The sequence below is a fragment of the Paenibacillus sp. J31R34 genome (assembly GCF_059383715.1).
The window spans coordinates 1-47242 of sequence record NZ_JBXENU010000022.1; the positions used below are offsets into that span (position 1 = coordinate 1).

A 47242-nucleotide genomic window follows, 5' to 3' on the forward strand; every position below is an offset into this window, starting at 1 on the left:
TGCCTTCACTTGTTCCTTATTGAATCTCGCCATCGGTGCCATCCTCTCAAACCAGCCTTTCTTCTATTGTAATCGGGTTTGAGAGTTTACACAGAATATTTTACAGACTCGAGAAGATGCTCCAGCTAGTGGTTCCGATCTTCACGGTCACTTCATCTGGACCATTTTCCGCCAGGACTTTCTTGACACCAGCTGAAATTTTGCCCTCCGATGGGATGCCAAGAGCCTTGAGAGCAGCCTCGATTTGAGTCAGATTCTTCTCAATTGGCTTGAAGGTGTTGCGATCAAGAGTGTTAAAGAAGGAGATGATGATTGTACCCTCATCGCCGCGCTTAATGCGGGAATCACCGTAAACGAAAATAATGTTGCCACTTGGATCCTTGATCCCTACGGTATTGTTGGCTCCATTGTAATAAACTTTATACTTAGGATCGATAACTGGAAGAATCTTCTTTGCCCAAGCATCGGAGATAGCGTTGTAATCACCGATAACCTCAATTCCAGTGTCAACTGGTGGTTTTGTTGGAATATCTGGGAGTTCACTTGTAGGCGTTGGCTTAACTGGGCGAGGAAGAGCTGTGGAACCTCCACCTGCATCCTTAACGTTTTTAATGAAAGTTACCGCCTCAGCGCGAGTCAGGTAATCCTTTCCCTTGTACCCTTCAATGGAGAAATCCGTTTTGCCTTTTGCCAGGCCCGATCCGAGCAAATATTGGATGGCATCATTACCAGAAAAATTCTTGCCCCGTGTTCCAGCCACAAGCTCTGCGACCTTAGTACGGTTGATAAGAGCTGTGCGATCCTCTCCTACTGGATAATTCAGCGCCCCAGCTGCTACATAGTATTTGTAAGACCAATAAGGGCTGCTCTCCATGTCCGGAATGTCTGTGTAAGACCGGATTAGCATTGAGAGGAAAGCTTCCTCTGTTACCTTGGCATCCGGTTTGAATGTCTTGTCCGGATAGCCTGTGACAATTCCCGATTCTACTGCCCACTTGACTGCCGCTGCATACCACGCATTCGATTTAACATCTTTGAATATGGTGTCCGCATAGATTTGTGTGGTTGGCACCAACATTGCTGCAATTAAAAATACGAATAAAAACTTGTTCTTCAATTCTTTCACTCTCCTTAGTTGGGGTATATATCCATTAAAACATGTGGGATATTATTCCAACAATTTATGTTTGTTTCTTAATCATTGATTAGATTGATTAAATAAGCGAGTTAGAAATCTCACTTGGTAAGACTTTATTGTAGCTCCAGTTGGTATATTCAGGGTTGTAGTTACCGATTGCGTTTTGTTTGGACTAGTGATTTGCCCAGAAGTAAATGGCACAGCTGCTGTTATGTTTTGAGTAGCCCCTAAAACTACTGTTGGCGCAGGGGGCAAGACCCCTACGCCAACAGCTAGAATTAGAAGGAGGGCTATTAATCGTTTGCCCATCCGTCTTTCACCTCCGTAAGATACATGGGAGAAATTTGACCGTAACGCTCCAAATGAACTGGGAGAGCGCCAAATCGTTTGATCTGCCCAGCTACCCAAGTTTTAGGAACGTATCTGATAATGTAATTGTATCCCTTCGTTCCCGGTTTATCTAACGAGAGTCCAAGACGGCTTTGGTAGAGTCCTGCATAGTCGCGTTGGACTTGATCGTCTATGCTGCCTTTCCAATAGCGATCATGTAGATCTACCTGTCCACCTTCACCCTCAGTGTAAGGATAAAAGCTTCCTCTAGTGCTTTGGAAACCTGAGGAGCTTGCCTTGACCTCTCCAACCACTTTGAACAGGTACACGTAGTCTTTTGAACTGTAAGGACCTGTACCAAAGGTTGCATCTTTCCAATATTCCGCATGGAGCTCATTCTTGTCTGCTGGATCAAGGATCATAAATTTCTCGATAACTGCATCATAACTTTTGCTGATGCTAAGACGATGCGGAAACTTGACCAAGTCGTTCTGGTTGAACATCGTGATCATATTGTGGCCGTGCCACTCAACTTCTGCGTAAGAGCTCGCACCCTTATCAAAAGCTAACTTATTGCCTGCCTTGATTTTGGCTAACCGCGCCTTTAGGATGTCAAGTTGTGCCTGGGTGATGATCCCATCTGGCGAGAGAGTCTCAGCCTTAGTGCCTGTTCTGGAGAGTAATCCAAGATTGATGGCTCGGAAAAATAACTCATCAGCATCGCCTGTTTTACCCGAATACTCTGGAAGCAACCCTCGTACAGCCAATTTAGCAAAATCTTCTCTAGTAGCTTCTGTACTCAGACTACCTTCCATGTCCCCGGCTACGTAGATTCCTGCTCCCATAAGCAACGATTTATGATTTTGGCCGGTTAGCTTGAAGGAAGCTGCAATTGTTTTTAGAAGCTCTGCTCGTGTTACGGAGGGGGAGGTGGTTGTTTTGGCTGCCAAGGCATGGTTTGATGAAAAGAGCCCCATAACTAAGAAGATAGCCATTACTAAAGTCATTATTGCCCTTATCTTATTGCTCATACTGCATCTGCTCCTTCTTACAGTTATCTAAATCCATTTTGATTGCTAACTTCTGTTGAATATACGGTTTGACAAAGATAGATGCTAGTACGGAGTAAGACAAGGCCAGTGCTAAAGCATACAGCAAAAATTTTTTATCTTTAAGGTAAAGCTCACTCATATGTTTATCCACGTGCGACAACAATGACTGATTTCTCGATAAATTAATCGAAAATATGTAATCAAAACCTATACTGAGTAGAGCAGTTAAATATGGAACAAGTAGAAAGAGAAGTGCATTCACAAACGGTATCAGTGCCAGAATTGAGCTAATGGTACTAACTAATAAGCCAGTGCCAAAACTAATGAATAAAACAGGAAAAAGCTTACGCAGACCTACTTTCAAAACATTCTTTAAGGACAAGGAGTTCTTGGTTGCCAAATAAGGCAGGAAGTACAGACCTGTTTGAAGGATTTTAATAATGCCGCCTACAAACAGTAGACTAAATCCGTACTTAATTACTTTTTTGAGCACTTGAAATAATATTGCTCCTGTCACACTAGAATCTTCAGAATATATTAAGACATAAAAATGATACAAATCATTTGCTAAACTAATAATTGTATTGATAAATAGTAAGGAAGCAAAGACGACAGGGATATATGCAATTAGTAGGTGATATTTTAAAAACACCAAATATTTCATACTCGCGTTGTTGCTATTCATAGACTTACTCAAGTACAGGGTTTATGAGAGCAGTATAATTGCTAGTCCAGCTTGTTCCTGTTGTTGTAACTACCAATTGGACGATGTTTGTGACATCTATTGATATAGCCTCGTTAAGACCGTTATATCCTATAGATTGTTCATCTATGAGTCTACCGTTCTCATCCTTAAAAATTAAGTTTGTACTTGCGCTCTTTGAAGATCTATCATCAACACCTAGAGAATAGGTCAGTTTCTTATACTTGCTATTCAGATTGATTTTAAAAGCGCCTTCTGGATCGTCAGAACGGTAATTACTATATAAAACGATGCTAGGGGCATTATAAACTTTGTTGTTAATCGTCACTTTGTTAGGATAGGAAACAGACTCGATGGCTTTACTATAGGATGCGAGCCCTTTAACCGCTTTCCCCTTCATTTTCTCCCCAATAGTAATCGTTTTGGACGTATTATCCCAAGCCACATTTACGTCTAATAGATCTGCGGCAGCTTTCACTGGCAACAATACTCTTCCATTTTGAATTACCGGTTTTAAATCACTTGCAGTTGGAGTCTTATCAATTCCGTTTTGAACAATTTTGAGAGACCCGGTGGCAGCGTAAGAAACTCCTGAGAAAAATAGTGCCCCTGTAATGATACCAATCATTGTAGATTTTAAGTTAAGCTTGTTTAACATTATATTTCCTCCTGTTTTAAGGTGATTTAGGTCGTGTGTTTTGCTGTCTATTTGAAATTCATTAATAAAAGACGGGCTTCTTCTGCCAACCACTGCTTGTCTTCAGAGTATAAATTTTTTTGCACATTAATAATCCCACTTCGTTTAGCAAGTCGATCCATCTGATTTTTCATTAACTTGGAGTTGCATAGACAAATGACTTGAATACAATGATTAACGAACCAAAATTGAAGCTTCTCCCAAAGTTCCATCACCTCATTCGTAAAAACAATTGGCTGGCCTTTTGACATCATTGAGCTATTATCTACCAAAAGGCGGACTTTACCCATCTCAAGCTTCAGACATATAGCTTTTAACTCTAACGAGATTTCCTTTACTTCATCGGCATGCAAAGCGCCCGTGACTTTCCAAGAAAGTAGGTTTCTCGGTATATCAACCTCATAGGTAAATCGTTCTGCCAGTGGACGTGATAGTTCTTTTTTCAGAAAAGCAGTGTGCAAAGAGAAGCGCTCATCATCGAAAAAATAGCTAATATCCACGTCTAATGTATTGCAAAGTACCTCAATATTTTTTAGTGAAACATTGCGTTCTCCGCGTTCAACCCCTCCAATATACGTTCTGTCCAAACCGGATCGTGAAGCAACCATCTCCTGCGACATACCTGATCGCAAACGCAATTCTTTTAGACGTCGACCGAAGTCTTCTAAAATGTCCATCTAAAGCACCCTTTTACTTCGATTGGTTTATAGGAAGATTATACTATAATAGATGTTTAAAAGGCGACGGACTATAAGTATCATTTTGTTATTTTTTGTTTATTGTTGTCGAACAAAGGGGATAGAATTACAATAAAGAAAGCATTATGATGCTGGTTATGGAGGGATTAGGGTTGGATACTGTGCTGGATAGCATTCTCTTTAAAGGTATTGAGGTTAAGGATAAGGATATGGTTTTTGCCAAGTTTAGTTTGCGTAAAATAGCGAAAAACTCTGTTCTCTTTTACCAGGGAGATCCAGGCTATGAGATGTATGTTATCAATACAGGAACCTTTAAAATATACCGTGAAGAAGCAGAGCGAGAAATAGTATTCGGGCATCAGTTTCCAGGTGAAACGATTGGTGAGCTTGAAGTATTACATTATGATCACCATCGTTTGGCAACCGTAGCTGCACTGGAGCATTCAACCGTTTGGGTAATCAGGAAAGCAGAACTGGAAGAGCTTATGCAGATTTACCCAGAAATTTGGCGCAAAATGTTTTATATCATGGCCGAACGCCTTGGACAAGCAGACCGCAAGCTAGAGTACCTCGCCTTTCTTGATACGGGAGTAAGAGTGGCGAATCTGTTACTTGATTTGAACTCGAACTTCGGTGAACCGCTGCAGGACGGAAGCTTCTTCATTAATTGGCGCATTACCCACCAGCATTTTTCCAATATGATTGGTGTAAGTCGTGAGTCTGCAACACGAGCATTACATGATCTGCAAAAGGCAGGGGTTATTGTTATTAATCAACGAATGATCACCATTCTTGATAAACCTCATTTGGAGAGCTGGGCAGGAGGAAGCCCTCGTCCAGATGAATCTCGCACATGGCATTCACATAGCAAGTATGAACTGACTGTTAACTAAATCCATTGTAAGATAATATGGTTATAAGTTCTGTGATCCACGCGGCAAGGAATTTGTGATTTGCATCACAAAAGCATTTTCAAGAGGTTTAGGACAACAAAAGGACAACAGAAAAGTTGCTGTCTGATTGAAGATTAAATGATGTAATGTTTTGTCTAAATGGCTTTTGAATTGTAGCTTATTGTTATAATACATAATTGATTAAATTATGTGGGGGAGGATTAGTTGGCACAAAGGAATATGGTGCTGCAACAGAACCCCACTTATTGAGCTAATATTGTTGAGCCACGGAACGGTATCTTTCTTATTTTGGAGTAGTCTGGTTGGATGTTAGCAGCTGGAACAATCTAAAAAGCAAGAACAGTATCCTTCCGTGGCTCGGAAAACAATAGTTTGGAATTGCAAACAACAATCAACAGCTTGCCAACACGAGTGTAGAAGGAAATGTTTACATAACCAAGGTGGAGCCATGGCCTCGCGCCTGCGCTGGCTGCTGGAGTGGATGGGGCATGAGGGGCAAGTGTATGTGCTGGAAGGCGGCTTCACTGCTTGGCAAGCAGTAGATTATCCCGTTAGCTCAGAAGTGCCGAGTGCGGTGGAAGGGGTTATTTTTGAGCCAGCTTTGAGGGATGAAATTCTGGTAAGTCGCTCTTATGTGAAGGAGAGCATTGGCAAGGACGGAATCGTTATTATTGATTCGCGTGAAGCGCCTCGCTATCGTGGGGAAGTCGAGCCGATGGACCCGGCGGCCGGACATATTCCGGGGGCGATTAATCATTTTTGGGTGGAAAGCCGCCATGTCGATGGCGTGTGGAAGTCGCCGGAGGAGCAGGCGGAGCGTTTTGCTGCGCTGTCGAAGGATAATGAGATTATTGTGTACTGCGGGTCAGGTGTGACCGCTACGCCGAACTTTTTTGCGCTGCAGGAGGCAGGGTTTAAAAATGTGAAGCTTTATGCGGGGAGCTGGAGTGATTGGAGCTCGGATATTTGGAATCCGGTGGCGGTGGGGGAAGAGTAAGAGCTGAGAGACATTTATAGTATGTGTATCTTGAATACATCGCCATGGGGCTGAATGCTCGGGGCGATGTATTTTTTATGCTTGAAATCAACAAAGAGACCGCTTGCAGCCTAGACGGCACGCGGTCCTTCTCATGGAAGCACGTTGATTGGACTTGCTCTAAGAATAAGAGATGGGAGACCGCGCCGGACGTGGGTTGAAGAGCGGCAGCGGCCCAAATTTGTTAATTCGTTTAAAGCATCATCCCGATATCATGCTGACCGACGATAAGCTTCACTGGCTCGAGGTAAACTCGCGTGAGCGTCGGTCGCGCGATGAGATCGATTTCGATATCCGTGATTTGATAACGAGCGATTTTGCCGTCCCTTTTATCGTAAACGACATTGAATTCCTTCAATCCTACTTGTTGAATCAGAACGGAGGACCCAATCGACAAGGCAGCCGTTTCGAACTCCCCATGATCGAATAACACTTCCGAAATAATTTCATCGTTCATATCCACAATCGTGACCTGTTGGCAAAACTGGTATTGCATTCGCAGACATCTCCTTTGGGTGGTATTGATGCAGAATGAGTGGATTGGATGCCCCATGCCGCTCTTCTTACTTTATCGGATAAATCGGGCTGTCAGTATAGCGTGATTTTTACCAATTCTTTTTATTCTCCTAAGCGTGTTAGTATACTTTCAAAGTATTATGGTACTTTGACCACCAAGGGATAGGATACAAACCGATTGAAGTTGGTTGTTAACAGTGTTACTCTAACAAAGGTAAACTCGAGATCTATAGCTTGCCATACACCTAGTAATAGTCACTAATTTAGTAGTAGAGAAAGGAAATACTATGATAAAAGTTGATAACTTATCCTTCTCATTTCCGCAAAAAGAACTATATAAAAACATATCATTTACGCTTGAGGAGGCACAGCATTGCGCTTTTATAGGAACAAGTGGCAATGGTAAAAGTACATTAATAGATATGTTAATGGATCCAGAAAGATATTTGTTCGAAGGCAAGTTAGTAATAGACCCGACTTGCAAGATTGGACTCGTAAGTCAATTTCCGCAAATCGACAAAACGAAAGAAACAACCGTTTATGAATATATAGGGGAAGAATTTATTAAGATACAAAATGAAATAACAGCTATTTGTACGGAGATGGAAACTTCATCGGATATTGATTCCTTATTAGAAAAATATCAATTAGCTTTAGACGCATTGGATTTAATTGGCGGGGAGGATTTTGAAAGCAACCTTAATAAAAAACTTAATCTAGCAAACCTTATGAAGCTTAAAGATCTTGGCGTATCTGACCTGAGCGGTGGGGAATTCAAGCTCATTCAAGTGATGAAGGAAATGCTTAGTAGTCCAGACTTAATGATTATGGACGAACCAGATGTATTTCTAGACTTTGAAAACCTAAATGCGCTTAAAAATCTTATTAATTCTCACAAGGGAATGCTGCTAGTTGTTACGCACAACCGATATCTTTTGAATCATTGCTTCAACAAAGTTATACACCTCGAAAACACAGAGATCCAAGAGTTTGATGGGCGATATATGGAGTATACCTTCTCATTACTTCAGACTAAAGTTGAGTTGCAAGAGCTCAAAGTCGCTGAGGATGAAGAAATAGAGAGAAACGACAATATCATTAATAATCTTAGAGCTATCGCAACTTATAATTCAGAAGCTTCTAGAGGCAAAGCATTAAAAGCTAGAGTCAAGTTTCAAGAAAGATTGGAAGCACGTAGAATTAAAGCGCCATTTGTTGATATTAAGCAACCGAATATTAGTTTTGGTATGGATAATGAAATGGAAGACGCCATTGTTGTAAATGTGAAAAATTATAGTGTTGCCTTTGATGAATTGCTTTTAGACAATGTTAACTTTGAGATAAAATCTACGGATAAAGTAGCCATTATTGGTTCGAACGGTACCGGGAAAACGACTTTACTCCGTGATATCTTTAAAAATAATCATGAATCAATTGAAATAAATGCTGATGTTAAAGAGGCTTATTTATCTCAAAATCAAGGCGAAGTGCTAAAGGTATCTAATACAATACTAGAAGAATTCATCGACGCTGGGTTTAAAACTTATGATGAAGTTAGAACGTATATTGCAAACTATGGTTTTGAAGGAGAAATCGTTAATCAAAAGATAGAATCTCTATCTGGTGGAGAAAAAAATATGCTTCAATTGGCTAAAGTTGCTGCCAGTAAAGCAAACGTATTGCTTCTTGATGAACCGACAAGCCACTTAGACATCTATTCCCAAATAGCACTGGAGAAAGCTATTGAAGGCTATAAAGGTGCGATTTTGATGATTTCTCATGATTTTTATTCAGTTGTAAATGGTATGGATTATGTTTTAATTATTGAGAATAAGACGATTAGGAAAATGACTATTAAAAAATTTAGACAGATGATTTATGCTAGTCATTTCGATAGGGACTATCTTGTATCGGAACAAAATAAAAGATTAGTTGAAATGAAAATAGAGTTGGCTTTAAAAGATACTGATTTTGAACTTGCAAAAGTATTGGTTGATGAGTTGGAAGAGCTGATTAAGTCGCTTTAAATGATAACCTTCTGATTACATTGAATACTCCACAAGAATTAGAAGAACATATTAGACATCTAGGACGTTCACTATCAAGAACAAGAGCAGGTTATCGAAAAGATAGCCCGTTCTTTTTTTGTGTGAAAAATGAGAAAAAGAATTTGACAAGTAGGTGGGAATGTACAAAGGAAAAAGTTTCATGATTTTCAATGTAACTTGATAATGCTATCGGTTTACGGAAATAACGGGGGAAAAGATAAGAATATGGTACAATTTATTAAGATTAATTATAGCTTGTATATTTGAGAGGGGAAATTAACTTGCTGAAAAAGAAATGGGTAAGTACTGTAGGAATCGCATTATTAGCTTTAATGATGATCTCTGTGCAATATGTGCAGGCAGCTGGAATATCGTTGATCGTGAATGGAAGTTCAATAGAACAGAAGGTTCCTCCTGTCGTAAAGGATGGGAAGGTTCTTATTTCCGTTAAAAATGCTGCGGATATGTTTGAATCTAAGTATCGCTGGGACAATCAAACCAAGACATTGACGCTGTCTGATGACAAGTTTGCCGTGTTATTCGTTCTTGAACGCGCATCGGCAATCGTTACTATCGGTACGGAGACTACGGAGGTAGCATTAGAGCAGTCGGCACAATTAGTGAATGGCAGCTTGATGGTTCCAGCTCGTTTCCTAGTGGAGTTATACGGAGGCAAGGTGGTGTGGGATCAGACGCTTCAAACATTACATATTACAATGGATGAAGCAATGGAGCCTGCTCTGCCTGGAGCTAAAGGCGACAAAGGCGATAAAGGTGACAAAGGCGATAAAGGTGACAAAGGAGAAACAGGGTCAACGGGGTCAACGGGAGCAAGTGGGGCAGCAGGCGCCAAGGGTGATAAGGGAGACAAAGGCGATCCGGGAGCAACGGGTGCAAGTGGGGCAGCAGGCGCCAAGGGGGATAAGGGAGACAACGGCGATCCAGGAGCAACGGGTGCAACAGGAACGGCAGGTGCCAAAGGTGATAAGGGAGATAAGGGAGATAAAGGCGATCCAGGTGCAGCAGGTCCAGTAGGCCCAGCGGGTCCGATAGGCGAGACGGGTCCTACTGGTGCAACTGGACCAGCAGGGACTTCTTATACATCTGAAGGGTTTTCGGCTGCTGGTGCAACCACTGCAAATAGTAGTATGCAATTTACAAGTTGGAGTGTGGCTTCCCCACATTATTCGAGTCCTACGTTTAATGCTGCTACTGGGATATTTACGGCGCCGGAGACCGGCAAGTATGCCATAAATGCAACTGTTAACTATAATACAACTGCTGCACTCAGCGTAAGCCTAAGCAGCGGTGTCAACCCAATTTTCACCTTAAAGAAAAATGCCAACTCTGATTTAATAAAAGGTAACTTGCCTATTTTAAATGTTAATATGCCTTTAGTCTTAACTATGAGAGCCCTACTTGAGAGCGCAACGGTGACACTATCTGGTGATGTTCAGTTGCAAGCAGGCGATCAAGTTGGATTATATTATGAAGCTAACGGTCTTACCATTAATCTCAATATGGATGCGGTATGGTCGATTCATCGGTTATCCTAAGACGAGGCTGTATGAGGAGAGGGCATACCTCTCAAAATAGAAATGCATATTACTAGAAATAAATCTGGGCCGTTTTCTTTGTGATATGCTCCCATCATAGTAGACAGAAGAAAAACAAAACCCTACTTCTATCATTACGGGAATTTTTATAATTAAAAGAAATAAATATATAAATACTGTGTATATTATCAGGTATATGCATGGATTCGTAAATATTAAGCAAGTGGCGCATAGGCCGTACAGGACCTCCGGGGCCGAAAGAAGCCGCTAGAGGAGCTCAATGAACAGGACTGCTTAAAGCTTCAGATCAAGGAATTTGAAGCGCGCAATGAGTATCTGAATATGGAGAATGCACTCACAAAAAAGTTGGCAGAGATCCGGCGAAGAAATGAATCCCATAGCTGGAGTGTTTGGAGCTCGGATAGCGGGAATCTGGTGGCTCCGGGAGAACAATAAGAGCTGAGAAGCATAAAATAGTATGTAAAAGTATAATACATCACCATGTGGACTTCGTGCCTTAGGCGATATATTCTTTATGTTTTGAGTTAACATGGAATCAACATGTAACCGTTGAAAATATTTTCATAGAGGCCGAAACTGAGCGTATGCTCTTATGTTCTCTGCTATAGTTCACTGTACAGATACATCTAAACCATCACTACTTCCATTTCGCTTGTTTACTTGGTCCATCGTTGTATGAAATTAAATGATTTTTGAACTTTTTTCATAGATTGCGTAATTGGAAAACTGCAAGCGTTGTTCATTCAGGGAGAAGAGAACAAAAAAAGAAGTCATTCATCTCCAACATGAGGGGTGAATGGCTTCTTTTCTTGCTATTCGTATCGTCTCCATTGGAAGGGGCACTCCCTACTTGTCACTTAAGCACAGAGCAGCACCAAGCACACCATGCCTGCTTAACTGTAGAATTGCCAGAATACAAGGAGTCCTAACAGAACAACGATCATCGTCATAAGCAGAATGGCTGACCACTTGTCATGGGTAGTTGAAGCAGGCCATTTCTTCTTCCAGGATAGCAGCAGTGCCGCCAGGAACAATACGGCCAGTCCAGTCAGACCATAGTTAACTAAAATCTGCGGATACACCTCGGCATAGGCACGCTCATAGTTGCTGAGCATCCGCAAGGCGAGAACCAGATTGTTCGTCACAATACTGGTACCTGTTAAGGTGAGGCCAATTACTAGTTTGCGGCTGAAGGCATAAGGTGCAGGACGTGTTCTGGATCTCAGATTGTTTAAGATCGCCTGCACCAGCCATATAAACGGGGCAATTATGAAATAGACGATGGCCGGCACTGCCAACGCAGCACTCAAGAGCAGAACCGGCATTGATTTACTGTCAGGCAGCGGCAAATAATCAGACGTATATACCGAGACTATCTCTACCTTGCCATTGCTGACAGTGGCATGCAGCATTGGCCAGGCATCGAGCGCCGAGTCGCCGCTCACTTTTACATAGAGGTAAGGCTGAACCTGCTTATAGCTTCCACTCATACCTGCAAGTGAAACATGGAGCTGATTTGCTCCCTGCGGCTTTAGCTTCATCAGCGTAAGATAGGGGAATAGATTCATGAAACCATGTTCAGGGCGGCGCGCGGCCACGAACTCACCTTGCATCTCAGAAGCATCCGGCAGATTGACAGCATCCACCTGCTCACGTGTGCCCACTATTGTTTTAGCCAGACCATGAACAATATTAAATTCGCTGGCCTGGTTGGTCATAATGATAATTGCAAACCGGTCTTCAGGCACGATCAGCAGGTTGGTAGCAAAAGCAATCGTATTCCCGCCATGTCCCAATGTCCGGTGCAGTCCGGGATATTCCCAAAATCCATGAGCAATGCCCGGCATTTCTTCAGCTGAGGCATAACTCTGGGTTAGCATTGTGCCTAGCGTCTCCGGATTCTCGAACAGCGGTGATTGCTCCCCGGCTGCAGGCAGGAATGCCATTGCAAACTTAGCGAGATCTTCCGCAGTGCCGTTATTGCCGCCATTAGGGTACATGGACATATAATTCCAAAATCCCTGTGTAAAGGACCCTTCTCCTTTGAAGAAATAACCTTTAGCTTTAAGCTCCATTAGCTCCGGGCGATCCTCTATGACAGAATAAGCAATGGAATCCTCCATGCCTAGGGGATCAAAGATATGCTGCTGAACGTATTCATGAAAAGGTTGATCGCTGATCCTCTCCACAATATAGGCAGCCAGTGTGTTGCTATAGTTTGAATAGGCCACAGCTTTACCAGGCCTGTAAATCTGTGCAGGCTGGGCAAGCTGTAGTCCCTCCTCCAGCGACCGCACTTCCTTAGGGGATTGATAGGCCATATCGAACATATACTCTTCGAATCCGGCATTGTGGTTCATCAGATTGAGCATCGTTATTGGCTCATCATATTTCAGCTTGGTTAGGAAATTTGCCGGTAAATAAACGCGGATATCTTCATTTAAATCAATTTTCTTTTGTTCAGCCAGCTGCATCACGGACGTCCATACTGCAAGCTTGCTGATTGAGCCCCACTCCATTACCGTATTCGTCGAGACAGGGATTTGCTGCTCCACGTCGGCGTAGCCGTAACCCTTGGACAGCACCACCTGGCCATCTTTCACCATAACAACAGACGCACCGACCGTTTGTTGTCCTATGTACTCTCTTACATAGTTGTCGACAAAAGCTTCCAAATCGGCCAACGGAATTCCGGAAGGGGTTGCTCCCTCTACTCCGCCGCTAACTTTCTCTGCTGCTATTGCTGTGATACTACTGGATAGAAACAATAGTATAGAGAACACAAGTGCAAATCCTTTTCTTAACAATGAAACCTCTCCTTTAGTTAGGTGAATTCATCCAGTTTCCCTATTTTAACAAAAACCTTCACACATAATCGTATAATCTTGTGGAAGTAAGCTCCACGGCCCAGAGCATGCTTAAGAAAGCGGGCTATATTTCCTGTGCGCTCTACTACTTCTGGAAGAACACGCAGAATGCCTACGGCAGCTACAAGAGCGTGGGGCAGCTTGAGGAGCATTTTGCCAAGGCGCTTAGAAATGTAAATCAACAGATTATGACAGATAAGAGTATGAAGTTACCTATTAAATAACATCGCTTTAAAAAGGTGAAATGAGATGCTGTGATATTGAATACTCTTCTTCATTCTGAACGTTACGACGCCAACGCAAACCACAAACCCTGCTGCAAGAATCTACGAGTTTCAGGTATTTGGAACCCCAAATCTGGCATTTAATAAAGCTGTGACGGCTGATAGTGCGTGCATCGCCTCGCAAAATGCGATTAAAGCCGTGGACGGCAACGTCGCTAATGACAGCAAATGGTGTTCTAAGTCAAGTAACCGTTGGCTGCAGATCGATCTTGGCTCTATAAAGCAAGTGAACCAATTTGTCATCAAGCACGCAGCCGAAGGAGGGGAAACTCACTCCTACAACACGAAGGCTTATCAAATCCTGGTCAGCACTGATGGAACAAATTGGACTACGGTAGTGAAAGTAACTAATAATACGAGCGGCATTACCGTAGACAAAATTACTGTAGTACCAGCTCGATATATTAAGTTGGTCGTTACGACGCCTACCCAAACCCAAAACGCTGCGGCAAGAATTTATGATTTTGAGGTATACGAAGCCCTATCTTCAACATAGTGAAGGTAGCATGGAGCCCGAGTAAGAATCTTTAGCTGGAGCGATTGGAGCTCGGATAGTGGGAATTCGGTTGCGACGGGAGAAGAATAAGAGCTGAGAGACATAGTAGATACTAGTTGTGCGCCCTGCATGGGTGATAACTAGGTGGTGAAAGTCTACTACAGGCTTGGCAGTAGGAACTGTTAGTCAAAGGAAAGGGTGTTGGTCGCGAGGTCGAATCTGGAGGTAGCCGGAGGCAAACCCTCCGTCCAACGTGGTGTGAAATTCTCGAAAACAAGCAAAAGGGCGGGGACGCCCCACCATAACGGTGTTACATGGCAGGCCCTATTGCTCTTAACAACGCGATCATCCTCAAAAAGCTGCGCTGCATCAAAATTTTGACCACCCGAATACCGGACTCAAAATTTTGCGCAACCAATAAGCGATTATCGTCCCTGGGGTCCATGTACCGGGATTCTGCAAGTATGGCTTGTACTGATCGGTGATGATATAAGTCCAAGTGGAAGCAGGGCTTTTCAACCCGAATTTTTCCCACATCGCCGGATCATTCGAACCCCCGAGCTTTGCAAGCATATTCGCCGACTCTCTATTTATTTTAGCCGGAATTTGCTCGTAGGCTTGGATGATTTGCGCATGAAATTCGTCGATCGGATTGCGGTTAACAAGGCTCGTCAAATGGATGCCTTCGCGAATGTAAGAAACATATGCCAGATGGTCGGCCCAGAACTTGTCGATATAATAAAGCCGTACCCGCTGCTCCGAAGGGCTCATCGGCGTCTCGCCTTTCAAAATTCCGAGCCGCTCCTCGTATAGCATACGCCTCTGATCCTCCACCATGTCCGAATAACCGTTCAGCTCCTGACGGATATGGAAGTTTTGGCCCATAATAACACGCTGAATATGGCCAATTTTGCTGTAGAGCACCGACTCTTCGAGAGTCTCGTCCTGCCTAAGACCCCGTATCGCTTTATTGATGCCGAACCTAAGCAGCAACTCGTCCTCCAAGCTTACGAAAAATATGGAAGCTCCCGGGTCGCCTTGGCGGCCGGATCGCCCGCGCAGCTGATTGTCGATCCGCACGCTTTGGTGCATATGCGTACCAATCACGTACAACCCGCCCAGCTTGGCGACAGCTTCTGCTTGCGTGGGGTTGCCGCCTCCGAGCCGTATGTCGACGCCACGTCCCGCCATATTCGTAGACACCGTCACGGCGCCGATCTCTCCTGCTTTGGCGATGAGCTCGGCTTCTTTTGCGTCGTTTTTCGCATTCAGAACATGGCAAGCTACGCCGGCAACCGCTAGCGCCTCCGCCAGCATGTCTGACTCCTCAACGCTTGATGTACCAATGAGAATCGGACGACCCGTCCTATGGACAGACGAGATTTCTTGTACAAGCGCCTTACGTTTGGCTTCTTTATGGGTATAAATCCGGTGCGGATGGTCAATCCGTATGTTTGGCTGATTCGGCGGAATTTGTACAACCTGCAGCTCATAAATATGCTCGAATTCTATGGCGGAAGCTTGCGCGGTAGCCGTCATTCCGCAAATTTTTGGATAAAGGCTAAGGAAGTGTTGAAGGGTGATTGTACCAAGAATGATTCCGCCGGCTTTCGCCTGCAGCCCTTCTTTGGCCGAAAGCGCGGCTTGCAGCCCGTCCGGCAAATGCCTGTTCTCCGCCACGCGGCCGGTATATTCGTCGATCAGCTCGATTTTACCGTCCCGGACGATGTAATCGACGTCTCGCTTCAATAACAATTCCGCATGCAGCGCGCAATTTAACGACATTAACAAATGACTATTATGGCTATCGTACAAATTGTCGCATCCCAGCAGCGACTCCGCTCTCGCAGAGCCTGCTTCATTCAAGTAAACGTTCCGCTGGAAATCGTCGAATTCGAAATGCCCATCCTGCTCGAGCTGCCGAGCCACCTCTGCGAAACGAATGCCTTCGTTGCCGGAGGAACCCGACTCTCCGGCGATGACTAGCGGCACCCGCGCTTCGTCGAGAAGCAGTGAATCCGCTTCGTCGATGATGACGTAGTGGAAGGGACGATGCACAGCATCGGCTTTGTCCAGAGCGATCGTGTCGCGCAGATAATCGAACCCCGCCTCTTTAGCCGTAACATAGGTAATATCGGCAGCGTACGCTTCCCGTTTCGCGGGCAAGCTCATGCCCGCTTGAACCGCGCTTACCGTTAACCCGAGGAAACGATAGATTGGGCCCATCCAATTCGCATCCCGATTTGCCAAATAATCGTTAAAGGTCAGCACATGAACGCCTTCGCTGGTTAGCGCATGCAGATAAGCAGGCATAACAGCAGAGAGCGTTTTTCCTTCTCCAGTAAGCTGCTCGATCAAAAATCCCTCGTGCAGAGCGATGGCAGCCATGATCTGGACATCGTAGGGCTGCAATCCCAGTGTTCTCTTCGCTGCCTCGCAGACTAGCGCATAGGCATCAACAAGCAGCCCGTCCAAAGGCGTACCCGATTTTGCTGCCTTTTTCAGACGGAGGGATTCCGCTTGCAGCTGCTGATCGTCCCAAGCTTCCAATTCACGTCCCCTGATGAGCGCAGCCTTGTCCCGATAGCCTTTCAGCTGATTCCGGGTATCGCGGTGTTTAAATTCTTGCAGCAGCTTGACGGCTAAATTCATCGAAATTTGATCCCTCCTCGATAGAAATACGTGATTCTATAGTGGCTGGCGCGGCCGCTCTTTTGTCATTTTTTCCTACTCATCCTTTAACCGTCGTTGGTACAAAGCAACAGATACAATCGTTAATACAACCGTCCATGCCAAAATAATAAGGAGGGGTTTTAATAACTCTCCCGTCGTAAAGTCTGTAGGGGGTAAACCTAGCAAATGAACAAGCTGGCTACTGGGCATGTAATCCAGCACTTTGAAGACTGGATACTCATCCACAATAAACGCTCCCCATGGTGCCCCAGAGAATACGATCGTCACAGGAATTATAGATAATGACGCATCAAGCAACGTCTTGGAGAATAAACCACATATCGTCCCGACTGCTGTGTATAAAATAATCGAAAGAAGGATTGCTGCCACAGACGCCCATATACTAGCTGACTCATAGCCAAATAGATACGTAGCAATAGCCAGAACAACAGCAGATATGACAATGACTAAGCTACTTTTACCGATTAAAACATCCATGGTCGTAGCCGGAGTCATCATTAATGAACGTAAAGTGTTACGCTCCTTTTCTTCCGCAATCAAGCATGCTTGTGCGAAACATGTTAGGAACACAAACGAAAGATTAAGAACTGTAGCGAAAGACCCAGGCAAAGACGAGCTGGCGTCGGCAGCTCGAAGAAGAAGTGCCAGGATAATTGGGAAAATCAACATAATGGAGAGCGCATAATTGCGTGAAAACTCTTTATAATCCTTCACAAATATCGCTTGCGCGCGTTTTAATGAGATATTCATAACAACTCACTTCCTGTCATTTTAATGAATATATCACCTAGACTTGGCTCTTTCGTTTCTAATCGATCAATTAAACCTTGTTTCATCCAATCGGCTATTTGATCGGCCGTTCCCTCATCGATTGGCAGCTCATAGGCTTCCCCATTTAGTAATTCAACACAAACGACGTTTTCACGATGTTGTTTTTTAAGCTCCTTTGGCGAGCCGATCGTTTGGATTTGTCCTTTATACAAAATCGCTACACGGCTGCATAGCAACTCCGCCTCAGCCATATCATGGGTCGTTAAAAAAATCGTCGCTCCATTCTCATTTAAATAACGTAATCCTTTATAAATATGTGCTGTGTTCACCGGATCTAAAGCCGAAGTAGGCTCATCCAAAAATAATAATTCCGGCTCGTGGATAATCGCGCATGCCAACAGGACACGCTGGCGCATCCCTTTCGATAATTGATTGACTTTCTTTTTGCGCTCTCCGCTTAAGTTTACAAATTGCAGCACCTTATCAATCGACGATTTAGGAAGATCATATAACTTACGATACAGCTCCAGATTTTCTTCTATCGTTAATCTCTCATATAGACCACTGTTATCTGTCAAAATGCCAAAACGCATCTTCTGTGCAGAATGCTGCATCATCTTCGCGGGCTCGTTAAATACACTCGCTTGTCCGCTTGTCGGATTTAACTGCGCCGTTAAAAGCTTTATTAATGTCGTCTTACCTGAACCGCTCGGACCCAGAAAACCAAAAATTTCTCCTTTCGGAACTGAAAAGGACACATTTGCCAATGCATCCCTATTTCCAAATTTCTTCTGAATACGCTCGACTTGGATAACAGCCACGCACACCACTTCCTTTAGCGTTGATGGCCTAACTATATAAAGAATGCAGGCTTCCAGCCATCAAAAACTGCCGAAATGTAGCTGTTATCGCCTGAACGGTACCATCGAATACCCGATTGGTCTCACAGTACCCTGAAATTAAAGGTTAAGAAGTGCTTTTAATTCCTGTAATTTTGAACGGGATAATGGAACCACCGCATCTTTACCTGTATTTAATCGCAGGCTGTAGCTATTTTTCGTCCAAGTAATAATCTCTCTTACTTTTTGCAGATTAACGATGTAGGATCGATGGCACCTGAAAAATCCGAAATTTAACAATCTCTGCTCAAGCTCGGTTAGCGTCAAAGCACAGTGATAATTTTCTCCACCCACATGAACAAGGATTGCTCCATCCATACTTTCAATAAAATCGATTTCAGGCGGATTAAATAAAATCACCTTTTCATTTTTTTTCGTATAAATCTTCTGCAAGGTTATATTGTCTCTATCTTGTTCCTGAACTTCCTGTTTATCCTCTTCTGAGTCTCGAATATCCAATGGATGAAATCCGAGCTCGTTCAATCGATAAATTTCATCGCAGGAAATAAGGGCATCCTCTAAATTCGATGTTAAAATTAAAATCTGCTTTTCTTTCGAAAGGTCATCCAAAATTCGTTTGAAATGACGACGATCTTGTTCCTCCAAGTAAAAATAGGGTTCCTCCAGCACAAGTGTAGGCTGATGGGCAAAAAAGACACGCAGCAGTGTCACATACATCCTTTTCGATGAGCTTAGATCCTTGATTTTTACCTTTCGTTCTTCTTTTAAAGCGAAATAATCCAATAACGAAGCGGCACGGTCATTCCTCCCCGTTATTTTGATTAGAAAAGTGAGTAGCTCTTCCACCGTTAAACGCATATACTCGTTTTGCTGAGCCCGAAATAAATAATATAGGGAATGATTCACTAATTGATTCATTAAAAGCTGCTTTCGCTTCAAGTCCGTTATAATGCTAATCGACTGGTTCGATGTCATATTTAATTCAATCTTTGGTAGAAATAATTCCCCATCATCATACACTGGTTCAAATTGCATGCCATCCTCCTGATCAGTTCTGCTATAGGATATATTGAACAATTATAAGGTTGGAATACTTTTTTGTCAGTTTCTATTCATTTTGAATTGAAGATTAGTCTCGCTGAACCGTATCACAGGTAGCAGCAAGTTTCTGCTATTTTATCAATAGAAACGAGTAACCTTTTGCAAAGATACTGGCACTTTGTATATAGAATCTGAATACAGGGGAGGTGCAATAGATGAGGCAGTGGATTGAAGGAGCCCGGCTCGGCGACCAAATCGCATGGGAGAGGATCGTGCAGCATTTTAGTGGCATGGCATTTTCTGTGGCATATGGAAAGCTAGGTGACTGGGGTCATGCGGAGGATGCGGTACAAGAAGCGTTCGCGGAGGCCTTCGCCAATCTCACTAAGTTGCAAGAGGCGGATGCTTTCCCGGGATGGTTCAAGACCATAGTCGAACGGCAATGCCAGCGGATTCTCCGCCGAAAAATACATTCTATAATGCCAATGGATGAAACGACCTTAATGGATGCAGAGGAATTGAATGTGGAGTTCATCATAGAAAGGAAGGAATGGCAGGAGAGGATTCATCATTCCATCGAGGGTTTGTCGGACAATTTAAAACTGGTAGTCCAATTATTTTATTTTCATGGATATTCAATAAAAGAAATATCAAGTTACCTTAAAGTATCCCCCTCTGCACTAAAAAAACGGTTGTTCGACGCCCGTAATAAGCTAAGAACGTCACTGCTTGTTACCGACTTTGTATCCATGTTCAATGATCTTTACGAAGGAGGAGTATCGATGCTTCATATCGTAAATGGAGATATTGTCGGCGATAAGTTAAGAAAGGGAAACGTTCGCGGAGATATCTTGGTTTGGAGAGAAGTGTATCCGGTAGGTCCGGTATTCTTGGAAACGGGGGAGCTCCATCAGAGGTCGCCCAGAGTGGAATATTTGGACAGAACTCTAGGTATTCCAGCAGATGACTATGTGGCAAATTGTAAGTCGCAAGAACAGATTCTGCGGAACTTTCACAAATACGATGAAATCGTATTATGGTTCGAGCATGATTTGTTTGACCAACTCATGCTGAGCTATTTGTTGCATTGGTTTTCAAATCAGGCGCTAGGTCATACAAAGCTGAATTTGCTGTGCATTGGCGACTACCCAGGTATTGATTTGTTTCGGGGATTGGGTCAACTTACGTCAAAGCAGTTGGAAACATTGTCAGGTACGTGGCAAAGGGTCGGACAGAAGGAGCTTGATACGGGCAGCATAATCTGGGAAGCATACACATCACCAAATATTGAATCGCATGTTGAAATTTTGAAAAAAGACACATCGGCGCTGCCCTTCGCTCACGCGGCGCTTGAACTGCACTTATCACGCCTGCCTTCCCCCATAAATGGGCTGGGAATCGTGGAGCAGACCATTTTGGAGCTTATTCGGCATGGTGTGGATACCCCACGCAAGCTATTGAAAGAGATCGGGAACCGCTTGAGTGTACTAGGGATGGGTGATTTGGAATTATGGTATCGGCTAAGGAATATGTCAGAACAACCGCATGCACTAATAAAAATAACGGGTAAGAAAACCGCTCCATCCTTTGAAAATGGCAATCTTGCATTAACTGAGATTGGAGAGGAGGTAGTCTCGGGATTAAAGGACTGGATAAAGGTGAAGGGAATAGATGAGTGGTATGGCGGTTTAGGGCTAAATGGTAATTTAGTATGGCGCTGGGACTCTCAAAGAAAGCAATTGATTTATATGGAATAAAGCAATAACCTGCCCCCGAAATGCAGGGGCGGGGCGCTTAATGATAACATAACGGTACGACCTTCAGCGTTCCGTTCCACCATTCATTAAGTTCACGTAAATGTGTCGAATATTGTTGTAACTGATCCAAAAGTCCCCTACTATGAAGGTATCCACATTACCTTGGAGAAGGCGGGAAATGTTAATATGAACAAAAAGCGGCTTTGGAAAAAATCCCTTACATTACGCAGCAAGCTGGTTTGGGCTTTTGTGATGATCTTATTGCTGCCCAGCCTGAGTATAGGGGCCATTTCCTATGATACTGCCCGCGCCAAGGTGCAGGAGGAAATGTTTGTAAGTGCATCTGGCAAGCTGGCGGTGCTGAATGAAACGATCAATCAGATGATTGGCGCTACTGAAAAAAATGTGGATTTTTTGGCTGATCAGCTGCCAGCCGGCAATATCGGTCCTGTCCAGGGAAATGAGGACCCGTTCGTGCGGGCGGTGCTGGACGCTTACAAACAAAAACACGACGACGTGGAACTAGCTTCGGTGGGCACCGATCAAGGGGTATACGTCAATGCTCCGAAAAGTGCGGTAAATCCTGCAGATTATGATCCGCGCAAGCGGCCCTGGTACATAAGCGCTTCAGAAAATAAAGGAAAGCCTACGATTATTTCGCCCTACATTTCCAGCAATACGGGCAATGTTGTTGTTTCGGTCGCCCAGACTACCAAGGACGGGCACGGTGTTGTTTCGGTCAGCCTGTCGCTGAAGGCGTTGAGCGATTTGGTGAATTCCACCAAGATCGGGACGAAGGGCTATGTATATGTGCTGGATAAATCAAATAAATTTATTGTGCATCCCAATGAAAAAGCAGGCAGTGAAGCGACAGCTTCGCCATATCCGGACATTTTCGAGCAAAAGCAAGGCAGTCTCGCCTATTCGTCTACGGATGGCAGCAAGCAGCATGCTTTTATTACGACAAATGAAAAAACAGGCTGGGTGCTGGTGGGGGTTATCGACGATAGTGAAGTGAGCGCGGCTGCCCAGCCGATTTGGTATAAGACGCTGCTTGTCATCGCGATTGCTTTTGCAGTTAGCGCACTGATCATCACTTATATGATCCGCTCCATTACACGGCCGCTGAAGCAGTTGGTGGCGGCTTCCGAGGAAATCAGCCACGGCAATCTGACGCTGGAGCTTACCGATATCAGCAATGACGAGCTCGGCCAGCTGAGCAGTAGCTTTAACCGGATGACCCAGGCGTTGCATGCCGTCATAGGAGATGTAAACAGCACAGCGATGCAGCTTGCGGAGTCGTCTGAGCAGTTGTCAACAAACGCCAGCGAAACGTCCAAGGCGTCCGAGCAAGTCGCTCTGATCACGGAGGAGGCGGCAACCGGAATTGAAAAGCAGGTAGCTAGTCTGCAGCATACAGCTCAGCAAATTAAGGAGCTGTCCGATGGCGTTCATTTGATAACTTCGAGCACCCAGCAAGTATCCTCGTCTGCCCAGCAAGCAACCGGGCTTGTACGTACGGGTACGGCTAAAATTCAAAGCGCTGTAACCAATATGATAGATGTAAGCCATTATGTTCAAAATTTCGCCGGAACGGCACAGCGCCTTGGCGATCATTCCGTCGCTATTGGCCAATTTGTATCGACCATTACGGGGCTCGCGACGCAAACGAATCTGCTAGCACTGAACGCTGCGATTGAAGCGGCCCGTGCCGGCGAGCACGGACGCGGCTTTGCGATCGTCGCGAGCGAGGTTCGCAAGCTTGCCGAGCAGTCCGGGGATTCCGCGAAGCACATTGCGGAGCTGGTACAGGCGATCCGGCAGGAGATTGATGAGGTCATCGTCAGTGTGAACAGTGGTGTTGCCAAGATGGACGACGGCATTCGCTCCGTACAAACAGCAGATGAAGCTTTTTTGAGCATCAATGCGGCTATTGATGATCTGACTTCCCAGGTAGAAGCGATTGCTTCCGCTTCGGAACAAATGTCCGCCAGCACGGCCGAGGTTGTGCAGTCCATTCAGTTCGTTAGCGAGGTATCTGAGCGGAACGCTGCAGGAACAGAAAGTATTTCAGCCTCAACAGAGGAGCAGGTCGCTTCCATTGAAGAAATCGCTTCGTCGGCGGAAGAGCTAACGCATTTGGCACAAAATCTGCAAACATTGGTTGTTCGCTTTAAAATTTGAGCGTGCTTCCGACAGTGATTTCGTTTGGCAGTGAGAGAGAGGTCCTAGATCACGATCATGATGGACAAGTGGGATCTGCGTCTAATGGTTTCCCCTGGACGAGTCCACGCTCCGAGAAAGACCAGATAGCTAAGGCGTTTTTTGCAAAAACGGAAGAAGCTGATCGCAAAGTCGTGGAGAGAGTTGCGGAGGTCGCCGCTAATCGAGGAATTCCACTCGCACAGGTGGCTCTTGCATGGCTGCTGCAAAAAGAAGAGGTTACTGCCCCAATAATCGGGTCCACTTAAATCAATCATCTCGAAGATGCGGCTTCGGCCTTGGCGGTTAAATTGACACCTGATGAAATCACAAGTTTAGAAGAACGATATATACCGCATCCATTAGTAAAAAGTGGACACAAACAGGGCCGGCAGCCAACTCTAACGAGTGGCTGCCGGCCCTGTTTTATTGCAGCTGCGCGGCCGTTCAGCGCTAAAGCTACTTACTGACGAAGCTCCGCCTAACCGCAGCTGCTGCTGAATATTTGCTTGCTGCTCCAATGCGTGCGTCGGTGGTACAATGGCAGATAAGGAAGCAATTGGTTGGATTATTATAAAATCAACTCAGCAGGAGGCAATTTATATATGAATAATTTAGCTGCGAACACAGCCTTAAGCAGCGGAGTTGGCTCAGATGTCATTGAGCTGGAATCCGGGCAATGCGTAGTTATACAATGCCATCACGATATTGGCCGTACGTTCATTCGATCAGTGAGAGGAGAGGGCGTATTTTCCGGCTGCAAAATCTCCTATCGCGGGAAGCTGCTTTCTCTTGGCAGTACCGAGACAGCCAGGTTGGTTGGATTCAGCTGTTTGGATGAAGGGCTGTATGAACGGTTGAAGGTGCGGGAGTATTTGTTGTTTTGGGCGGAGCTTCATGGAGTACGAACAGGGATGGGGGAGCTTTTAAGCCAGTTTGGATTAGAGGGGAAGGCCAATGAAAGAATTTCGAAGCTGAACGATTCCGAGAAACGGCTGCTCGGTTTTGCAAGAAGCATCCTTCATGATCCGGAGCTTATCGTTTGGGAGGACCCGGAACAAAATCTTGATCTAGAGAGCTGTATGCTCGTAAGGAAAGTGATAGGGGAGCTGCTGCGTCAGAATAAGGCGGTTTTAGTTACGTGCTCGACACTAGAGCAAGCGCTCTCGATATCTAATCGTATTTATGGGCTGACGGGAAGCTCGCTTGCCCCGATTACGATTCAGGATGCCTCAGAATTCAATGAGTCTGAGCCCTTTCCCGGGGAGAATGAGCCTGAGGCTGCAAGCGGCGAGCAGCAGCATGTCCCGAGGCTGGCGAAGCTCATGGTGAAATCGGAAGACAAATACGTATTTCTGGACCCCGGTGAAGTGCATTTTATTGAAAGCATCGAGGGCGTCACGCATCTGTATACGCAGGCTGGCAGCTTTGCTTGCTCGTGGACGCTGGCGGAGTTGGAGGCGAAGCTCAAGACGTTCCGGTTTTATCGCTGTCACCGCTCCTACATTGTCAATTTAGACCGGATTGCGGAATTGATTGTATGGAGCCGCAACAGCTACAGTCTCGTCCTAAGCGATGATAAAAAATCCAGAATTCCGTTATCCAAGGGGAAATTTGAAGAGCTGAAGACGATAGTAGGGCTGTAATCTTGCTCCGTTCACCCTCAAAATCGCAGCTTTCAGCGTACAAATAGAGCTTTTCATGGGGAATTAGCTGTTAACAGCTCTGTTCACAGCTAAGCTGGGATTGAGCTTTCGGCTACTCATGTCAAGGGAAGGTGTAATCTTCATGGAATCAATTATTGAGGTTAATGACCTCGAAAAGCGGTACAAAAAGAAGCAGGCGCTGAACAAGATTAGCTTTCAGGTGCGGCAGGGAGAAATCTTCGGCTTCCTCGGTCCCAGTGGCTCTGGCAAAACGACAACGGTGAAAATTCTTACCTCACAGCTTCTCTATACCTCCGGGCGAGTGAAGGTGCTTGGAATTGATCCGGCACGGAGCAGGCATTCCGAATTTCTGGGAAAAATCGGCGTGCTTACCGATAACAGCGGCACTTATGAGCGTCTTAGCGTGTATGACAATCTGGCTTTGTTTTGCAGCTTATATGGTGTGCCGGAACGGAAAATTGAAACCGTTCTTGATGCGGTTAATTTAATCGGCGACAAGCATACGCTGGTCGGACGGCTCTCGAAAGGGATGAAGCAGAGGGTGACGCTGGCAAGGACGATTTTGCATGAGCCGGACATTCTTTTTCTTGACGAACCCACATCCGCCTTGGACCCTGTGAACAGCGAGCGTATTCAGAAAACGCTGCGCGAAATGAACCGCCGGGGAACGACGATTTTTTTGACAACGCACAATATGCAGGAGGCGGAAGCACTTTGCGATCGCGTCGCCTTTCTGAACAATGGAGAAATTTCAGCTCTCGACACGCCGCAGGCTCTGCGACTTCGCTATGGCGACCATTCCATTACCGTGACTACGCCGCTCGGGAAGCAGATTGTTCAAAAGGATGAGCTGGGAGCGGGTTTCATACGGGATCTAATAAGAAGGGATGAGCTGTTGGCCATTCATTCCAATGAGCCTACGCTCGGGGATATTTTTGTGAAATTGACGGGGAGGGGACTGGAATGACGTTTTCCATACGCCGCTTCAGAGCCATAGTCAAAAAAGAGTGGAAGGATGCGATTCGCAATCCACAAATTTTATTAAATGCGGGAATGCCCATTCTGCTAGCCCTTTTATTTAAACAAAAAGAAAATGATCCGAGCGACCTGACGTTTCTTGCGGTTCCTATACTAGTTGCCATTTCCATCACTGGCGCCTTTGTTCAGGCGAATATGATTGCCGAAGAGAAGGAGAAGAACACCTTGCGTTCTCTTATGCTGTCGCCTGCTTCAAAGCTGGAGGTGCTTGCGGGGAAGAGTGCGACGACGACGCTGTTTGCTTTGATTGTCATTGCAGCCTGCTTGGCCATTTCCGGTATGCCCGATGTGAATCTGTTCTTTTTGGTCATATTGGCGATATTGCTGCTGCTTATTTTTATGGCATTAGGTACGGTGATTGGCCTCATCGCGCGAACGGCATCAGAATCTTCAATTGTAGGTCTTCCGCTGCTGCTGCTGTTTATTTTTGGACCGATATTTGTTCCGACTCTGGATATGCCTGCCCTAATGAATGTCATTAATGTGCTGCCCTCGCAGCAATTCGTGGTGGCAATAACAGAGCTTCTTCAGAATGGGGGGCTTCCGGAAATTGGCGGAAATCTTCTTAGTCTGATCATGTGGACGATTCTGTCAGGGGCGATGTGCTTGCTGGTGTACGGAAAAAGACGGTTCGATAAATAAAAGGGAGGAACGGCCATGAATAAATTAACCAAAAATATTATATTAGGTGCAGCCTTGCTCATTGCATGCCTGATTGTAAAGAAGCTGTGGCTGCCTGATGGAATTTGGGGACTTCTAGAGTAGACAGGGGCACAGGGGCGGAATTTGAAAATCACCGGAGCAGCGCGAGGAATTACCACCGCTGCTCCTCATGATGATTGCCTTTTTCGCTGCTGTGTTTTTTATTAATAGGATTAAAAATATACTTGAGAGCGTAACTATTTTTATAATACTTGTTGCGACTCTGATATTTGCATTTTTCATAGGCTTAATGCGGGGTTATACAGTATTGGGTATAACTTGGTCTTAGTTAAATGAGCGTGACAAGCTTCGGCTGAGTTGCCTGCTGTGATGAAATTTTATGAGGTTAATTAACAAAGGAGCATGACTATATTATACGAGTTCAGCATGGAGTATTATAGTTTTAATCTATAGTACATATAGATTTTATATATTTAACTTATAAATAGTGCTATGCGATACTATCCCTAACCTAAAAGTTGGGAGATGGTTCCATGAGTTCCGATCAAGTTTGGCAATCTGATCATTATGACCGCAAGCTTGGATTTGTATCTGAATTGGGCAAGGATGTTGTTCGGCTTTTGAATCCGATCAAGAATGAACAAATCTTTGATTTGGGCTGCGGAACCGGCGATTTGGCGTATGAAATAAGTCAAGCTGGTGCACATGTAACGGGAATGGATTTGTCAGAGTCAATGATTGGGCAGGCGCAGCGCAAATATCCCCAAATTCAATTTTTTGTTGGTAATGGCGAACATTTTACGGTAGACTCTACGTTCGATGCTGTCTTTTCCAACGCAGCGCTGCATTGGATGAAGAACCCGAGCTCGGTACTGGCTGGTGTATGGAAAAGTTTAAATCCTGGCGGTAGATTTGTTGCCGAGTTTGGCGGAAAAGGAAATGTGGAAACGATTGTTCAAGCTATTGGCGAAGTGCTGCACGAGGACTTCGGCATTGATGCGGGCAAGCTGAATCCCTGGTATTTCCCGAGCATCGCCGAATACAGCACATTGTTGGAACAGCAGGGCTTCCGTGTGACCTATGCGGCTCACTTTGATCGGCCAACAAAGATCAACGACAATGAGCAGGGCTTAAATCATTGGCTGCGAGGCTTCGCGGATAATTTCTTCACAGCACTGTCCGAAGCGGAGCGGACTGCCGTGTGTTCGAAAATAGCGGTCAATGCCCGCAGCGAATTATTTCATGACGGTTCATGGTACGCGGATTATAAGCGCTTAAGAGTGATGGCAATCAAACAGCGATAGATGTCTTATTGGAAATGATGTATGTCATTCTCTCGGCAGATATGAAAGAGGAAATGTGGATTTTTCGTACGGATATGGCTGGATTATTCAGGATACATCTTATGGCTGACTAAGTTATTATCGGAGGGGGAAGACCTATGGCAGATATAATTTTAGACAATATCAAGATTACTGTAGACTCTAACGAAACGGATTACAACGAGGTATGTAATCATCTATATGAGTACAATGTTCGTGCGACAAATGGGTTACTAAAAAAGCCAGGCAAGGATATTAATCTATATCTTAAAGATGAATCTGGCAAAGTCGTGGGCGGCTTGTTTTGTGAAACTTGGTCTTACGGTTTGTATATTGATGTCTTTTGGATAGCCGATGAATACAGAAACAAAGGATATGGAAAAATCATGATGACAGAAGCGGAGAGGCTCGGAAAAGAAGTTGGGTGTATATTTGCTCATACTTGCACATTTTCGTATCAATCGCCGGAATTTTATAAGCGCATGGGCTATGAGATTTTTGCCGTTAATGATGAATACCCGGAAGATATCAAACAATTTTTCCTAAAGAAAAAATTATAGTTTGTGTTTGAAGTACATTACTCGTGTAGCCGGATTGCCTCTGCACCTTTAGCATAGGCGCTTGCTGTTTGACGTGCGAATGAAGCCCGTTATTTTATTTAAGTGAGAGCAAAGGTCATTCAGGCTTACGGTCATTTATGGTAATATATCAGGTATGGATAACCTTTTCTATTTCAATTTTAATTTCTATATTAAATAATGGAGGCGCTTACTTTATGGACCAACAAGTGCAGCAAGAGGGATACTTTGGGGAGTTTGGAGGCAGTTTCGTCCCGCCGGAATTGCAGGAAGTATTGCGTTATTTGAGTGAGCAATTTTACAAGTTTAGAGATGATCCGGAATATAAGGAAGAGCTTCGTTATTACCTGCGCGAATATGTTGGCCGCGAGAATCCGCTGACGTATGCGGAGCGGCTTACCAAAGCATGGGGAGGAGCGAAAATTTACTTGAAGCGCGAGGACCTGAATCATACCGGGGCGCATAAGATCAACAACGCTATCGGTCAGATTCTGCTCGCAAAGCGGATGGGTGCCAAGCGGATTATTGCTGAGACGGGTGCCGGACAGCATGGTGTTGCTACGGCAACGGCCTGTGCCATGTTTAATATGGAATGCATCATCTATATGGGAGCTGAAGATACGCGTCGGCAGGCGCTTAACGTGTTCCGAATGGAGCTTCTCGGCGCGACTGTTATTCCGGTTCATAAAGGCCAAGGACGATTGAAGGATGCGGTAGATGAAGCGCTGGACGATCTAGTTCGGAATTATAAAAATACGTTTTATTTGCTCGGTTCCGCAGTGGGTCCGCATCCGTTTCCGACGATGGTCAAGCACTTTCAGGCCATTATTAGCGAAGAATCAAAACGGCAAATTGTGGAGAAGGAAGGCCGTTTGCCGGATGTGGTAGTGGCCTGCACAGGTGGGGGCAGCAATGCGATTGGCGCATTCGCCCACTACATCGACGAGCCGACCGTGCGTTTAATCGGCGTTGAGCCCGATCAAGCGCCATCCTTGACTCAGGGTGTCCCAAGCATCATTCATGGCTTCAAGTGCTTAGTGCTGCTGGACGAGGAAGGTCAGCCAAAGAAAACTTATTCGATCGCTGCGGGGCTTGACTATCCGGGCATTGGGCCGGAGCATAGCCACCTGAAGGTGACGGGCCGAGCTGAATATGCAACGGTCACCAATGAGGAAGTGCTGGAAGCCTTCCAAGAGCTGTCCCGCACGGAGGGAATCATTCCTGCCCTAGAGAGCTCGCACGCGCTTGCTTACGCGAAGAAGCTGGCGCCTACGATGGATCAGGATCAAATTATGATCATCAATCTGTCCGGGCGCGGGGATAAGGACGTCGAACAAGTATATCAAATGCTCAAATAAAACAACGGATACATCATTTATTACCATACGGTAGAAACAGATGTGCAAGAAGGAAGGGCGTCCTATTGGGCGCCCTTTCATTTTGCTCTATAGGGCTCTATAGAGATAGGGTGTACAGCTTACAGCTACGGTTGTTTGAAAAATAGAGCTTCTATATTTAAGCTTTTTTATGATCAGGCAGCTTTTTTATAAACCAGCTCAGTGCCAAAACAAGTACGACGAGAATAAATTCGATCCAAAAAACCGTTTGCACACCGACAACCATGCTTTGTGTCTTTTCCTGCATCGCAGTGGGATCGAGCGAATGGTGGAGATAACGATTGGCCCCAGACGACATGATGCCGATAAATAATGCGATGCCAATACCGCCTGCAATTTGCTGGAGCGTATTGTATATGGTTGTGCCATGGGGGACCAGGTGACGCGGAAGCTGATTTAATCCTGCCGTCTGAGCCGGCATGACGACAAAGGATATGCCTAAGAATAAGAGGATATGATTGAACATAACGGTGCCTCGCGTTGCATCACTGTCAATGCCGGCAAACAGCCACAATGATATGGCGATCAAAAATAGTCCGGGCAAGATAACAAATCGCGGTCCGAATTTATCGAATAATTTCCCGGACACTGGCATCATCAGGCCGTTTAAAATACAACCCGGCATCAGAAGCAAGCCTGTTGCGAAGGCTGTCAACTGCATCACATCCTGCAAATAGATCGGCAGCAATGTCGTTGTTGCAAATAGAACCATCATCAGGATGACAACCAATACCGCAACCAAAGAAAAAGTGGGATGCCGGAATACGGAAAGATCGAGCAACGGCTCTTTAATCCGGAGCTGCCGCCATACAAGCAAGAGCAAAAAGAGGCTTCCTAGGGTAAGCAAGCCGTAACCCTCAGGCTCAGACCAGACATTGGTTTGGCTGAAGCCGTAGGTGACGCAGCCGAAACCGACGGTTGACATCACAATGGATAAAAGATCGACCCTTGGCCTAGTCAGCTCGGTAACATTTTTCAAGTAAAAGCTTGCATAAATAATTGAAAACAGGGCGACTGGAATGACCATGTAGAACAGCCATCGCCAGTGAAAGGTATCGATGATTAGTCCCGACAAAGCCGGCCCAATGACAGGGGCGACCATAATGACGAGCCCCATGAGACCCATGGCGGAGCCCCGCCGTTCTGGAGGATAAAGGGCAAGAATCGTATTCATCATGAGTGGAACCAGCAATCCTGTCCCGCAAGCCTGAATAATCCTGCCCATCAGCAAAATTTCGAATCCTGGGGATACTGCACACAAGCAGGTGCCGGCCAAAAATAACGCCATCGCAGTCATAAACATCTGGCGAGTGGTGAACCATTGCTGCAGTAATGCGGTCACTGGCACCAGTACGCCAATAACAAGCAAGTAGCCTGTTGACAGCCACTGTATAGTGGAGGCGGCAACGTTGAATTCCCGCATCAATCCGGGAAGCGCGTTGGCCAGCAAATTTTCGTTAAGAAACGCAACAAATGCACCGATGAGCAGCGCGGTTAACATGGGCCCTCTTTTTATTCCGCTTGCCTCTTGTAGCCGTTTGTTCATCTTCTACCTCCCGAATATTCATTGTGTTCTGTCCTTGCATAGTGTCTTGACTTGACACGGATTCGCCAGCTTGGAACGCAGATTATCCTACGCCATCACTTTCTAACAAGGAATAGAAGTTATCGCGATCCTCGTCATCGAATTTTCCAAGTATCCGTATTCTTACAAATTCATGTCCGCCATTCATATCGATTTCCTCGCCATAGCTATTGTAGAGCGCGATCATATGACCATCCTGATTCAACTCCATGTACCCGAAACCGTTCGCTTCAGGAGCTTTATTGTAAAGAAGGATAAATCTGATTTTGTCTACTCGGTTCATGCGCTTCTTCCTTTCCTGTCCGTTGTATGCATATCCCCTACATCCTCTATATCCCCATCAGCCTAAAGAAAATTTTACGTGAAACCGGATAAAATGAAAAAAGCCATTTCGCCCTTCATGCTCTGAAATTCATTCCAATTTCAACACAATAAGGGGGGATTCCTAGTTATGTCGCTCATTTGCAAATGATCTCTTGACAGGATGGGGTTTGGCGATTATGATAACGTGCCGGTAAACTGAGCGAGGTAAATCAATAAAAAGGCTGACTTTTCGATGTGCTTTGGCACCGAATTGTCAGCCTTCTTTATTCCTGTACGATTTATTTAGGAAGAATACGATTGCACGCTCGTTACGAAACTTCCTAAATAATATATATTAACTGCGATTTTTATGGTACGTTGTTACAAGTAATACTTTGTAATCATATAGGAGGAATACTATCAATGAACTATGCTAAAAGGCCTATGACCACTCTATTGAGCACTCTATTGATTACAGTTATGTTGTTTTCATCGTTTAATGTCGTTTATGGTGCAACAGAGTCTTCGGAATCTGACATCAAGGGAACCTGGGCAGAAGGACAAATTACGGCTTGGATCGACAAAGGCTTTATTAAAGGTTATGAAGATGGCAGCTTTAAACCAAACAATACCATATCAAGAGCAGAGTTTTTCGCTTTGATTAACCGTTCATTTGGATTTACCGAAACAGCACCAGTTTCCTTTAGTGATGTAACATCATCTAGTTGGGCATATGCTGAGGTTTCCAAAGCTGTGAAAGCTGGCTACATAAAGGGATATGTGGACGGAACAATCGGTGTAAATAAACCTATTAGCAGGCAAGAAGTTGCAGTTGTTGTAAATCATCTTCTAGCTCTATCGAATATATCAAGTACGGAAGCAAGCTTTACCGATTCAGGCTCCATAGCCTCATGGGCGAAAGCGGCGGTTGATGCCACAGTAGCTAAAGGTATCCTGCAGGGCTATGCGAAGGACAATAGCTTCAAGCCTAGTAAACCTATTACGCGTGCTGAGGCAGTCGTTACCCTAGACCGTGCAGTGAATGCCAAAGCAACCGTCTACAGCTCAGCAGGAACCTATGGCCCTGCAACTGGAACGGAGACAATTGAAGGTGATGTAGTCATTAGCGTGACGGGCGTTACTTTGCAGAACATCATTATTACCGGGAATCTATTAATTAGTGAAGGCGTTGAAGAAGGCGATGCACGCCTTAATCAGGTAACGATAAAGGGTGTGACCCGGGTAGAGGGTGGCGGCGTGAATTCCATCTATCTAAACCATACATTCGTAACTTCTCTTATCGTTGATAAGAAAAAAGGACCTGTTCGTATTGTCGTGGAGGGTTCCACAACAGTGGGAGAAGCTGCGATTCTTTCCCCAGCCACGCTTCAAGAATCGGGTACCACGGGGACTGGCTTCAGCAAGGTTATTTTATCTGAGTTATTATCCGCAGGTTCGAAGGTGACTTTAAAAGGAACATTTGATTCCTTAACGGTCAAAGGCAGTAAAATTCAGGTTGATATCCCTGAAGGCACTATCAAGGAATTTATCACAGCGTTAACAGCAACAGATACGACGCTTAACCTTGGCACTGATGCCAATATAGTTAGCCTTATCTTAGATGCTGTAGCTAAGATTCTCGGAACGGGCACTATTGAAAAAGTGACGTTTAGCTCCGTTGCTAAGGACGGTACGACTTTTGAAAGCACAATTAGACTGTTGGATAAAGTGGGAAGTGCAGCTGCGTCGACTTCAGCTTCGACTGGAGGAGCGGATACGACTGCTCCAACTCTATCCCATGTAACCAGTGGTCAAATTTCAGCTGGAGATAACGTATCGGGTAGAAGCAATGAAGGTGGCTATTTGTATCTGGTTCCTTCAACAACAGCGAAAACCATTACAGATCTGGAGCAATCTGTTGCGGACTCGTTAGGCAAAAAGCAATCGATAACAGCCAACGCAGATTCAATGATTAGCACAGTAGGTTTATCATTTGGTACTTATGTCGTTTATGCCGTTGATCATGCGAACAACATATCTATTGCTTCATCAGATATAGTCATTGGTATCAAACAGTTAAGCGTCTCGAATTCAGCGCTGACAACAGAAAAAATGTATGATGGATCGACATCAGCAGCTGTGACAGCGGGCTCATTAATCGGAGTTGCTGCTGACGACACTGTAACCGTGAATGCAGTAGCCACTTACAATGACGCAGCAATCGGTATAGGCAAAACAATCACCGTGGTTTATACGTTGGGCGGAGCAAATGCAGCCAATTATATGGCGCCTGCAAGCTATACAGTAAATACAGGAGTCATTACAAACGCGCAGTTGACGATCGGGGATCCGGTATTTACACTTGTAGAAACGCAAGATGGAGATACATCATTAGTAGTTGCAGCAGGTTCTTTAGTTGGGGTTGTTGCGGGCGAAAATGTGACCGTGAATGCAGAAGCCGTTTATGATGCATCTTCTCCAGATCATGCCAGACCATTAACTGTGGATTATGCAATAGCTGGTGCTGATCATGGGAATTATATGGCCCCTGTAAGCAATACTAACTACACGGTATACGTACAATCCAGTGTAGATACGGGTATTATCATAGACCTGATAACCACTACCAAAGTGTATGATGGAACGTCAGCAGCAGCTGTAGCAGCAGGTTCTAGAGATGGATCCTGTGTAGGCGAAGGGATTTGTCCGGAGGATGACGTAACGGTAGCAGCTTCTGGAGCTTATGATGATGAAAATGTAGGAACAAATAAGTCGATAATCGTGTCGTATATGCTATTGGGGCCACCGATAGAGGTAGGAAACTATACGCCGCCAGCCAGCATTACAGTGACAGGTACAATTACTGCAAAACAATTAACGATTACGGCACCAACAATAGCAGCTTCTAAAGTGTATGATGGAACTGCAATTGCAGACGTAACACCAGGCGCATTAACTAATGTGATTATGGGGGATGACGTACAAGTACATGCTGTAGCCACTTACAATGACGCAGCTGTAGGAACCAATAAAGTAATAACGATTGAATATACACTTACAGGAGCTGATGCATTCAATTATATGGCCCCAGCAACCCAAACAGTAAGTACTGGTGAAATTACTGCTGCACGCTAATATTCCAGTGCAAAGACTATTTACTCTATAAAAGCCTTCCTAAAGGAAGGACAGAAGCAACTAAGGCCTTCACCGTCGAATGGGACGGTGGAGGCTTTTTTTAATGATTTGATCGTCATGGAGAGAAAGCCGCTCTAGCTGCCAGTCATTAATTTGGTATTGATAACCATAATCATTTGGACTACCATACAAATAGGACGCTTACTCAAGGAGTGAAGACAGATGCAAGGGGATAGGGAATCGACCAACCATTTTACAAAAGAAATGATTGATATGGCTGTTCGTCTATGGTCACGCTCTTCCATTTCATTAATAGATGTTCGCTACAAGCTGATTCATCCAGACAAGCCGATGTTAAACTATAAGCTGCCGACTAGTACGCTCGTCTATACCCAGGGGGGAACGGCTAGCATTAAATTGGATCGTATCTTCTATCAAGCGGGGAGATTTGGTATTTTCCATGGGGGGAAAGGGACGGAACTATCCATTTATCCTACCGATACAAGCTTGGAGATGTACATGGTCATGTATAAATCCGAAACGGCCCCATTTTATAAAAGAGAGCTTCATCGCTTGCTAGAGCAAATCAATCCGTTTATACAAGTGTATGGGTTCTCGCCGGAAAATCCCGTTTTTTTCATGGAGAAGTGCCGGAGCATGTATGAACACTGGAATCGGGAGTCTGCACAAAATCATTTTTATGCGAAGATTACGCTCTATCAGCTTATCTATGAAATATACAAGGAGCTAGAACAAGGGCATATTCACTACTTTGAGCCTGATTATGTGGAGCTGGTTAAGCAATACTTGGATCAAAATCATACCGAACCGGTGTCTATAGAACGACTGGCGGAAATGCTTCCTATTAGCAGGAGCCTTCTAAGTAAATTGTTTAGGAAACGCGAACAGAAAAGCTTACAGACCTATTTGAATGAGAAAAGACTCGAGGCAGCCAAACGTTATTTGCAAAAACCGAATGTAACGATTCAAGAGGTTGCCATCGGGTGCGGTTTTACAGATGAATTGAATTTGAACCGTATGTTTAAAAAATATATTCAAATGACGCCAAGCGATTATAGAAGAAAAATGATTGATAACTTTACCAAAAATGATATTGATAACAATTCTCACCAACTCTACAATGAGAGAGAACTAGACAGACTAGCGAAAACTACAGGAGACGGGGAGTTATCAATGTTTGGACAGACGAGAAGCAAGGAACTTTTTTTAGCGGCGGCCATAAGCCTCATGCTGCTCTTATCAGCATGTACATCGGCTGCACCAACGAATACAAGTTCTCCAAGCTCGGCACCGGCACAGTCGCAAGCTCAAGCAACGTCAAGTGCAGAAGCGAAGGAGACAGAGACAGTGGCACAAACACGAGTTGTCAAAACAGAGCATGGAGACGTTGAGGTTCCTGCCGATCCCGAGCGGATTGTATATTTGGTAGGCAATAATGTTGGCGATATTTTACCTTTCGGCAAGACCGTGGTTGGCGTTGATAAATACGGCGATCCATCGGAGCGGCCTGAAGAATGGATACAGCAGTGGGGACAGTTTGTCTCAGCTGTTAAAGTGGTTCCGGGAGATGATTTGGAAGCCATTATGGCGCTTGAACCCGATCTTATTATTGGCTCTCCAACCTGGTCATCCTCCTCGATCGAGCAGTTAAGCAAAATAGCCCCTACCATTTTCTATAATGAAATGGCTGCTTTGGAAGAGCGGATGAATTTCTTTGGTGAAGTGTTTGGCATGCCCGAGCGGGCCAATGAACTGATCGCACAATATAGGGCTAAAGTCGAAGCCGCAAAGCAGCGTCTTATTGATGCGGGCCTTTATGATAAGAAAATTGCGTTTTTGCAAGGAGTGGAGGACGGTACCCCAGGATTGCAAGGTGATAAAACGAGGGGAATTATCTACGAGGATCTAGGGATGCATGCGCCTGAAAGCATTGAAAAAGAGTTTTTTAACAGAGGGAATCCGAAATCGGAGGGCTATTATTCGCCCATTTCATTAGAGGTTATTGATCAATACTTGGCCGAAGCTGGGATTATCGCCTATTCGAATTTTGATCCAACTATAGAAGGCCTGGAAGCTAAGCTTTCTTCCGTTAGCATATGGAATACGATTCCGGCAGTACGCGAAAAGAATATTATGTTTTATTCAATTGGTGACACTCTAAATGATTATGACTATGCAAGCCGAATAGTCTCGTTAGATACTTTTGTCGATGCCTTGTTAGAGCTGCCGATTGCACAGAAGTAGCCCTCATTCGATAAATGTCCAGTGACACAAAGTTTATCCCTATATTGACAGCAACTTTACCCCTTTAGATAAAATGACACAATTATTCACCCGTATTTCAAGCATAAAATTAAAGTTGCACCAACATTTCCTACTTAGGGATAAACTTTGTGTCACTGTCCTCATAAGGGATAATCTTTGTGTCATTAAACAAAGTGTCAAACTTAATCGAAGTCTGGTTCAAAAATTTCCTAATGATGTGTGTATGCCACGTTTATTAAAAGATAACATAGTCTGAATCGTTAAACATCCTATCTGATTATTATGTAGTTTCTAATGGATTTGAAATAATGATATTCCTCAATTTCTCGGTGCTTACCTTGGTGTAAATAGTTTGAGCTGGCTAGATCGAGTGGGCGTTCCAGCAGAGCATGGCTATAGTAGTTATCCGTTTCAGCTAAGCGGCGGGCAGCGAATTGCGCCGGCAGCTGCGTTAATGCCTAATCCAATGAAGCCTCTCATCCCTTAATTATACTGCAAACTACTCGCTTTAAACTCAGTACGCTTTCTTTGTTATTGAAGGTGTACCCTATTCAGAACACAATGCACTTTCCCAATTAGGAAGCCTCTTTATTTTATTCAGAATTTTGAGCACCTCCCTCCTACCACCTGACTATGTTCGAATGGCTTTTTAAGAGTAACATAAAAGCATATAGAAGCACATTGTGATTAGGAAAAGCCTATCGCTGCTGTCTGCAATTACTATAACTGATCATCACCTTAAAAATTCACCCCAACTCGATGTAAAAAAATGTTAAAAAATTGATGACATATGGTATGTTATTTGCAAGGAGGTATATTACCCAAAATAGTCACAATTTTACATGTTTACTTCATAGATTTTGCAGATTCCTGACTCAATAAAATATTAGGAGGTTGTTATGAAAAAGTTTGCTGCTATTGTAGTTTCCTTAGTGTTTCTTTTTTCCAGTGTTTCTGTTGTGAGTGCAAAAGAAGAAGCTTATCCGGAACAAGATCTGATTAATCTACTTAATAAGTACGGTTTTGAAGTTACTCAAGATAGTTCGATTATAGCAACAGCAAATGAATCTCTAAAAATTAATACCTTAGAAGAATTGGAAATTCAGCTTAAAGAATTTAAAAAATCTATTCAGATTGCAAAATCAACTGCTGAAGAGGAAATCCTTATTCCTGTAAGCCCACAAAGTAAATTGAACTCGTTTAGTAATCTGGCTGCTACAACTTATAATGATTCTCACGTGAATTCATGGTGGTGTCCGGGTAATGCGTTATGGGGAGGCACTGCAATAACTATTACTTGTAATATTGCTTATGATTATAGTTATTCTTACGCTAACGGAAATCCCTACTTTACAAGTGCCTCCAATTTCACCTCTTACTTAGGCGGTATACACATATATACGTGGGTCGGGACTAATCACTCATATAGTTTCACTACTACAAATCACTCTGGTGACACAATGAAGATTAAAACGTTGGGTTATTATCTATTAGGTATTACTTGGAACAACATACCTATTGGAGCTACGTTGAATGATGAATGGAATGCTAGTTTACGTTTCGATTAAAAAGTTAAGACGATCACAACTCGATTTCGAGGTGTGATCGTCTTTTTTAGTTACCAATATCTAATGTAAATCATGTAGAGTGTGATTTGGTTCGGTTCATCATTTTAGTTAATAAAGTGAGGCAAAAGTAGGTGGCTAACACACATAATATATAAATATCTAATCTAAATGAAGTTAAAGTAAAGAAATTTTTAAAAATGAGAATGTTGTAAGCGGGAGCCTCTAAACCATGATACGTAATAAAATTAAATGGAAACCCCAATTTAAATAATCGATACCCATCTTGATAAAGTTGGCTCCAAAAAATTGAAGAAAGCGGAAAAATACAGCTCCACAAAAATAGCCTGTTTTTGTTCAATTACTTTCCCCTCCTCACGGTATTACAAAATTATAACAGAAAAGGGCTCAAAATGGAATGTCGTGAACGATATTTGGACGCTGCTTAGTAAAATCCCTCATGTCTTCAGCAGCTTGAGCCACCTGTGAGCCGATATTTTCAAGTCTTAAACAAGGAAGCGATCAAAAATCGGGAAAGGAGTTCGTTACATTGTGCAATAGACTAGGTTAAAGGAGCGAACTGTGCCTTAGGGTTGACTGCCGCTCACGTTCCTGGTTCCTTTACAGGAGACTTATCTTAAGCTAAGCACTAAGAACATACTTTATTTTCTTTTGACAAGTAAGCAACAAACACGTCCTACTTAGGCTTATGCATATCACGAACGTAATATACTCGAATAGTATTTTCGCCGCTCGAAATATTACAAACTCCTCTATATGGATAAACTTTGTGTCATTATCCTCGAAAGGGTGAATCTTTGTGTCACAAATATGCGACACAAAGATTCACTAAATAATAAAAAATCCTTATAAAATAAGGATTCAGCAAGAGGTAAAGTTTGTGTCACTGTACAATAAAGAAGCGATGGTGCATGGGAGCCATAAAACCCACCTGGGCTGCTTCAGCCTAAAGGTGGGTTTTTCTGCTGGAAAAAAAGTGCTTTCACTTCGGGTGAATGGTATTCAATCAGTCCTCTGACCTGTTCAGCCGCATACTGCGTCTGTTCGGCAAGCTTGCGCACCTCTGAGGCAACGACAGCGAACCCCTTTCCTTGTTCACCGACACGGGCAGCCTCGATGGAGGCATTCAGTGCGAGCAGGTTCGTTTGCGAACTGATGCTTGTGATGATGCCGATTATGTTGCCAATCTCTTCTGACCGCTGGCTAAGCCGCCCAATCGCGCGCTCCGTATCAGTCACGGCAAGCTGCGCTTGCCCCATCTGGTTGACAGCTTGGAGGATACGGGTGCTGCCGTCGGCCGTTTGCTCCGCACTCGCCGTCAATTGCTCTGACGTCGCGCCGATAGACATTGTCAAATCGGAAACCATCTGGAACATGTCTCCCAGCTTGTCCGTCATTACATTGAAATGCTGCGCTAATTGTTCAAACTCGTCGCCGGATTTCACTTCCAGCTTTTGCGTTAAGTCGCCTTCTGCCATTATTTGCAGCTTCCCGACTAGCGCATGAATGTGGCGCAGCACAATATAGCGGAGAAGGAGCGTCACAAGCAAACCGATCATAAGCATCGCAAAGCTGGCCATCAAAATCGAAATCATACGGTTGTGGGCATAGGTTGAGAAAATAATATCTTCCTTAACTCAGCAAGGATAAATTCCGTAATCTTCTCATGACGTCACTCCTAAGATAATTTATCTTACATAAACTAACAATTTATCAGTATTGATTAGGGAATGCTGAAGCCTTTCGTTGATTCGATGTCGAAAAATGGGGTTTGAATTGATCATAGAGGGGAAGTGTTAGGTAAAGATAAAAAGCGTAGCCCAAATTATTTAGCTGATGTTTCTTACGTATGCAAGTCCTGCAAAAGCGGTCTGGGTGCCGGAAGCATCAGCAACGGCGCTTGTTCATTCTTCTCCCTTCGCGTAAAATATGATTGATAATCATTCTTAATTGATGGGCGGAAAAAGACAATGCTAGACACGAGAACTCACACGTTTGGAGACAGCCATTATATTCAGACCACGGACGGGCGCCAGCTGCATTATATGGAGAACGGAGCAGGCGAATTTACCGTCGTATTCGAATCAGGCATGGGCTTGTCCCGCTCCACTTGGGGGCTTGTACAGCCGCTAGTTGCAAAATATGCGCGAGCCGTCGTCTACGACCGCGCGGGCACCGGAAGGAGCCAGCCGGACGGGGCGCCAAGGACGCTGGCTAGAATAACGGAAGATCTGGCTTGCTTGTTGAACCATTTGGGAACAGGCCCATTTATCCTCGTCGGGCATAGCTGGGGCGGACCGATCATTCGCACGGCAGCTGCGATGAATCCAGCACACATACATGGGCTTGTTCTGGTCGATCCATCGGACGAGCATTGTGGGCTATATTTTGAACAATCGACAGTGAAGCATTACGCGAGAATGAATAAGCTGATTCCGCTTCTTGCAAGAACGGGTCTGTATCGGCTAATGGGGAGCAGGCCTGGCAGGCTCCTACCTAAGGATGTATATAAGGAACACTACAAGGAGGACTTCACTCTGCAGGCAGCTAGAACGATGTTAGCTGAAGGAGCGCCGTTCCTTGAGGACTTAAGAGCGCTTAGGGAGCATCCGCTTAAGTTGGAGGCCATAGAGGTGTCCGTCATCTCTGGCACTCAAATGTCTCGTATGGAGCAAAAGTTTCGGCCTGCGCTTCATGAAGCCCATCGACAGACGGTCGCTGCATTAGCGAGAGGCCGTTTGATTGAGGCTCCGCATTCCGGGCACATGATTATGTACACAGAGCCTCGTCTAATTGTAGATGAGATAAAACGGATGATTGAATAAGCTGGGAGGTTGCCAACAGTGGGTTACGCTTACGAGGAGTTGGCTCAATATTTTGCTGATACGCCGCTTAGGCTGTACGGTGTGTACCGAACGCGGCTTGAAGCGAACCGGATTTACGGTGGTCATGTGGACAAGCCGACGACAAAGTGTGCTGTCATTATTGCGCTGGATGGGGAAGCGGAGTTTATATTCGATGACAAAGAGCGCTACCTCCTAGTACCGGGCAAGGTACTGATCGGTGGCGTGGGCAGGCAGCTTGAGATTCTCTCCGGTGAACAAGGATTTCGGTATTGTTTGGCTCATTATTTACCCATTGATTCTATCCATGTCAAAGCTAACGAATTTATCGAGTTGAATGGGAGTACGGCTGGAGCAGCACCAGCGAGACAGCCCCAGGATATTGCCGTGCTGGAGGCTGCGCTTTCGCCCGATCTTCTTCGGCTCGTTGACGCACTGATTGAGGCAGATTCCTCCCCCGATTTCATGAACTTGCTGGAGAAGAAGTCGATCTTCTATCAGGTCATTGCCAACCTATTGCAATCGGAGCGGCATGGCCAGAATAAGGAAAGCTATCCGGTAATTGAGGATGCTATCCTGTATATCCAAGCGCATTTCATGGAGCCCATTACGCTTGCGGCGCTAGCCGAGCGATACAAGCTGAAGTCCAAGTATTTCTCGCATCTATTCACTAAGTATACGGGGATGGGACCCATCGACTACCTGATTCACTACCGGATGAACAAAGCGCAGGAGTGGCTGCAGACAAAGCAATTCTCAGTATCCGCCGTTGCTCGCAGCGTTGGATACGTAGACCCGTATTATTTCAGCAGATTGTTTAAAAAATATAAAGGAATCGCCCCCAGCCAGGTTGTACTGAGCAGCAGGGAGCTTGAACGCTGACGCGAAATGCCTGCCGTGGAAATCGTCCATCCCTTGAGCGGGAATCTCTCCATTCTCATCCAGTGCTTATGATGGTACTGTTTTAATAGTGAATGAGAATTGTTATCGGTAAAGGTAACAGAAAAGAGGATGTTAGTCATGTATTGGAATTCGAGAAAAACAAGTTATCCCGTAATCGTTGGATTGCTGAGCCTGATTTTGTTCTTGAGTGCTTGCTCTGGCCATGCGGGATCGAATAATGGAGGGGCACCAAGCCCTTCACCAAGCCCATCACCGAGTGCCGTCAGCGAGCAGGAAAAGTCAGCGGCATTTCCGCGCACCATCGAGGCCGCCAACGGAAGCATTGTCATTGAGAAGCAGCCAGAGCGCATCGCGGTGGTTCACTGGGGCTACATAGAATCAATTCTGCTCTTCGATCTGAAGAACGTGGGACTCGCATTGCCGTTTACGAAGGAGAGCTCCTCGCTGGAATCGGACAACTACAAGCCTTATGTAGACAAGATTGACGAATTAGTAGTTGTAGGCGAGAACACGACGGTTAACATGGAGAGTCTGCTGGAGTATGCGCCAGATCTCATTATCGCCGGGAACGCAATTAACGCCGAAGTAACCGATCAACTGGAGAAAATTGCGACGACGGTTGTCGTCGACGAGGCTCAGACCGACGTGTGGACCAACTGGCCGGCGCTCGTCACGAAGTTTGGCGAAATTTTGGGTCAAGAGGATGTAGCGACTGATTTCATCGCTGGATTCGAGAACAAAATCAAGGACGCCAAGGAAAAGCTGGCCGATGTAGAAGGCAACGTGGCATTTCTGCAAATCCGGGATAAGGTAGCCTACTTGGGTGGAACAAAAACGTTGACGCCATATTACGAGAAGGGACTCGACCTTAAGGCACCGAATGACTCCGTTATGGAGCAAGGCGTAGAGATGTCGCTGGAAGGACTGGCCGAGCTGAATCCGGACCATCTGTTCCTCGGTTATTTTAACTATAATAATCCTTCAATGGCTGCTGTCTCAGACGAGTGGGAGAAGAGCGAGGTATGGAAGAAGCTGAAAGCTGTCGAAAGCGGTCAAGTGTATGGGTTCAACGGTGCGCTAGGCATGGGCTACGGCCCGATTGGCCAGAGCTATGGCATTGACACGGTAGTCGAGGCGCTCGACAAGTAAAACCTGAATCATTGAATAGGCTTCCTCCTTTGGGGGAAGCTTTTTCTTAGTCTAGAGGGGGAGGAGGGGCTGTATCTTGTTCACGATTAACTTAAGAGAGCCTCTAAGAGGCCAAAAGCGCAGGTCTTGGGTTAATTCTGCCCAAGGACCTGCGCTTTCTTCATGAAACGATTCCTGTCTAGCTCATTGGGGATGTACACCACAGAATTAATCACTATTGGGACGGTCCCTTCACAATAAGCATACGACTAAATAATGACTATTTAACTTCTGCCTCAGCTGGATCTGTGGAAGGCACGGGAACGGCTTCTGTTACGCTCGGTTGAATATCACTAGCCGACTCAGACGGATCTGTGGAAGGCACGGGAACGGCTTCTGTTACGCTCGGTTGAATATCACTAGCCGACTCAGACGGATCTGTGGAAGGCGCGGGAACGGCTTCTGTTACGCTCGGTTGAATATCACTAGCCGACTCAGACGGATCTGTGGAAGGCACCGGAACAGGTTCCGTGACGCCCGGTTGAATATCACTAGCTGCATCAGACGGAGCGGTGGAAGGCACCGGAATGGGTTCCGCTGATGAGTTGGCCGTTTGATTTTTCTCGCTGGCCGCTTTAGCCTCAGCTACCTGGGGCGTGTTGCCTGATGCCCATACCGCAGCGGATGTATTGATTAAAGCTACCGCAAATACGGTTGAAACAGATAGAAAAATGGTTTTCTTGCTCAGGTTCTTAACATTTAGCATCAGGGATAATCTCCTTTTTAATTGTTTTCCATCACCGGATAAAGAGGCGCCAAGCTGTACAGGGATATTTCTTGATTCTGAAATTACGTTTAAAATCGTTTGCCCGTAACGTATGCGCTCGGCCTGGGACATGCCTTTGACCACTTCTTCATCGCAGGATAGCTCGCTCCATGTATGAATGTCCTTACGAAGAAAATGAACAAAAGGGTTAAACCAATGCAGGGCGCTGGCTCCTAGCATAAACACTTTAACCCATAAATCTTTGCGTTTCAGATGAATCAGCTCATGACGGATGATCATGCTCATGTCTACGTTTGTGGTACTCTCCATAGGGAGATAAATGACAGGCTTCCAAAGACCAACAAGAATGGGACTCTGAATAGAGGAGCTATAAGCAAGCCGGACTTTGCTTTTAATTCCAAGAGCCTGCTTCATCAGGTAAAGCTGGTTAACCGCCTCGCTGTTTAATGGGACGGCTGTGCTCGTATTTGCCAGCTGCTTTAAAAATCTACGGTAACAATACGTCTGCCAGGCTGCAAAAGCTACAACTCCGATTGCCCATATGGCTATTACAAAAAAAGCCGCATTTGTTGAAATTGTCCATTCTGGAAAGAGCGGCTCAGGCTTGAAGCTCAATAATGCTCCGGGCTGGGCATGCTGTACGCCCGAAGCAGATTCATTCATGCTGGGATCGTTTGGCGTACGGAATGGAACCATTCGCGAAATCCACTGAATGATAAGAACGACGGGTAATAAATACAAGCCTACCGCCATTTTGTTAATGACGTACCGCCACTTTGTAGGCCAAATCGCGGTGGATAGGTGCTGTGTTAACCAAATAAATGTGACAACGACAGTTCCAGCTACGGTTAGGCTGGACATCAATGCAAAAAGGTTATTCATATGCAGCACCTACTTTTCCGACAGCCATTTTTTAAGTTCCGCGATATCTTCGTCGGATAGCTTATCACCATCGTACAAAGCCGAAACCATATTCTTTACGGAGCCTTGATATAAGCCATCCAAGACGTGCTGCGTCCCTATTAGCCTGTAATCCTCGGCCGAAATAAGCGGCTCGTATTTATTGATCCGTCCATGCCTTGTAGTAGTCAGCGCCCCTTTCTCGACTAGGCGCGAGAGGAAAGTAGAAATGGTCTGTGCCTTCCATTCCTTTCCTTTTAGAGCAAACAAGCTTAGAAGCTCAGTAGATGTGACTGGCGGGGTGCACTCCCAAATCACCTCCATTAGCTCTAATTCCGTATCCGACAACTTTTGGATCTGGTTCACTGTGAACACCTCTTTACTTCGTTATGCGTCCATAACGAGCTTAGTTACTACATGATGTAGTAACTAAAACCTACTACAATTTGTAGTAGGTTGTCAAGTTAGCGGATGGGTTTGACGCCCTCAAGTTAACTTGCTTATTGGTCAGAGTGTGCAATAAAAATAACCTCCCTTCGTTATGTACAACGTAAGGAGGTTATTTTTATTCTTATGATTACCGATCTTTCCTATTTTCTTGTAGTTCGTCCAATTGATGCTCCAAAAGCTCTAGCTGCTCTTTATTTTGCTGGACGGTGTCCATGTGTTCGTGATGTTGCTCTGCATTATCTAGCGCATTTTCTGCATGTGCTATTGAATCGTATGCTTGCTGAGTTGTTTGCTCTTCCGGATAAGACATCGCTTGCTTCACCGCATGATTTGCCTTTTGGACAGAGTTACTGAGCAAAGTGCTTGGATGATCCTCTTTCCAGCTTGTGTCTGTGTGCTTAGCCAAGTGTACTTTTTCCCCCTCTCGATTAGGTCATGTTGTCCACACTATAGCTTTGTAAAATATCCAATAAAATATGCATGGATTGCAGCTAAGAACAGACATATGAGCTGAAAATATTATAAAGCCGGTAGCTAAATAGCTGACTCAAGGTACAATTTACGCAAGTTTAAATGCGCACGCTCTTTACACTAAGAAAAAACCGTAGAACTGACTGTAAGTATTGAAAGCATACAATTTTGATAATTGAATTGATTCGATAGTTCTATTTCTTTTGAGTTCTAAAAAAGGTAAAATTTATATTAAATTGCTTTTGTATACTTATTCCCTTTGAAAAGAAGGGTGATTTGTAAGAGAAAACATGTGGAGGAAGTCGGATTACGGTACTTTGTACAACAGTACAAAAAAAGTAGTAGGGGGAGCAATTTTGAATAAAACAATTAAAATAACACTTTTCATCGTAGCTATATTTTTATTGTTGACGGATTGTAATATGAAGTGCGACACATAAAAATGACCCATGACCGATTCGTGTGTAGAATGAAGTTACCACACTACCCCTACACAGGAGAATCAGCCATGAGCTACCA

At 44.7% G+C, this 47242-nt stretch carries 38 protein-coding genes; 21 read left to right on the top strand and 17 right to left on the bottom strand.

Annotated features, from left to right (window positions below; all coding sequences use genetic code 11):
• Positions 1 to 100: 100 nt before the first annotated feature.
• The 5 genes from AC50YG_RS31180 to AC50YG_RS31200 form a co-directional block, all read right to left on the bottom strand.
• Complete coding sequence (locus tag AC50YG_RS31180; RefSeq protein WP_494832685.1) at positions 101 to 1117, bottom strand: S-layer homology domain-containing protein; 1017 nt, start codon at positions 1115 to 1117, stop codon at positions 101 to 103.
• Positions 1118 to 1431: 314 nt separating this feature from the next.
• Complete coding sequence (locus AC50YG_RS31185) at positions 1432 to 2499, bottom strand: hypothetical protein (protein WP_494832687.1); 1068 nt, start codon at positions 2497 to 2499, stop codon at positions 1432 to 1434.
• Positions 2489 to 3205, bottom strand: coding sequence for a hypothetical protein (locus AC50YG_RS31190; protein ID WP_494832689.1), 717 nt, complete (start codon positions 3203 to 3205; stop codon positions 2489 to 2491). Before AC50YG_RS31190 ends, AC50YG_RS31185 begins: the two co-directional genes overlap by 11 nt.
• A 4-nt stretch (positions 3206 to 3209) precedes the next feature.
• Positions 3210 to 3881 (bottom strand): stalk domain-containing protein, encoded by a 672-nt coding sequence (locus AC50YG_RS31195; protein WP_494832691.1) that lies wholly within the window; start codon positions 3879 to 3881, stop codon positions 3210 to 3212.
• A 47-nt stretch (positions 3882 to 3928) separates the two neighbouring features.
• On the bottom strand, positions 3929 to 4597 hold the full coding sequence (locus AC50YG_RS31200) for a helix-turn-helix domain-containing protein (protein ID WP_494832693.1): 669 nt from the start codon (positions 4595 to 4597) through the stop codon (positions 3929 to 3931).
• Between the two features lie 182 nt (positions 4598 to 4779).
• Between AC50YG_RS31200 and AC50YG_RS31205 the strand changes: the two genes are divergently transcribed.
• Together AC50YG_RS31205 and AC50YG_RS31210 are read left to right on the top strand one after the other, a co-directional pair.
• Positions 4780 to 5511, top strand: a complete 732-nt coding sequence (locus AC50YG_RS31205; protein ID WP_494832761.1) for a Crp/Fnr family transcriptional regulator — start codon at positions 4780 to 4782, stop codon at positions 5509 to 5511.
• A gap of 469 nt (positions 5512 to 5980) precedes the next feature.
• On the top strand, positions 5981 to 6529 hold the full coding sequence (locus AC50YG_RS31210) for a sulfurtransferase (RefSeq protein WP_494832695.1): 549 nt from the start codon (positions 5981 to 5983) through the stop codon (positions 6527 to 6529).
• A 232-nt stretch (positions 6530 to 6761) separates the two neighbouring features.
• Here the strand turns inward: AC50YG_RS31210 and AC50YG_RS31215 are convergent, their stop codons facing one another.
• Positions 6762 to 7064 carry a hypothetical protein gene (locus AC50YG_RS31215; protein ID WP_494832696.1) on the bottom strand — a complete coding sequence of 101 codons (303 nt, stop codon included), beginning with the start codon at positions 7062 to 7064 and terminating at the stop codon, positions 6762 to 6764.
• 307 nt (positions 7065 to 7371) lie between these two features.
• On the opposite strand from AC50YG_RS31215, the gene AC50YG_RS31220 reads away from it, so the two are divergent.
• Both AC50YG_RS31220 and AC50YG_RS31225 read left to right on the top strand, forming a co-directional pair.
• Positions 7372 to 9111, top strand: coding sequence for an ABC-F family ATP-binding cassette domain-containing protein (locus AC50YG_RS31220; protein WP_494832698.1), 1740 nt, complete (start codon positions 7372 to 7374; stop codon positions 9109 to 9111).
• Positions 9112 to 9413: 302 nt separating this feature from the next.
• On the top strand, positions 9414 to 10688 hold the full coding sequence (locus AC50YG_RS31225; protein ID WP_494832702.1) for a stalk domain-containing protein: 1275 nt from the start codon (positions 9414 to 9416) through the stop codon (positions 10686 to 10688).
• 914 nt (positions 10689 to 11602) lie between these two features.
• Here the strand turns inward: AC50YG_RS31225 and AC50YG_RS31230 are convergent.
• Complete coding sequence (locus AC50YG_RS31230; protein WP_494832703.1) at positions 11603 to 13516, bottom strand: serine hydrolase domain-containing protein; 1914 nt, start codon at positions 13514 to 13516, stop codon at positions 11603 to 11605.
• Positions 13517 to 13951: 435 nt separating this feature from the next.
• Between AC50YG_RS31230 and AC50YG_RS31235 the strand changes: the two genes are divergently transcribed.
• Entirely contained in the window at positions 13952 to 14356 is a 405-nt protein-coding gene (locus AC50YG_RS31235) for a discoidin domain-containing protein (protein ID WP_494832705.1), read from the top strand.
• Positions 14357 to 14725: 369 nt separating this feature from the next.
• Here AC50YG_RS31235 and AC50YG_RS31240 read toward each other — a convergent pair whose 3' ends face one another.
• The 4 genes from AC50YG_RS31240 to AC50YG_RS31255 form a co-directional block, all read right to left on the bottom strand.
• Complete coding sequence (locus tag AC50YG_RS31240; protein ID WP_494832707.1) at positions 14726 to 17008, bottom strand: preprotein translocase subunit SecA; 2283 nt, start codon at positions 17006 to 17008, stop codon at positions 14726 to 14728.
• A 75-nt stretch (positions 17009 to 17083) separates the two neighbouring features.
• Positions 17084 to 17800 carry an ABC transporter permease gene (locus tag AC50YG_RS31245; RefSeq protein WP_494832709.1) on the bottom strand — a complete coding sequence of 239 codons (717 nt, stop codon included), beginning with the start codon at positions 17798 to 17800 and terminating at the stop codon, positions 17084 to 17086.
• Positions 17797 to 18642, bottom strand: coding sequence for an ABC transporter ATP-binding protein (locus AC50YG_RS31250; RefSeq protein ID WP_494832711.1), 846 nt, complete (start codon positions 18640 to 18642; stop codon positions 17797 to 17799). The genes AC50YG_RS31245 and AC50YG_RS31250 overlap by 4 nt, the downstream gene beginning before the upstream one ends.
• A gap of 138 nt (positions 18643 to 18780) precedes the next feature.
• Entirely contained in the window at positions 18781 to 19716 is a 936-nt protein-coding gene (locus AC50YG_RS31255; RefSeq protein WP_494832713.1) for a LytTR family transcriptional regulator DNA-binding domain-containing protein, read from the bottom strand.
• Between the two features lie 221 nt (positions 19717 to 19937).
• Between AC50YG_RS31255 and AC50YG_RS31260 the strand changes: the two genes are divergently transcribed.
• The 9 genes from AC50YG_RS31260 to trpB all read left to right on the top strand — a co-directional run bounded on the left by AC50YG_RS31260 (position 19938) and on the right by trpB (position 30307).
• Positions 19938 to 21479: a sigma-70 family RNA polymerase sigma factor gene (locus AC50YG_RS31260; RefSeq protein WP_494832716.1), complete on the top strand. Its 1542-nt coding sequence runs from the start codon at positions 19938 to 19940 to the stop codon at positions 21477 to 21479.
• 186 nt (positions 21480 to 21665) lie between these two features.
• Positions 21666 to 23663 (top strand): methyl-accepting chemotaxis protein, encoded by a 1998-nt coding sequence (locus AC50YG_RS31265; RefSeq protein ID WP_494832720.1) that lies wholly within the window; start codon positions 21666 to 21668, stop codon positions 23661 to 23663.
• Between the two features lie 68 nt (positions 23664 to 23731).
• Positions 23732 to 23950, top strand: a complete 219-nt coding sequence (locus AC50YG_RS31270; protein WP_494832722.1) for an aldo/keto reductase — start codon at positions 23732 to 23734, stop codon at positions 23948 to 23950.
• 336 nt (positions 23951 to 24286) lie between these two features.
• Entirely contained in the window at positions 24287 to 25327 is a 1041-nt protein-coding gene (locus AC50YG_RS31275; RefSeq protein WP_494832724.1) for a LytTR family transcriptional regulator DNA-binding domain-containing protein, read from the top strand.
• A 142-nt stretch (positions 25328 to 25469) separates the two neighbouring features.
• On the top strand, positions 25470 to 26315 hold the full coding sequence (locus AC50YG_RS31280; protein WP_494832726.1) for an ABC transporter ATP-binding protein: 846 nt from the start codon (positions 25470 to 25472) through the stop codon (positions 26313 to 26315).
• Positions 26312 to 27028, top strand: coding sequence for an ABC transporter permease (locus AC50YG_RS31285; RefSeq protein ID WP_494832728.1), 717 nt, complete (start codon positions 26312 to 26314; stop codon positions 27026 to 27028). The genes AC50YG_RS31280 and AC50YG_RS31285 overlap by 4 nt, the downstream gene beginning before the upstream one ends.
• 554 nt (positions 27029 to 27582) lie before the next feature.
• Complete coding sequence (locus AC50YG_RS31290) at positions 27583 to 28353, top strand: class I SAM-dependent methyltransferase (protein ID WP_494832730.1); 771 nt, start codon at positions 27583 to 27585, stop codon at positions 28351 to 28353.
• Positions 28354 to 28490: 137 nt separating this feature from the next.
• On the top strand, positions 28491 to 28931 hold the full coding sequence (locus tag AC50YG_RS31295) for a GNAT family N-acetyltransferase (RefSeq protein WP_494832732.1): 441 nt from the start codon (positions 28491 to 28493) through the stop codon (positions 28929 to 28931).
• Between the two features lie 215 nt (positions 28932 to 29146).
• Positions 29147 to 30307 carry a tryptophan synthase subunit beta gene (trpB, locus tag AC50YG_RS31300; RefSeq protein ID WP_494832734.1) on the top strand — a complete coding sequence of 387 codons (1161 nt, stop codon included), beginning with the start codon at positions 29147 to 29149 and terminating at the stop codon, positions 30305 to 30307.
• Positions 30308 to 30464: 157 nt separating this feature from the next.
• On the opposite strand, the gene AC50YG_RS31305 is transcribed toward trpB, so the two are convergent.
• Positions 30465 to 31892: an MDR family MFS transporter gene (locus AC50YG_RS31305; protein WP_494832736.1), complete on the bottom strand. Its 1428-nt coding sequence runs from the start codon at positions 31890 to 31892 to the stop codon at positions 30465 to 30467.
• An 82-nt stretch (positions 31893 to 31974) separates the two neighbouring features.
• The gene (locus tag AC50YG_RS31310) at positions 31975 to 32214 is read right to left on the bottom strand and encodes a hypothetical protein (RefSeq protein ID WP_473761394.1); all 240 of its coding nucleotides are present in this window, start codon (positions 32212 to 32214) and stop codon (positions 31975 to 31977) included.
• Positions 32215 to 32657: 443 nt separating this feature from the next.
• Between AC50YG_RS31310 and AC50YG_RS31315 the strand changes: the two genes are divergently transcribed.
• From AC50YG_RS31315 to AC50YG_RS31330, 4 genes are all read left to right on the top strand, one after another.
• The gene (locus tag AC50YG_RS31315) at positions 32658 to 35369 is read left to right on the top strand and encodes a YDG domain-containing protein (protein ID WP_494832738.1); all 2712 of its coding nucleotides are present in this window, start codon (positions 32658 to 32660) and stop codon (positions 35367 to 35369) included.
• Between the two features lie 222 nt (positions 35370 to 35591).
• Complete coding sequence (locus AC50YG_RS31320) at positions 35592 to 37634, top strand: helix-turn-helix domain-containing protein (RefSeq protein ID WP_494832740.1); 2043 nt, start codon at positions 35592 to 35594, stop codon at positions 37632 to 37634.
• Between the two features lie 373 nt (positions 37635 to 38007).
• On the top strand, positions 38008 to 38142 hold the full coding sequence (locus tag AC50YG_RS31325; RefSeq protein WP_494832742.1) for a hypothetical protein: 135 nt from the start codon (positions 38008 to 38010) through the stop codon (positions 38140 to 38142).
• 412 nt (positions 38143 to 38554) lie between these two features.
• Positions 38555 to 39223 (top strand): hypothetical protein, encoded by a 669-nt coding sequence (locus tag AC50YG_RS31330; RefSeq protein WP_494832744.1) that lies wholly within the window; start codon positions 38555 to 38557, stop codon positions 39221 to 39223.
• Between the two features lie 959 nt (positions 39224 to 40182).
• Here the strand turns inward: AC50YG_RS31330 and AC50YG_RS31335 are convergent.
• Positions 40183 to 40836, bottom strand: a complete 654-nt coding sequence (locus tag AC50YG_RS31335; protein ID WP_494832746.1) for a methyl-accepting chemotaxis protein — start codon at positions 40834 to 40836, stop codon at positions 40183 to 40185.
• A gap of 375 nt (positions 40837 to 41211) precedes the next feature.
• Between AC50YG_RS31335 and AC50YG_RS31340 the strand changes: the two genes are divergently transcribed.
• The 3 genes from AC50YG_RS31340 (at position 41212) to AC50YG_RS31350 (ending at position 44136) form a co-directional block, all read left to right on the top strand.
• Positions 41212 to 42066, top strand: a complete 855-nt coding sequence (locus tag AC50YG_RS31340; RefSeq protein ID WP_494832748.1) for an alpha/beta fold hydrolase — start codon at positions 41212 to 41214, stop codon at positions 42064 to 42066.
• An 18-nt stretch (positions 42067 to 42084) separates the two neighbouring features.
• Entirely contained in the window at positions 42085 to 42966 is an 882-nt protein-coding gene (locus tag AC50YG_RS31345) for a helix-turn-helix transcriptional regulator (RefSeq protein WP_494832750.1), read from the top strand.
• A gap of 138 nt (positions 42967 to 43104) precedes the next feature.
• A complete protein-coding gene (locus AC50YG_RS31350; protein WP_494832752.1) occupies positions 43105 to 44136 on the top strand; it encodes an ABC transporter substrate-binding protein in 1032 nt (343 codons plus the stop codon).
• Between the two features lie 259 nt (positions 44137 to 44395).
• Here AC50YG_RS31350 and AC50YG_RS31355 read toward each other — a convergent pair whose 3' ends face one another.
• From AC50YG_RS31355 to AC50YG_RS31365, 3 genes are all read right to left on the bottom strand, one after another.
• Positions 44396 to 45784, bottom strand: coding sequence for a M56 family metallopeptidase (locus tag AC50YG_RS31355; protein WP_494832754.1), 1389 nt, complete (start codon positions 45782 to 45784; stop codon positions 44396 to 44398).
• A 9-nt stretch (positions 45785 to 45793) separates the two neighbouring features.
• A complete protein-coding gene (locus tag AC50YG_RS31360; protein WP_341280767.1) occupies positions 45794 to 46168 on the bottom strand; it encodes a BlaI/MecI/CopY family transcriptional regulator in 375 nt (124 codons plus the stop codon).
• Between the two features lie 211 nt (positions 46169 to 46379).
• A complete protein-coding gene (locus AC50YG_RS31365) occupies positions 46380 to 46658 on the bottom strand; it encodes a DUF2564 family protein (protein WP_494832756.1) in 279 nt (92 codons plus the stop codon).
• Between the last annotated feature and the right edge of the window lie 584 nt (positions 46659 to 47242).

Coding starts and splice junctions, on each gene's coding strand:
- AC50YG_RS31185 (WP_494832687.1), bottom strand. CDS start 2,499: ATGAGCAATAAGATAAGGGCAATAATGACTTTAGTAATGGCTATCTTC.
- AC50YG_RS31190 (WP_494832689.1), bottom strand. CDS start 3,205: ATGAATAGCAACAACGCGAGTATGAAATATTTGGTGTTTTTAAAATAT.
- AC50YG_RS31195 (WP_494832691.1), bottom strand. CDS start 3,881: ATGTTAAACAAGCTTAACTTAAAATCTACAATGATTGGTATCATTACA.
- AC50YG_RS31200 (WP_494832693.1), bottom strand. CDS start 4,597: ATGGACATTTTAGAAGACTTCGGTCGACGTCTAAAAGAATTGCGTTTG.
- AC50YG_RS31210 (WP_494832695.1), top strand. CDS start 5,981: ATGGCCTCGCGCCTGCGCTGGCTGCTGGAGTGGATGGGGCATGAGGGG.
- AC50YG_RS31215 (WP_494832696.1), bottom strand. CDS start 7,064: ATGCAATACCAGTTTTGCCAACAGGTCACGATTGTGGATATGAACGAT.
- AC50YG_RS31220 (WP_494832698.1), top strand. CDS start 7,372: ATGATAAAAGTTGATAACTTATCCTTCTCATTTCCGCAAAAAGAACTA.
- AC50YG_RS31240 (WP_494832707.1), bottom strand. CDS start 17,008: ATGAATTTAGCCGTCAAGCTGCTGCAAGAATTTAAACACCGCGATACC.
- AC50YG_RS31245 (WP_494832709.1), bottom strand. CDS start 17,800: ATGAATATCTCATTAAAACGCGCGCAAGCGATATTTGTGAAGGATTAT.
- AC50YG_RS31255 (WP_494832713.1), bottom strand. CDS start 19,716: ATGCAATTTGAACCAGTGTATGATGATGGGGAATTATTTCTACCAAAG.
- AC50YG_RS31260 (WP_494832716.1), top strand. CDS start 19,938: ATGAGGCAGTGGATTGAAGGAGCCCGGCTCGGCGACCAAATCGCATGG.
- AC50YG_RS31265 (WP_494832720.1), top strand. CDS start 21,666: ATGAACAAAAAGCGGCTTTGGAAAAAATCCCTTACATTACGCAGCAAG.
- AC50YG_RS31275 (WP_494832724.1), top strand. CDS start 24,287: ATGAATAATTTAGCTGCGAACACAGCCTTAAGCAGCGGAGTTGGCTCA.
- AC50YG_RS31280 (WP_494832726.1), top strand. CDS start 25,470: ATGGAATCAATTATTGAGGTTAATGACCTCGAAAAGCGGTACAAAAAG.
- AC50YG_RS31285 (WP_494832728.1), top strand. CDS start 26,312: ATGACGTTTTCCATACGCCGCTTCAGAGCCATAGTCAAAAAAGAGTGG.
- AC50YG_RS31290 (WP_494832730.1), top strand. CDS start 27,583: ATGAGTTCCGATCAAGTTTGGCAATCTGATCATTATGACCGCAAGCTT.
- AC50YG_RS31295 (WP_494832732.1), top strand. CDS start 28,491: ATGGCAGATATAATTTTAGACAATATCAAGATTACTGTAGACTCTAAC.
- trpB (WP_494832734.1), top strand. CDS start 29,147: ATGGACCAACAAGTGCAGCAAGAGGGATACTTTGGGGAGTTTGGAGGC.
- AC50YG_RS31305 (WP_494832736.1), bottom strand. CDS start 31,892: ATGAACAAACGGCTACAAGAGGCAAGCGGAATAAAAAGAGGGCCCATG.
- AC50YG_RS31310 (WP_473761394.1), bottom strand. CDS start 32,214: ATGAACCGAGTAGACAAAATCAGATTTATCCTTCTTTACAATAAAGCT.
- AC50YG_RS31315 (WP_494832738.1), top strand. CDS start 32,658: ATGAACTATGCTAAAAGGCCTATGACCACTCTATTGAGCACTCTATTG.
- AC50YG_RS31320 (WP_494832740.1), top strand. CDS start 35,592: ATGCAAGGGGATAGGGAATCGACCAACCATTTTACAAAAGAAATGATT.
- AC50YG_RS31330 (WP_494832744.1), top strand. CDS start 38,555: ATGAAAAAGTTTGCTGCTATTGTAGTTTCCTTAGTGTTTCTTTTTTCC.
- AC50YG_RS31335 (WP_494832746.1), bottom strand. CDS start 40,836: ATGATTTCGATTTTGATGGCCAGCTTTGCGATGCTTATGATCGGTTTG.
- AC50YG_RS31340 (WP_494832748.1), top strand. CDS start 41,212: ATGCTAGACACGAGAACTCACACGTTTGGAGACAGCCATTATATTCAG.
- AC50YG_RS31350 (WP_494832752.1), top strand. CDS start 43,105: ATGTATTGGAATTCGAGAAAAACAAGTTATCCCGTAATCGTTGGATTG.
- AC50YG_RS31355 (WP_494832754.1), bottom strand. CDS start 45,784: ATGAATAACCTTTTTGCATTGATGTCCAGCCTAACCGTAGCTGGAACT.